Genomic DNA, 57213 nt, shown 5'->3' on the forward strand with positions numbered 1-57213 from the left:
ACTGTCGAGGACGATCACGATTCGTTCGTTTTTCCCGGTCAGCGATGGGATCTCCGGCCTCGCGATGGACAGAGCAATCAGCAGCGCAATGGTCACCGTCACCGCAATCGAGATGATCCTGCGCAGCTTTTCCCACAATGAATGCGACTGCCGCTCGTCCAGGACGCGCCGCCAGAGAATCGATGAAGAAATGAAAACCCGCCGGTGCCTGAGCTTCAGAAAGTACAGCGCGATGATGGTTCCCGCGGTCAATAAGGCAAGCACTGCCGTCTGGAGCGGGGTCAGCGTAAGGAAGTTCATTTCAGGAACCTGCCCTGCCGGAAGACCTTCAAAACCAGTTCTTCAAACGGATAGTCCGTGACGGTGCGAACGTAGCCCAGTTGATATTTTCCGCAATACGACTCGATGGCCTCGCAATGTTTCGCGTACTCCGTCTTATAGGCTGCCAGGAGCGAGGGAGTGACCGTGATTTCGCGGGTCTGATTGCTCTCCGCATCGACCAGCAGCAGCTCGCCCCGCAGCCTGGGATCGATCTCTTCATGACTGGCGATGTGGAGAACAAAGATGTCGTGACGGAAATGCCGCAGGATATCCAGGGCTCCTTCGAAGCCGTGGCCGTCGAAAAAGTCGGAAATCACGACAGCGAGGCCACGCCTCCGGGTTTCCGTGCAGTACGTCTTGAACGACGCGCGCGCGTCCGTCTGGCCGCCCGCATTGATATCGGTCAGGAAGCGGAAAATTTTGAAAATCCGTCCCTTGCCGCGCTGCGGCGGCAGTTCGGATTTGACGCCGTCCGCAAATGAGACGACATTGACCCGGTCCAGATTCGCCAGGCCGATGTAACAGAGTGCGGCCGCAATCCGGCGGGCATAATCGATTTTCGCCGGCTCTCCGTAGCTCATCGACTGGCTGCTGTCGACGAAGAAATAGATCGGCAGGTCTTCTTCTTCCTCGAACAGCTTGAGGATAAGGCGGTTCAGCCGGAGATACGCCTTCCAGTCGAGATGACGGAAATCATCGCCCGGCACATACGCCCGATAGTCCGCAAACTCCAGTCCCGTGCCACGCCGCCGGGTGCGCCGCTCCGCGCGGAGCTGGCCGGCGAACAGCCGTTTCGAAATGATATTGAGGTATTCGAGTTTCTTCATGAACTCGTCATCGAACAGCGTGGTTTGTGGGTTTGCGGTGGACATACTTAATACAGCGGACTACTTATTGGAAATTCGAGATTGAAGGTTGGAAATTGGAGATCTGCGGTACCGAAAATTTCCAATTTCAAACTTCCAATTTGAAATTTCCAATGGACTTAACTCGGTTCCGGTGTGTTCTCCAATATTCCTTTGATGACGGTGTCCGGGTCGACGCGTTCCGCTTCGCCCTCGAAATTCAGAAGGACGCGATGCCGGAGAGCGCCGTAGGCCACGGTGCGGATATCGTCGCAGGAAACGTGCAGCCGGTTATTCAGCAGAGCCCGGATCTTGCCGCCGACGACCAGCGCCTGAGCGCCTCGTGGACTGGAGCCGTAGCGCACGTATTTCATGGTCAGAGGATGCGCATATGGCGGCTGCGGGTGCGTGGCCATGGTAATGCGGATCGCATAGTCCTGCACGGGCCGCGCGATCGGAACGGCGCGCACGGTTTTCCGCATTTCCAGGACTTCACCCTGGCCGAGCACGCGGTCGACCTTAGGTTCCTGAACCTTTGTCGTGCGATTCAAAATGGTGTGAAGGCTGTCGATGGTGGGATAGTCCACCTTGAGCTTCAAAAAGAAGCGGTCAAGCTGCGCTTCAGGCAGCGGGTACGTGCCTTCCATTTCCAGAGGATTCTGGGTGGCGAGTACGAAGAACGGAGAATCGAGTTTGTGCGTCGTCTTGCCGACGGTGACACTGCGCTCTTCCATCGCTTCAAGCAGCGCCGACTGCGTTTTGGGCGTCGCGCGATTGACTTCATCCGCCAGCACGATGTTGGAAAAAATCGGCCCGGGCTGGAACTCCAGAAACTTTTCGCCCATGGCGTTTTCCTGGACGACGTTGGTGCCGGTGATGTCGGCCGGCATGAGGTCCGGCGTGAACTGAATGCGGGAAAACTTGAGATGCATGACGTCGCTCAAAGTCGATACGAGCTTCGTCTTGCCGAGTCCCGGAACGCCTTCGAGAAGGACGTGGCCGCCTGCAAGCAGACTCATGATGACGCCATCGATGATGTCCCCGGCCCCAACGATGACCTTGGAGACTTCTGTTTTGACGCGATTGAACTGTTCCTGAAACGTGACGACCTGTTGATCGATGGCGGAGCTCATTATTCTTACAACCTACTTCTTCCCGTTTGCTGCGGGCCGGATGGCCTGGAAATAATTTTTGATCAGCGGGCGATACTCCCATGGAATGCGGTCCTGATTCAGCAAATCTTTTTGCGCGGGGGTCAAATCCGATTTGACGTTCCGGTAATCCAGCATGGAGCGCTCCTGTTTGCTGATTTCCTCGAGCTTTTCCGGCTTCTCTCCGCCGTCCGACATGCCGTCCACCTTCTCCTGCTTCAATTTGACGTCGAGTTTCGTCGCTGCGCCTTCGCGCGGCGCATCGGCTCCGCCTTTGCCCGAAGGCATCAATCCGTTGCCATTGCCTCCGCCGGGAACCGGAGCGGCGTTTTGCGAGCCGTCGTTTTGCGCCGTCTGATCGGTGGGTTCGCCTTCGCCGCCATCCTGAGCCTGTCCCTGAGCATTCGGGTCGGTCTGGCCAGGCTGCGCCTTCTGGTTCTGCCCGCCCTGAGCTTTGCCGGCCTGCTGCTGTTGGCCTTTGCCGCCTTTCTGCCCGGCGCTTTGCTGACCGCGTTGTTGGAGCGAATCCTTCAGGTTTTGGAGATCCTGGCTTGCGAGGTTCTTCAGATCCTGGCTTTCGATGCGTTGTTGCAGTGCTTCCAGTTGCTGCGCGGCCCCGTCCAGACCCTGCTGCGCCGCATCCTGCTGCCCGTTCTTGAGGTTTTCTGCAGCCTGTTTGAGCATTTCTGCCAGGTCTTCGAGTCCGGGCCGCGTGTTCTCCGCGGCTTGTTCCAGGCTCTTCTGGATGTCCTTGGTCTGGCCGGCGGTATTCAAGCCAAGCTTGTCCGCAAGTTTGCGTAATTCGTCGGCGGCAAGGTTCAACTGCTTGTTCTGCATGGCCTGCGCCGCGGGATCGAGCTGCTCCGACTGCGCCAGGTCCTTCGCCATCTCTTCCAGACCTTCGTTGATGCTGGCCGCGTCGAGGTTGCCTTCCTCCAGCTGATTCTGGATGTTATCGAGCATCTGCGCCGCCTGCTGCGGGTCGATCTTTCCGTCCTGGAGCTGCTGCACCACGTCCTCGAGCCTCTGTGCGAGATCGCTCTGTTTCAGCTTTTCAGCTTTGTGGATCAATTCTTTCGTCTGTTTGACGATCGCCGCTTCCTTTTCACTCAACGCGAACGCCGGCGCCGCCTGCAGCGCGAGCCAGTTATGATTGAACGACATCGGAACGAAATTGAGCCCCACGAACAGAAGAATCATGGAGGCGGCGATAAAAGAGGTCTTGGGGATATGGCGCGGATACAGAGCGTCGAGCTTGAGGGCCTGCGCATTCCTGGCGGCGCGATGAACCTGGGCGTCGACCCAATCGGAGGGCCGCGGATTGTTCACAAACCAGAAGGCGGTTTTCAACTCGTCGTGCATGCCCGCCCGGCTATCGGCCGAAGACGCGGCATCGTTCAATGTGCCTTTCTGGAAAACCCGATAGCCGGCGTAGGCGGCAAAAAGTAGCACGCAGATGCCAACGATGGTGCTGACGGTTACCCCCGGAAGGGGGTCGAACAGGTCCCAGATTTTCACCAGCAGGAGGATGGCTCCACAGACAAGGGCCCCGAAAGTAAGCTCATTCAAGAGCCGGTTCGCCCGAATTCGCCTTTCCACCCGCTGAAGCGAGGCGACGATGATTTCCTTATCCGACATTGAATGGATAGGCTCTTTCTCTTTCCTAAACACTAAGATCCGGTACGCCTACCATACCCCAGGTAGGGCAGTAAGAAAAGACGGAATTGCCGCAGAAAGAAATGGGCGCCGGTGGCAAATCGGCGCCCCTCCTAACGGAGAATCTACAAGGAGAATCAATGTCGGTATTTGTTGAGCAATCCGGATGCCGGAGAACACTTCTGTCGAATTTCCAGACGGGTGCTTTGTTGCTTGTGGTTCCTCCATCTTTGGTTTCTAATTAACCCAAATGAAAAAGGCGGCGCTCCTCGGGTTCGTTGGAATATTTTTCGGACTCTGTGTGTTTCATTCGCGCCTGTCATCCGATGCGCAAGTCCGCGATCCCGAATTCGTCTACGCGCGCGTTCGATATCACATGACTCCCGACGCGATTTTCGTACGCGAGGTGCCCTGGCATCACGACTATCCATACAGCGATCAGCAGTTCCCCTCCGTTGTTGCCGAGGTTTCGAGTATCCGAACGTCTTCGATGGCGTACCAGATCGTCGATATCGACAGTCCCGATCTTTTCAAGTATCCGTTTGCATACCTGTGCGAGCCTGGATATCTGGAGTTGAACGCGAAGGATGTCGTCAACCTGAGAGAGTATCTCGACCGCGGAGGGTTTCTTCTCATTGATGATATGCGCACCGCGGCGTATTCCCAGCAGACCGGATTCGGACCCGAAGATGATATTCGCCATTTCCAGGCCGAAATGAAGAAGGTCTATCCGGATCGCACATTTGTCCGGCTTGACCTGTCCGACCCGGTTTTCAATACGTTCTACAAAATCAACTCGCTCGACATGATCGCGCCGTACATTTTCCCCGGCCAGAGACCGGTCGAGTTTCTGGGGCTGCGGGATCCCCACGGTAATTTGCAGATGGTCATCAACGACAACAATGACATCAGCGAATTCTGGGAATGGCTGAATGAAGGCCGCCGCTCCCTCCACGACGCTTCCAATTCGCTCGAATTCGGCATCAATTATTTGATGTATTCGTTCACGCACTGAGCCGCCCCGAACAAATGAAAGTCGTGAAGAGACTCTTCGTGGTGCTGGCCTCGTTGGCGCTGGCGACAGTGGCATCCGCGCAGAGCGCGGACGATTATCGCGGCGGTTGGCGGACGGAGGCCGGCGATCCCCACGTCTATCAGTTCTCGATCCGCGGCGATCAGGTCCGCGGCGTGTATTGCACGCGCTGCAGCGATGCGACGACGCTTGCGTTCGTTGACGGAAAGCTGGGAGCAGACGGCATCACCTTCGTGGTGACGCATGTGAAAGCGGACGGCAGTACGGCATATCAGGATCATGCGTCGGCCAGGTTCGACAAAGGGAACCTCATCATCAGCGGAACCGCCGGCGGTCCGAATGGCGGCAAGTTTCAACGAACCGTAATCAAAGATCCGCGCGGCCCCGATGGACTTCCGATAGCGGTATCGAGGCTTCCGGCAGGCAACGGCCCCGTGCCCGCGATTGCGCGGGGGGGCGGTGGTGGTGGTGGTGCAGGCGGTGGCGGCGCCGGCCGCGGAGGCTATGTTCCACCTGCGCCGTGGAAGCAACTCACCCAGACAGATGTCATTGGTGTATGGCTCGGCTTTGGCGTCGGCGTCAACAAGCAGTACTTCATCATCCGGAAGGTCGGCGGCAACCTGCGCGGCATGGTGTGCGGCCGCTGCGACAATCCGTACACCATGGCGGCGCTGGACGATTTCGTCATTAAAAGCGACACCATGACCTTTAATATCCTGCACGAGGACTGGGGGCCCGGCTCGCTGCCCTTTCACAATCAGGCTACCGTTCACGTCACGATGAACGAAATGCGCATGACCACTCAGCAGGACAACATGTCCGCGCCTGCCCAACCGCCCGGCCCGAACGCCGGGACTTCACTCCTCGGTCCCATATCTATCGAGGCGACCAGAGGTAACGATTCGCGGTGAGGCCCTGTAAGCGCGGATTTTCTGGAACGGAGCCAGATCCTGTGTCCGCGCCTCGATCTCCTTCATCGCCAGATCGTGCCGGTTCTCGATCGGTTGAGGCGCCACTGTCGGTCTCCTGAAGGGGCAGCCGCTCACTCTTGGCAGAATATTCGATATCAGATTCCGGTGCGTCAGCATTGCACCCTTCGGAACACCGGTGGGACCCGAAGTGTGAATAATGGTGGCAAGTTGGTCCGGATCGACACTCATGGCCGCCCCCTGAAAACGCCTGGACGCGCTGCCTGCCGTCCCATTTCGAGGACCGCGTTTACACGCGCCAGAACATCCTTGGCTGAGTTTTTCTTGAAAACCCAGCGTGGCTTTGATCGGTGTCGTCTGTGTCCTAGCTTTCTCCTTTCTGCGGGCCGCAGCCCGCGATTGAATTCCAGCGAACGGCATCAAGCGCAACATACCGGTTGCGGCCGCTCTGCTGAAGGCGCGATTCGCTGCTGTTCAGGAAATGCCGGAGCAACACTGCTGAATCATTAGCAGTGCTGCTCCGACCGGAATAGCACTGCTAAATCGTTTCCAACGCTGTTCCCGCGGGAGCAGTGCTGCTCCATCGTTTGCAAGACTGCTCCCACCGGAGCAACACTGCTCAATCGTTTCCAACCCTGGAAACACCACAGCAGGACTGCTGAATCTACTCCAAGACTGGAGTTCAGGCAGCAGCGCTGCTGATTCAACTCCAACGCTGGAACCGAAACAACAGCACTGTTAATCGAATTCCAGCCTTGGAAGCGCCGCAGCAGCTCTGCTGAATCGATTCCAGCGCTGGAGTCGCCAGAGCAGCACTGCCGCCTGATCCCGCTCAAACGCGACTACGTCGTCGCACCGAATTTGTTATACGATCAGCCCGGACAAGGAGTAATGGTAGGAATTTTAATGGGGGCCGCGGACGATGATGGGGGTGCGTTTTATGAGCTTCCTCCGCCGTTCATGCAGGGAACTGCTCGCGGCGATCTCACGGAATCGGGAGGCCGCAGACCAGTTCGCCGGGTTGGATTCGGGCACGGTTCGTTGCGAGGACTTCTTCCGTCCGACAATATCGCGCGGATTATGCAGGCAGGCGCGGCGGCCGGCGGTCTCTGATAAAGCAGTATGTTTTCTGTGACGTATCGTGAGGCTGACGCCAGGGACGTTGCTGCCATTGTCCGGTTTCAAATGGAAATGGCCCGGGAAACGGAGGATCTGGAGTTAGATCGCGCAACTGTTACTGGGGGAGTTTGCCGCGTATTTGAGAGCGGCACGCATGGCCGCTATTTCGTGGCAGAACGTGGGGGCACCGTGATCGCTTGCACTCTGATCACCTACGAATGGAGCGATTGGCGATGCGGAACGGTATGGTGGATCCAAAGCGTTTATGTCGTTCCGGAAGAACGCCGGCAAGGTGTTTATGCCGGCCTCTATAGCCACATCAAAGCGATCGCCGAAGCCACTCCGCGTGTGAAAGGCATCCGGCTGTATGTCGACCGGCGAAACACCCGCGCGCAGACGGTCTACACGCGGTTAGGCATGAACGGCGATCATTACCAGGTGTTCGAGTGGATGAAGACATCGGAGCAAAAAGACTGAAGGATCTCTATTTCATCAACGAGTGAATGCGTTGCCGTGTGTTACGTGCCCAAGCCGGCCTTTGTAATGTCAGGCTCGATTCCATCAGTTCGGTGATGAGCCTATCGCCGAGGATTGGAATTGCTTTGCTGGTGTTCTGCCGGACATAACGATTCTGTTGGAGGACCCAGACTTCGACTGCGCCGGCATAGCGCCACACTTCATTGACCTGGAGCGCAGCGTAAAGGGGAAACTTGTCCATGGAATCGCCTGTCACATCGATCTCGATAATCAGTTCCGGAGGAGGATCGATTTCCATGTTCAGGCGTTTCTTTCCGCGAACCCGAGCGGCATTCCGGATATAAAATGATGCGTCAGGTTCGAAGCCTCTTTTTAAGACTCCGCGCTTGAATGTCGTGGAACCTGCGGCGACGAAATCGATGTCCTGCTCCTCCAGAGCGATGATTGCAATGTACGCCAGTACTTCCTTGGCCGCATCGTGTTCAAAATGTGGACTCATGATTTCCAGAACTCCCTGGTCGTAAGCGAGCCGAGGCGAGCTCTGGTTTTCCAGGTCCTTCAGGAGACTTTCGTACGTCTCCCAACTGACGTTGGAAATGATAATGCGGTCCGTCGGGGGCGCCTTGAGCAGCACAGACATACGACTACTCTAGCGCCGGGCCAATTGGTTCGCAACGGGTCAGGAAAAAGAGGAGAAAGAGGGATAGGGAAAGAGGGATAGTGAGCAATTTCGAAATGGAAATCGCTCACTATCCCCCTTTTCCGTCCCCTGTTTTCCGCGAACACTGATCGCGCGCTGACTTACCGGAAGATCCGCTGGCTGCGGACGAAATCCGTCATTGATGACAGGGATGTAAATCCTGCTGTGGTCCAGCGTATCAGGACGCTGGATGGGTCCATGGGCAGCGACGAGATATTCGCCACGTACTGGCCCCAGGCCCGGATGTAATCCTCGACATTCGAAATGTAGAACGCATGGACGACCGCGCCATGCTCTTTCAGATATTGGGCTACGGCGCGAATCGCTTTCGGGCCGGCGAAGTCGCCGACGATCGGCACAATCAGATTCGCCTGGTGCATGGCGCGAATGCGGTCATAGTTTTCGCGCGCCGCCAGGTAACTCCAGTTTTTGCCGGCACCGTCGGTCAGCGTCATCAACGCGGCATAGCCGGGACTTCTGAAACTCGAATCGAAACTCAGCACGCCTTCGCGGGCGAAGTTCCGGTAGATCGTGCGAATTCCGCGTTCATCCCCGGCGGTGAGCGGAAAGTGGTGCCGGGTTTTCAGCCGGTCCAGGATCCCTTTCGTGTGTTGTTCGACCAGCGCCGGGTCTACCGGAGCTCCCGTGAACGTGCGGAAGATCGTTTCGATCGGACTGCCGGCGGTCAGCTGGGCCGGAGCCTTTCTCGAGAACAGGTTCGATACGAACTCCACGCGATCGGCCGACATTTCGAAGATGCTCTTGTACATCAGATGCTCGAGCATCATGTCGCGCCGGATGTCGAAAATGAAGGCGATTTTCGGTTTTAGCGCCGCGATGTACGTGAAATTCTGTTCAGGCCCCACACCAAGGTATGCCCCGCCCGTTCGCGGTGTTCTCATCAAGCCCGGCAGGACCTGCTGATACGAGACCTCGTTGGACGTGATGATTTCATACTGGAAATAGCCGCTCGGCTCGGAAAATCCGAAAATCATCTGCCAGTAGTCGGAATCGCTGAGCTGTGCCGGCAGCGTTTCTGCGGAACGCGAAACGGCCGCGGGCAGAAGAATGAGGAATGCGAGAAGCGCTGTTGCGATGACGGGCGTCCAATTGCCTCTGATCTGCATCTTGTCGCTGAGATTACCTGAAGTTGCGTCAAACGAAAAGATCCTGGAAGTGATGTGTTGCCGGCCCGAAAGCGCGGTATGCTGAGACCGCCCTGAAGCAGATGAAAAGCGAGGAACTGAACCAAACTTTCGAAAAGTTCTGGTCCGACATCCGCGGTTTCAACCTGTACGCGGGACAACCCAGCAACCGCCAGTCCGAATTGGCGGTAGCGATGGCGCGCGAGGCGGTACGGCTGGCAACAGAGGCCGCCAACGCCGATCTGCTCCTGCAAGCCCACGACATGCTGCGCTACGGCCTGACGGCAAACGAGCAGGCGGACGAAGCCCTTCCTTACTACAACCTGGTGATCGCGGGTTATGAGGCTCGTGGAAACCAGGCGAGGGTTTCCCGCGTTCGCGTTGGTTTTGTTGAGGCGCTTCTGCGCTCAGGCCGTTATGCCGATGCATTCAGCGTCGCGCATGTTGCCGAGCGATGGCTGAAGGACCATGGTGATAACGACGGATACGCGCGCCTCTGCACCGGCGTCGCGAACGCGTATTCCCGGCTGGGTCAGCACCAACGTTCCAGCGAGTACTATGCCGTCGCCGCGCGGGTGTTCGAAGAAATCGGTGATCGTGCCGCATTGGCCAAGGTATATCTGAGCCTCGCCTACGCGCTTTACCGGCTCGATCAGTACGAGCAGTCCGACGCCATGTACGAAAAGGCCGAGCAGACCGCCCGCGAAATGCGGCTGGATGCGCTCGAGGAACAGGCGAAATACAATCGCGCCTATCTTCACTATCTGCGAGGCCTCTACAGCCAGGCGCTGCAAGGCTTCTCCCGTATCCGACGGCAGCTCACGAGCAGCCCGCGTCATATCGCCTTGTGCGACCTCGACGAAGCGGAAATCTATCTTCAGCTCAACCTGCCCAAAGAGGCTGCAACGCTTGCGAGGCGGGCGATCGAAGAATGCAACCGGATCGGAATGCGCTGTGAGGAGGCGAAAGCCCGGACCTTCTTTGGCGTCGCGCTTATGCGCCTGCGGCGCTTCGATGAAGCGCTGGACATCTTTCGCGCCGCCCGGAAAGGCTTCGAAGACGAAGGCAACGACTATTGGATCGCCCTGCTCGACATTCACGCGGCGGATGTCCACCTGGCCCTCCAACATTACAACGACGCGCGATTGCTGGCGGCCGAGGCGAAGCGGCTTTTTGAAACTCTCGGAATTCCTTCCTGCCGCATGCTCAGTTTTGCCCTACTGGTCCGAATAGCGATCGCTTTGAACGACGTGACCACTGCCGAAGAACATCTCGCGCAAATGTCTGCCATCATCGATGAGACTCGCATGCCGCTCCTGGTTTTTCCCTACTACATGCTTTGCGGCCAGGTCGCCGAGATCAAGAAGGTCTGGAAAGAGGCCGAACGGGCATATCGTCTTGCGGCAGAGGATCTGGAAGAACATCATACCCGGCTGCAGCACGATGACCTCAAGGTCACGTTTCTGGAAGGCCGCAATCAGGTCTACGAAGCCCTCACCCGTTTGAATCTCGACGCAGAAGAGGAATCGGTAAGCGCCGCCTTCTCCTGGTGCGAGCGCGCGAAATCCCGGAGTCTGGTCGAACTTCTCGCGCAGAGCCTGCCATCTGTTCCTGCCCGTACCGATAACGCTCTGCTCCGGCGGATCGAGCACCTGCGTGAAGAGTTGAATGTTCACTACATGCGGTGCAAGCCGGAGAGCCGATCCCGCAAGGCTGTGAAGAATTTCGACGTGATTGTGGCGAAGGAGCGGGAAATCGCCCATGCTCTGCGTGAAACCGCCACCGAAGACTCCGAGTACGCATCGCTGCAGCAGGTCCATGCTGCAGGGCTCGAAGAGGTCCAGGAATTCCTTCCCGATCGCACAACGTTGATCGAGTACTTCATCACGCAGCAGGAACTGATTGCTTTCGTCATCTCCCCGCGTACTGCCAGGGCGGTCCGGCGGCTCGCGCTCACCGGATATGTGCGGGCGCTTTATGAGAAGCTGTCGTTCCAACTCGACAATTTTCTGCTTGGCCGGGGTTTTATAACATCGCACTCCGCACAAATTCTTGAAGTGACGACGCACTATCTGCAGGCATTACACAAGGCGCTGGTCGAACCGCTGCTGGGGGAGGTTACGACGCCACACATCGTTATCGTGCCCCACGGATTTCTTCATCACCTTCCCTTTCATGCCTTTTATGACGGGTCACGCTACCTCTGTGACCGCTTCGAGATCACATATGCGCCAAGCGCTTCTGTTCTGCGTTACTGCATAAAAAAAACCGATGTCGCGGATGCCCGGCCCCTGATCGTCGGTGTGGCCGACACCAATGCCCCGCGGGTGGACTTTGAGGTCTCGGCCCTGCAAAACATTTTTCCCGAATCCACTGTTCTTTCCGGAGAACGCGCCAACCGCGAGGGCTTCTCTCAAGCGGCCCAGCGTGCCTCATTTGTTCATGTGGCGACCCACGCGGCCTACCGCCGGGACAATCCAATGTTCTCGAGCTTCAAACTGGCAGACGGCTATGTCACGGCGCTGGATCTGTTCTCTATGAATTGCCAGGCAAACCTGGTCACACTCAGCGGGTGCCAGTCCGGTCTGGGTCAGATCGCTGATAGTGACGATCTGCTCGGACTCACCCGCGGTTTTCTTTACGCGGGCGCCCGCTCACTTCTGATGAGCCTTTGGACCGTCAGCGACGAGTCAACCGTGACTCTCATGAGCGCGTTCTACAAAGAGTGGCGGGCAGGGGCCACCAGAGCGAAAGCGCTTCAGAACGCAATGCAAACTGTTCGCGTTGCTTATCCGAATCCATTCTACTGGGCGCCCTTCGTACTGATTGGAAAGACGTGATTCCAGCGTCTTGGCGCGCTCAAAACATCTCAATATGGTTTTTACTCTGTCTCCGGATACGTATAATGCCGGTAAGGAGATGGCTGATGCAGTCGGGCGAAAAACTTGCTGAGCCGAATTTCGATGCGCGGCGGGAGCTTGCCGCGGCAATCGTGTTTGATAGTCTGACGCAACCATTTGCCGATGCCCGCGGCGCCACAGACGCCCGCCAGGTTGTCATGGGCGCCGAGGAATTCGATATCCATCTGAAGATTTCCACGAATCCTTCCCAGCATCAGATCGTCGGCCAGGTTTTTGCTCGAAACGAAAAGCAGTTTCTGAACAGCATCCGCCTGCACTTGCTGCTGGACGGAGAGCCCTTCCAGACGGCCTGGAGCGATAACTTCGGCCAGTTTCATTTCGACGACGTTCCAGCGGGTGTGTTCCGCCTTCAGATTTGTTTGCCGCAGCTGACGATCGTTGGTGGAATAACGATCGATGAACAGACCTGAACGACGTTCGGGATGCGTTGACCTCTGATATAGAACAGGAAGATACATGCAACTCTTTTTGATTTTCTTGTCTGTTCTGTTGATGTTCGTGTCCGTGATCACATATCGGCAAAGCAGGAAGGCGAGAGAGAGTGAGGAGCGCTTTCGATCGCTGCTGGACGTCGCCCCGGCCATGTTGTGGAACTCAGATACGGATGGGCGCTGCACGTTCTTCAATAAATCGTGGCTGGATTTTACCGGGCTGTCTCTCAAAGAACAAGCGCAGCTGGATTGGGTTGGACGCATTCACCCCGAAGATCGCGAACGCTGCGTCACCAACTATCTCTCCGCGTTCAATTCGCGGCAGAAATTTACCGCGGAGTACCGGCTGTTGAGTAACGAAGGCGTTTACCGCTGGGTGCTTCAGAGCGGCGTACCGCGATACTCGGACGATGGTGCTTTTCACGGTTACGTCGGCAGCCGTGCCGACATAACCGATCGAAAAGAGGCGGAAGAACATTCGCGGAGACTGAGCACCCTGCTGGTTAACGCACAGGAAACCGAATGCAGCCGCATTGGAAATGAGCTTCACGAGGATCTCGCACCGAAGCTTTGCGCCTTTTCGATCGGTCTGAGCCGTTTTTCCCGCGACTGCGGCGAAAACCTCAATCTGGCCGCCGGCCTGAACGACCTGCAGCAACGGTTAAGGGAGCTTTGCGGGGACGTCGTGCACCTTTCGCGTCAACTGCGCCCGGTAACTGTGGAAGGGCTGGGGTTACCGGCCGCTTTGCGCAATCTGTGCCGGCAGGCCACAGATAGCGAGTGCGCTGTTCTCTTTGTGCAGGACGAAGACATGCCTCCGCTTCCCCAGAACGTATCCCTGTCTCTGTATCGGGTCGCTCAAGAATCGTTACGAAACGCTCTGACTCACAGCCGGGCCACCGACATCAAGGTCGAGCTCAGCGCATCGGCAGCAACCGCTCGACTTTCGGTGAGAGACAATGGATGTGGCTTCGTCGTGGGACTCCATGCGAATCCGGGACTGGGGCTCGCTGACATGTCCGAGCGCATGAGACGCTCGGGCGGCGTTTTCACCATCATCTCCAACCCGGGCGAGGGAACTACGGTAATAGTGACAATGCCCCTGGCCCAGGCGATGATGGCTACTTCGGCTTAACGGGTTTGGTACCGAACACAAGTGGTACGGGAAGGTTCAACAGGGGCACCGAAAATGGCGGCCGGCGCCCCTTGAGGATCAATCCAGGAAGCCCGCAGTGCTTTCGGGCATGATCCTCGGTTCCAGCTGTTCGACGCCAACCTCGACATCCTCGCCCTCAAACCCCCTGATAATAACCAGTCCAGCCGTTGACTGACCAATATACGGTGTGTTCATGGTGCTGATCCTTTCTCGTGATGGGCAGCACGCCAGCACCATGCGCGCCACCTTGTTCACCCCAGCACATTTTCAGGGCACTCCCCGTTTTTCTACGGAGTATGATGTTCAGCTTAAATCCCATGCAAACTACAACCGGAACCTCCAGAACCGCCGCCGAGGAATTCATCGAATCGTCGCGGGTGTTTTTAAAGCAGGATTTCCTGCCGAAGCTTCTTCATTGCCTTGAAGACATGACGGAGGCGGACATCTGGTGGCGTCCCAATGAGCAGTCGAACAGCGCGGGCAACCTGATTCTCCATCTCTGCGGGAATCTGCGGCAGTGGATTCTGAGTTCCTTAGGCGGTGCGCACTTCGAGCGTAATCGTGACGCCGAGTTCGATGAGAGACGGCCATGCCCGAAGCAGGAATTGATCGCCGCCATCAGCGAAACCATTGACGCCGTCGATCGTGTTCTGGGGAGTCTGCCGCAGGAAACGCTGCGCGAACGGTTTTCCGTGCAGTCTTATGAGTCCTCCCGCCTACAGGCGATCTATCACGTGGTGGAACATTTCAGTTACCATCTGGGACAAATTCTCTACATTTATAAGATGCGGACGGGGCGGGATCCGGGCTTCTACCGGCATCTGTCACGTGGGCTCTCACACCGTGACAAACCAGGCGGCGAACATCCAGCCTTGGACGAGCGCGGCAAAAAGAGCGGCGGCGACGGGATTTCGGACGTGCCGGCCGACGAGGCCGGTAGCAATCCATAGTGTCAGCCAGAATACGAGAAACAATCCGAGAAGAAGGACGATGAAGGCGGACTGCCGATTCAGCAACAGGACCCCGGTCGCGATCGAAGCGGCGATCAAGGTCCGGGTCACAACTGCGATACCGGCATTCCGCCATCGGGCACCAATCTCTCGCGTTATCGTTTCGTCGAACAGATAGAGCGGGAATGACGCTGCGGAAATCACGAGAAAACGCCACCAACGCCCATCCGAAAGCGACATGTGAATGAAATGGGAACCCGCGATCAAACCCAATAACACGATAACGAATGCCGACGCCATGATGGCCTTGACGATTGCCTTCGGATCGCCGGAGGGCAGCTGTTTCTTCGCCGTAAGAATCGCAACCAGCACGACTCCGGCAACGAAGAAGAAACTCACTAGGTAATCCATCGCGAACAGCCGGACAAAGCGGAGGACCACGACATATTTCTGCACGACCACCGCCGCTCCCCCCGCGACGACGTAGCACAGAACCACATCGGCTTTCGAAAAGGGAAGCGTTTGCGCGATCGCCGGACGTTTCGGAAGCAGCACGATCCCCAGAGTGCTTGCGGCCGCGAACATCAAGCCCAGCCATGCGAGCCGCCGGCCGGTGCGCAGCTTGTCAGGATCGCCGCCCAGCCACTTCACGATCTCGCGGATCTGGTCCGGCTTCATAAGCGCTGATGAGTGCATGCCCCAGGTGAATTTCCGCCATTCCGCACCATCCAGATGGGGTGCGAAGGCATTGACTGCGGGGATGTCCCAGGTTTCGCTCGTGACGAGTGTGTTTTCGAACTTCAGATCATTTACTGCCGTAGTGCCGGGCGATATCAGAACGAGTTTCCGGAATTTCGCGTGGTGCGCCAGATCGATCAGGAGCGACGCGCCCATCGAGTGGCCGATCGCAATGTCCGGATTAAGAAGGGACACGGCCTGGTCGAGAACTCTGTCGGCCAGCACGGCATTGAAACCGACGTTCGAATCTCCATGGCCGGGCAAGTCGATGGCATAAGCCTCAAATCCCGCATCGGCAAGGGCAGCGCAGAAAATCTGCATGAAAGCCTTGTTCGAATTCAGACCATGCACGACCAGAACGCGCGGCGCCGCTTGCGCACCTGAAAAATAGCGGAAGTAGGGAGTCGGCGGCTGAGTTGGCAGTGTTCCTGTCTCCCGGCGCGGTTCCAGGGCGTCAGTTCGCATGATGCTCAAGGAAAAGAGGACCACTGCCAGTCCGCCTATCCAGAGCCGTAAATGAAGCCGGGGTGCGTTTCTCAAGCCTTCATTCTAGCCTGCGCCTTGTACCGTCCGCGCCGGATCTGCCATACTTCGCAAAATTGGACATTCAACCTGACGAAGCACGAATCCAAAACAGAAACCCAGATAGGAGAATTTCATGAGCCTGCGAACCACGCGTTTTATTTTTCTCATAACATCGATTCTCATCGCTTCCATGCTTCGCGCCCAAACGGCGCCGGCTCCCGCGCCCGCCTACGGCATGCCCATCGCTGTCGACGCCGCCAGGAAAGTCGCTGCTGCCGCCGTTGCCGAAGCTCGAAAACACAGCTTCATGATGGCGGTGGCTGTCGTGGATACTGCGGGCAATCTCGTCTACTTTGAAAAAATGGACGGCACGCAGACAGGCAGCGTCAACGTCGCGATCGAGAAGGCACGCTCCGCGGCGCTGTTCAGACGGCCAACCAAGGTGTTTCAGGACGCTGTGGCCCAGGGCGGTATCGGGCTGCGCATGCTTGGCCTTCCTGGAGCGGTGCCGGTTGAAGGCGGTATTCCGTTAATGGAAGGCGGGAAGGTTGTCGGCGCGATCGGAGCATCGGGTGGCACCAGTGTCGAAGACGGGCAGACCGCGCAGGCCGGAGCCAACCTCATGAAGTAGGGAAGAGAACAGCCACAAGAGGAACATGGCTTGTGAGCGACCCCCTGCCGCCGCGCTTGCGGCGGCTGTCACCCTGTATCAGGGGGACAGTAACTCCCCCCTGATACAGGGTGATACAGGGGCAGCCTTCTGAACAAGCTGATTTGCGTAAAGGTGCGTATTGGACAGTAACTCTCCCCCTGATACAGGGGGAGAGCCGCGAAGCGGCAGGGGGTCGCTCACAAGCCCTGTTCCTTTTTTCTCTAATTCTTTGTCGAAATTTTCTCGCCAAGCGGAACCTGGGCGACAATCTTCAGTCCGTAGGCCTCAAGCGCCACCAGCTTTCGCGGATGATTCGTCAGGATCCGCATGGTGCGGACATTCAGCGCTGCCAGAATCTGCGCTCCGATACCGTACTCACGCTGTTCGCCGCGCAATCCGATGGTCTCGTTCGAATCGCTGCCGTGCTTGCCATGGAACTCCAGCAATGCGCTGCTGTCGCGGGTGCGGCCCATCTCATTCAAATAGAGCAGGATTCCGCGCCCGGCATCCGCGATCGTCTGCATCGCCCGATCCATCTGTTCATGGCAGCGGCAGGCCGGCGATCCGAAAACATGCCCCGTCAGGCAGTGCGTCTGCACACGAACCAGGACATCCTCGCCGTTCTCGATGTTGCCGCGAACGAGGGCAATATGCGTCTGCTGATCGAGCATGCTGTCGAAAACGAACATGCGGAAGTTGCCGTGGGGAGTCGGTAAAGTCGTCTCGCCATACTTGCGGACGAAACGCTCGGTACGAAGCCGGTAACGGATCAGGTCGGCGACGGTGATGACCTTCAACTGGTGGCGTTCGGCGAACTCCGCAAGGTCCGGAATTCGCGCCATGGTTCCGTCTTCTTTCATCACTTCGCAAATCACGCCTGCAGGATTCAGTCCCGCTGCGCCAGCAAGATCGACGGCCGCTTCCGTTTGGCCTGCGCGAATCAGCACTCCACCGTCGCGCGCTCGAAGCGGGAAAATGTGGCCCGGCCGCGCCAGATCGTTGGGTTTGGTCTTCGGGTCGATGGCGGTAAGGATGGTTTGAGCGCGATCGAACGCTGAAATCCCGGTAGATACGTTGCGGCGGCCTTCGATCGTGACGCAAAATGCCGTTCCGTAAGGCGATGTATTGCTGTGATCCGAGACCATGAGCGGAATATGCAAATCGTCCAGCCGCTGCCCCGTCATCGAAAGACAGATCAAGCCGCGGCCGTGAGTCGCCATGAAATTGATGGCGTCCGGCGTGACCTTTTCCGCAGCGATCATCAGGTCGCCTTCGTTTTCGCGGTCTTCATCGTCGACGATGACGACCATACGCCCTTCCTGAATCTCGTTGATCGCTTCTTCAATCGTTGCGAATTGCATTCGTTCTGCTCAAAAGGTTCTCGACGTACTTGGCCACGATGTCGAATTCCAGGTTCACCGGATCGCCCGGCCGGGCCGCTCTCAAATTCGTATTTTCGAATGTGTGCGGAATTATTGCGACCGAAAACGTGTGTGGAGCCCGTAACGAAGCCACCGTCAGGCTGATCCCGTCGACTGCAATCGATCCCTTTTCGACAATATAACGTCCGGCTGAAGCGGAATATTCGACGGCTAAATCCCAGGCATCACCCTCCCGGTTGAACTGCGCGAGGCGGCCCAGGCCATCCACGTGTCCCTGGACGATATGTCCGCCGAAACGCGCGTCGGCCCGCATGGGACGCTCCAGATTCACGATGGAGTGCGAAGCGAGTTGGGCGAGGCTCGTACGATCCAGGGTTTCACGCGACATTTCGGCCGAGAAGACATCCCCGGAAATAGTGCGCACCGTCAGACAGACGCCGTTGACGGCGATGCTCGAACCAAGCTTCAAATCGTCGAAAACGCGGCCGCCTCGAACGTAAATGGCGCGGAAGCCGCCGGTGTCCCGGGTTTCGACAACCTCGCCGATTTCCTCAATGATGCCTGTGAACATATGCAGTCAATACCAGATCGGGACCCGCATGCGCGACGGACCAGTCCTGCAGCGGAACAGCGTCCGAGAGACGCTGCACGCCTTCCCCGCCAATCCCGGGAATTTCCCGGCCGCCCAATATCCTGGGCGCTACAAAGACCACCAGTTTATCAATGATCCCGCCCGTTATGGCGTTGAAAGCCAGATCCGGCCCGCATTCCAGGAGAAAGCTCTGGATCTCTCTCGCATACAGTTCGGCGGAAAGCTGTTCCAGCGAGCCGCGGAAGAGCAGGGCATCCGGAAACCCGGAGATGCGTCCGCGCCGGTCGAGGATCACTCGCAACAGCGGTCTGCGGCGCGGCAGCGCGCTGCGATCCGTCAGTTGAGGCTTGTCGGTGAGGACGGTTCCGCTGCCGGTGATCAGGGCGTCGCAGCGATGCCGCAGCCGGTGAACGAGCGCGCGGGATGCTTCGGAGGTAATCCAGCGGGACTCGCCGTGGCGCGTGGCAATCTTGCCGTCGAGAGTCATCGCGATCTTTAGAATGCCGAATGGGCGCCGCTCCGTCTTGCAGGTGATGAATGCCTCATTAAGTTGCTGGGCTTCGCGCTCGAGCAGTCCGCATTCTACGGCGATGCCGGCCGCGCGAAGCATAGCCAGACCTTGGCCGTTGACGTCAGGATTGGGATCCGGCATGGATGTAACGACGCGCGCCACGCCGGCGTCGATCAGCGCTTGCGCGCAAGGCGGGGTTCGTCCGTGATGCGAACAGGGTTCGAGATTCGTATAAACGGTCGAGCCGCGAGCGGCGGCGCCTGCCTGCTCGAGAGCGATGACTTCGGCGTGCCGGACGCCGTCGTAGGTATAGAACCCTTCGCCAGCGACGCGTCCTTCTTTCACGATAACCGCGCCAACCATGACTCCGGGGCTCGTCAGTCCTGCGCCTTTTTCGGCCAGCTCGAGCGCACGGCGGATGTAGGCTTCATCATTCATTCTTCACTGTATATTCTATGGATTCCGCCCGGGTTCCGCAGGGTTCAGGCTTCGGCTCCGGCTGCGATCAGGTCTGCAGGCATCTCGCGCTGTTTCATCTCAGGCCATTCGCGGCTGCTGTCATACCAGGCAGAAATTATATTTTCGACCGCCTGTGTGCTTTTTGCGTCGATGAATGCCTGGCGGACTTCATTGCTCATGGGATGGAGGGCGGCGTACGAGATCCCGAATTTCCGGAAGACGCCGCCGGCATATGCGGCGCCGTGAAGCTTCAGCGTTTCGGCAAATTGAAACTCGATGGCGTCGCGCTGTTCGGCCACCGATGGCGGCGAAATCGGGTTTCCTTCGAACAGTGCGCGGCATTCACGGAAGATAAATGGATTTCCGATGGCTCCGCGTGCGACGGTCACGCCATCCACCCCGGTCTCATTCATCATTCGGTAAACCGCCGCTGAAGTAAACAGGTCTCCGCTGCCAAGGATCGTGTGCGATCCGGCGTGCCGCTTCACGCGCGCAAGGAAATCCCAGTCGGATGGTCCGACGTAGCGCTGCTTGACCGTGCGGCCGTGGACCGTGACGGCCGCCGCGCCGAGTTCGAAGGCGCCGTCGAGGATCGAGAAAAACTTTCGCTCGCTCTCTGCCGAGTCGTCGAATCCACGCCGCATCTTGAGAGTGACAGGCCGGCGGCGGTCGACACTGTCGACGACTGCCTTGACGATCGCGAGCGCAGTCTCCGGCTCGCTCAGCAGAAATCCGCCGCGGCATCGGCCAAGGACCTTCTTAACGGGACAGCCGAAATTGATATCGATCAGGTCATAACCCGCCTCGACCAGATCATTCGCCGCCTCGGCGAACTGCTCTGCGCGGCTTCCCATGAGTTGTCCGCCGATCGGGTGGTCGTCGTTCCCGATCTCGAACAGCCGCGCCCGGAGCTTCCCCTTAAGGATGACCAGTTCATCGAGGACCACCTCGGCCATGGCAAATTCTGCACCGAAGCGGCGGGCGACAACACGCATCGGCCGGTCTGAAAAGCCGGAAAGCGCGGCTTGGATGGCGGGCAGCGGAATCTTGAGAGAACCAATCGTAAGCACGGCGTATTATAAGCCCTTCGAAGCACAAACTCTCAAGGTTCGACGGCACAAACAACGGGATATGAGGTGGCCGGGATGCGCTTAGTTTGAACCTCTCCCGCCGCCCCGGCCCTGTCCGCCTCGGCCCTGTCCGCCGCGAGCACCGCCACCGCGTCCGCCGCCGCCGCCCCCGAAACCCGGATACGGCTTCGGATTGACGATCAGACGGTCGAGGAACAGATCGATCGAGTGCGCCATGACTTCAACCGCGTCGAGCGCGGCGTTATCGAACGCGTGAGCTGCGCCCTGGATCGTCGTGATCGACGTGGGAACGCCGGCGGCGGTGAGCTTCGTGAAGAAATCGAGGCTCGAAGTCAGTGGCACCGTCGTGTCGGCCGTACCGTGAATGAAGATCGTCGGCGCGAAGGTCTTGCCGATGTATTTGGCGGGAGACGCAGCGTCCATCATTTTCGTGCGCTCTTCCGCGCTCAGGTTGGTGGGGAACAGGCTTCCTGCGGTCTGCGTGCTCGCGAGCGGATAGACGCCGATGGCCGCCTGCACGTTCGAACTGACGCCCGCGTTGCCGCCGTTGCCCTCGAACTCGGCCATGCCGTTGGTTCCGGCCGCCAGCAGTGAGAGCAGGCCGCCGGCGGAGTAGCCGGCAATAGCGATCTTGTCGGCGTCGATGCCGATCTTTGCTGCGTTCGCGCGCACCCAGCGGATCGCGGCCTTCGTGTCATAAATTTGCGCCGGCCACAAGCCCTGACCTGTCAGGCGATAGTTCGCGGAAATGCCGGTGTAGCCGAGACGCCCCAGCGCCCGCACATCGTTGACGATGTAACCCGCATTCTTGTTGCCGGTGAAAAAGCCTCCACCGAACAGATGAATGATGCCCATCCGTTTCGGTGTTACGCCCTGGGGCGGATGGTAGACGTCGAGCAAGAGATCGATGTCGCCGCCTTTGCCAAAGACAATGTCTTTATCCACGCGCAAGTCGCCGGTGTTCTGAGCCTGTGCCGCGAAGGCCGGAAGACCCCCCAGCGCAGGAGCCGCCATGAGCGCGCCCGTCGCTTTTACAAAACTGCGTCTGTTGATTTGCTTCATCTTTATCATCTCCTCCCTGTACAGCTTTCGACCGGCAACGATCATACTGATATTCTTACGCTCGACAAAGGAGACTCTATGAAACCGATGAAGAGCAGGACGATCCTTGGATTGCTGATGGCGGTTTGGATACGCGGCGCCACTGCAATTTCCAAATTGAACGCCAATTCGAAAATTTAGCGATGAATTTTGAATTTTAAACGAAATCAAAAAACGCTCAAACCTGAATTGTTTCGCTACATTTCCGAATTTTGGCGTGCAAGAGCACTGCCGCAAAACCTAACAGTTTTCATCATTTTTTTTAAACCGATCGGTTGGCGTGAGATCCGATCGGTTTGTGGACGGGCCGATCGGTTCGAGAGTTTGTCCGCGCACCGTCACGCTTCTCCGCTCCGGCCAAGATCCCGCGCAATAAGACGGTCGATCAGGATGGCCTGATTGGCTTGTTTTCGCCGATTTCTTCAACCAGGGCGGCGATGCGATCCAGCCGCTTATCGGTATTTGCCTGCGCAGCCTCCACTTCCATATGGGCCTCGCGGATCGCGGCCATCTGCTCGGCATGAGCGCGTCCGCTCGCTTCCAGTATCCGCTCGATGCGTTCGAACCGTTCTTGTACGTCTTTGTCCATTGATCCCACGTTTGTGCGGCTGAAGATCGCCGACAGAAAAATTTCAGAGATCGAAACGATGGTCACACGCAACCGGGCCGAGGGAGCGCTGTTCTCGAAAGTAGAGAAGCCGAAGTAGAGGCACAATGCCTGGATCGGCTTAATACTTGACCCGCGAGAATCAAAAGGACTGATTCCATGGCGTTTATCAGTGCTAAGCCAGAGCCCGCTTGAACAGAACAAGCAACCGGGCATGAGCGCGCTCTGCTTCATCCTTATTATATTGGTCGGAGTCGAGTGCACACCAACCATGGTCCGCTTTGTAGACTTCGATTTCTGCGGACAATCTGGCGTCATCGTACGCTTTCTTCAGCAGCGCTTTGTTATTCGGATCGCGCATATCGTCGTTCTGTGCCACACAGTGAAGGAACTGCGCCTTCATCCGGGGAACAAGCAGATGCGGACTGTCTTGGGCCGCACTCGCGAGTGTGCCGCCATGGAACGTGGCACCGGCGCCGATACGATCGGGAACCGCCGCTACAGCGCGCATCACCATCGGGCCGCCCATGCAGTAGCCCATGGTTCCAATCTTTCTTGTCTTCGAAACAGACGACTGAGAATCGAGCCAGCCGGCGAATGCTTTTGCATCGGTAGCATGCGTTGCCGGATTCAACAGTTGGGCCATGGGTCGTGCGATCGGCATGCCATCGGTGATCTTCGTCCCATCGGGAACGATCGGCGCCTTTCTGGATCTGTAAAACGGATTCACGACCAATACCGAATAGCCTTCTTGCGCCAGCCGCTTGCCCATCGTGCGATATGCCGGGCGCAGGCCGAGAATGTCCGGCCAGACAATGACGCCCGCGCCGGTGCCGGTAGTGGGGTGGACGAAATAGGCGTCCGCCGTGCCGTCCGGAGTCTTAATGTTGGCTTCTTCCTCCCTCACTTCGACGGCGGCTTCTGCTGCGTGAGGCAACAGAATCGATAAGCCGGCTGCTGCGGTCAGCGCAGCGAATTCCCGCCGGCTCAGGCCTGAACGGAGGCGGTGTTGTTCCACGTCGTTTTCATAATGTTCGTCGCACATAGGGTTGGGTTCTCCTTTTTTGTGGCACCTTACTATAGCGCAAGAGGTTCCCCGTTTTTGACAGCACCGGCTGAGTTAGCTAGACTAGCTAATATGATCACGGTGAACATGCATGATGCAAAAACACGCTTGTCTGAACTGGTTAAGGCCGTTGAAGAAAAGGGCGAGGTGGTGATTTTATGCCGGGATGGAAAGGAAGTCGCCGAAATTCGGCGCCGGTCCAAGCGTGCGCAGAGCCGGAATATCGATCCGGATCCCAAGTTTCGAGTAGAGTTCGCGCGGGGCTACAGACCCGATGAACCGCTTAGCGAAGACGAATGGCCGGACGATCTGCGGTAAATGTTCTGCTCGATACGTGCGCGGTGCTTGCGCTTACGCGTGGCGAACTGCCTCACGCCGCCGCATTTGCGCTTCGGTCGGCTCCGGAAGCATATGTTTCAATCGTTACACCCTGGGAAATGGCAATCAAGGCCGCTGCGGGAAAACTCGAGTTGCAGGATCCTCCCTTGTTGTGGTTTTTGGGTATTGCGGACCGTTATAGATTGCGTGAGCTTCAAATCGATGTCCGGACCGTTTGCGCCGCCGCCGCGCTCTCTCCCATTCATCGCGATCCGTTCGACCGCATTTTGGTGGCGCTCGCGCAGGAAACCGCGCTCACAATCCTGACTTCCGACCACAATATCGCGAAATACAACGGCATCAAAACGCTCTGGTGATCCACAGCGTGCGGCCTTACGCCGCGAAAAGCGACTCGACAAAGTCGTCGGCGGAGAACTCGATCAAGTCGTCCATCTTCTCGCCGACACCGACAAACCGGATCGGAATCTTCAGTTCCTTCGCGATTGCCGTCACGACGCCCCCCTTTGCGGTTCCGTCGAGCTTCGTCAAGACCAGTCCCGTCACTCCGGCGCTCTTCGTGAATTCTTTAGCCTGCGTGAGGCCGTTCTGTCCCGTGGTCGCATCGAGTACCAGAAGAACTTCGTGCGGAGCTCCCGGAACTTCGCGTTTCGCGATACGGGTCATCTTTTCGAGTTCAGCCATGAGGTTGTGCTTCGTGTGCAATCGTCCTGCGGTATCGACGATGACATAGTCGATTTTCTTGGCTTTCGCGGACTGCAGGGCATCAAACAGAACCGCCGAAGGGTCTGCTCCGGACTTTTGTTTGACGATCGGAACGTCGGCACGGTCCGCCCAGATCTCCAGTTGCTCTGTCGCCGCGGCGCGGAAGGTGTCGGATGCGCACAGCATGACCTTCTTGCTGTCATTGCGGAACCGGTTTGCCAGTTTTCCGATAGTCGTGGTTTTGCCGACGCCATTCACGCCGACCATCACGATGACGAAGGGATCGCCTTCGGCAACCTGTTTGGGCGGCGTGTAATTCACATTCAGGATCTTTCGCAGTTCTTCTTTGATCGCACTGCGCAGTTCTTTGGGGTCCTGCAGCATTTTGCGCGACATGCGGTCTTTGATGGCTTTCAGGATGTCGTTCGTGGTCGTCACGCCGATGTCGGCGCCGATCATGATTGCTTCGAGCTGATCCAGCATGGCGGCGTCGATTTCCTTCTGGCCTTCGACAAGATCCTGGATCTGCCCGGTGAAATTTTCTTTCGTCTGCTTGACGGCTTCCTTGATTTTTTCAAAGACCGTCGGTTCTTTCTTTTTCGGCGGCCCAAATAGGGTGATGAATTCCATCGGCTATTCTTCCTTCAGTTTCCTGTCCATCAAGTCGTTGATTGCATCTTGCGGGGCCCGTCCTTCATGCAATACCGAATACATTTTTTCGACGATGGGCATTTCAACATTGTGCCTGCGGGCGAGCGCAACTGTCGATTTTGCGGTTTTTACGCCTTCGGCAACCATTCGCATGTTTGAGAGCACCTCGTCGATCGGCTTTCCCTGTCCGAGCGCCACACCGACGCGACGGTTCCGGCTCAGACTGCCGTATGACGTCAAAACGAGGTCGCCGAGCCCGGCCAGTCCGGAGAGGGTTTCACGCTTTCCTCCACAGGCTCCCGCGAGACGCGTGATTTCGACGAGTCCCCGCGTGATCAGGGCCGCTGTTGCGTTGGATCCCAATCCCAGTCCTTCAACAACGCCTGCGGCGATCGCAATGATGTTTTTTACGGCCGCGGCAATTTCGACGCCAATCGGATCTGCGTTGGTATAAAGCCGGAACCGGGGCGCCGACAGTTCTGCCTGAAGATAAAGCCGCAGTTTCTCTTCCCGCGATGCGACGACGAGCGCCGTCGGTTCTCCCCGGGCGACTTCGGGAGCAAATGTCGGGCCCGATATCACGCCAACCTGAGGGACAAATTGACTCCCGGCGACGTCGACCACGATCTCCGACATCCGCATCAGCGTGTCGTTTTCAATGCCCTTCGTTGCACTGACGAATACTGTTTCTCCGCTCAATAGCGGTACGGCCTGCAACAGCACCTGGCGATACACATGCGACGGGACGGCAACGATGACAATGGGAGCGTCACTCAGCGTGTCGTTCATCGAATTGCTGACGCGAACGGACTCCGGAACACGCGCGCCGGGCAGATAGATGGGATTTTCGCGCGTGGCGAGCAGAGTTTCAACGAGATACGGCTCGTACGCCCATAGCCGGACCTCGCGCTCATCGCGAGCCATGGTGATGGCGAGGGCCGTTCCCCAGCCTCCGGCTCCGATGATGGCGATGGGTGACTTCATGGAAGGTTAAAGCAGATACTCTTTCAACTTCTCGTAAACCGATCCGGTGGATTTCAGCGTGCTTTTGATGACGAACAAGCGATCGGCCGTGAAGGATCCGAAATCATGCTCTTCATATTGCGCGGCGCCGGTAACCAGTGAGGAATCGATCCTGGTGTCCCGGGCGCGCGCGAGTGTGATATGAGGCCGGAAGGCGCGCTTTTCCCTTTCGAATCCCAGCCGTTCCATTCGGGAATCCAGTTCCTCCGCGAGGCCTTGCATCGTCGGGGCTTCCATTCCCGCCCAGAAAACACGTGGCGACCGATTGCCTGGAAAGAAGCCGACACCGCGGACGGAGATTGTAAACGGTTTCCATGACAGCCCGTTCATCGCTGTGTTGATGTCGTCCAGCTGTTTTTCCGGAACTTCCCCGAGAAATTTCAGCGTGATGTGAATGGACTCCGGAGCAACCCATTTGGCGCTCTCCGCCAGTGGACGCAGCGCCCGCTGAACGTCGGCGACGTTACTGCGGACTTCGGCTGGCAGATCGATGGCGATGAAGAGTCTCATTTATAGATCGCTGCGCGCTGCCGCGCTTGCATTCGCTCCGCTCATTACATTTTCATCAGTTCGCGCCGGGCCATGTCCAGCGCAGCTTGAGAGGCTTGCCAGCGGACTCTTCCACGGTCGCCTGGGAACTGAAAGTGGCGATGCACGGTTCCGGCTGGTGTGGCGACTCCGATATGAACGGTTCCTACAGGTTTCTCAGTGGAGCCGCCGTCCGGACCAGCGATTCCTGTTATGCCGATACCAAGCGTTGTTTTTGCGCGCGCCCGGATTCCTTCGGCAAGACCGACGGCCACTTCGGCGCTGACTGCCCCCTGCATTTCGAGAAGAAGGGGTGGAATTCCCGCCAGTTCCATTTTGGATTCATTACTGTAAGAAACAACACCCGACATGAAATATCGCGAACTGCCGGGAACATCCGTCAGTCTTTCAGCAATAAGGCCGCCGGTGCACGATTCGGCCGTGGCAATTGTCGCGTTTTTTAAAACCAGGAACATGCCGACGACTTCTTCGAGAGACTGTTCATTGCGCGCAAAGATAAATTCATCGAGTTCTTCGTCAATCTGGTCGCCGAGTTCCTTCAGGAGCCGTTCGGCTTCCTCCTTGTTTTTGCCCCGCGCGGTCAGCCGAACTTCGACCTGACCGGGTTTGGCCAGCACCGTGGTTTCCGGGTTTTTGTATTTTGTATAAATCGGAGCGATCCGGGCGTCAAGCGTGGATTCCGGCAGCCCCGCCGTCCGGAACACGGATCGAGCCATCGCCACACCGCCGGCCATCTCGTGCAGCCGCGGCATGCAGGCTTGTTCGAACATCGGTTTCAGTTCGGACGGAGGGCCCGGCAACAGAATGACATGATTTTTTTCAGCGTTTACCCAGAGACCGGGAGCTGTTCCGTGATGGTTCTCCAGGATATCGGAGCCCGTCAGCACGAGTGCCTGGCGCGCGTTGTTGGCGGGCATTTCGACCCCGCGCGCCTTGAAGCGGCGCTGCAGTCTCGCCAGGATGTCGTCGTTGAGTACGAGTTGCCGCTGCAGAACGCGGGCGATGACTTTTCTGGTGACGTCATCTTCGGTCGGGCCCAGCCCGCCGATCGTAATAAGAACAGGCGTGCGCGCCAGAGAATTCCGCACGGCGGACTCGATATAAGTCTCGTCGTCGCCGACAATCGTCTTCATCACCACGGGGATTCCCACCGCGTTGAGCTGTTCGGTTAAAAACAGGGAATTAGTGTCCTTGAAACGCGGCGTCAAAAGCTCGGAACCGATCGCGATGATTTCAGCAGAGACCATGATTAAGGTAATGGCTTTCCGGTGACGCCGAGGCGTACCCGGTATAGCGAACCCGAGTCGACCACCATCAACCCGTCCTGCAGATCGAAAGCCAGGCCCACGAGGCTGAGGCCCGCCACTACGAGTTCCGGTTTCTTCGGATCGCGGAAACGGAAGATACCACGGCGCCCCCGGTATGAGGCCACCCCGTAGAGATGGCCCTCGATATCGAAGGCGAGGCCCTGTGGCCTGCCGAGGCCGGTGAAAAAGCGTTCCACCGCGCCGCTCGGGGAAATCCGGTAAATGGAATCGAAGCTCGATGTCGTGGGACCCGTGACGTAAAGATAATCATCGAAACCGAACGCCAGATGATAGGCCGCGATGCTCGGCTCGAGCGTCGCAAAAACGAAGACTTCCTTCGAGGCATTGATCTTGAAGATGCTGCCGCTTCGATCCCCTACATAAAGGTTGGCGTCATGATCGAAGGCAATGCCGGTGGCGATTCCCATCCCTTCGATGAACATCTCCGTACGGCCCGAACGGTCGACATGATAGACATTGCCTTCAAACCGGCTGGAGACGTAGAGCTCACCGTTCAGGTTGAACGCCAGGCCGGTCGCATTCATGATGTCCGTGACAAACGAAGTTACGGCGCCTTTCGGCGTCACCTTGTAGATCGATACCGGAGTTTTCTGGCCTCGCCTGCCGCTGTAGGTCGCGTAGATATTGCCGTCGCCATCGATGGCCGGATTGGCCACCGGGTGAAGGTTTGAGGCGATCTTTTTTCCGATCTCGTAAGGAAAGGGCCTGCTCGTGTCGCCGTTGGTGGCGACTACCAGTTCCGAGGTTCCGAGTTCGGCCGAGTGTTCGGGGACCTTCGCAATGATCTGCGCGCTCGACGCCATGGTGATCTGAGCGGAAAAATCGCCGAACCGGACTTGAGGCTGAGATGTTCCTGCCAGTTCCCGGCCGGAATACTCGATCACGACCTCGCCTCCGGGCAGCGCGGCCCTGGGCATGACGTTCTTGATGGTGATGTCCGCCATTTTATCGATTATCCAACGAATATGCGACGAATCAGTGTCAGTAGTGCAAGCGCATACAACCCTGCACCCACATCGTCAGCGACCACGCCCAGCCCGCCTTTCAATCGTTCGAGGCGCCGGATTGGAAAGGGTTTCACGATATCGAATAACCGAAAGAGCCCGAATCCCAGCAAAACATAAAATGCCGAAAGTTGATATCTGCCGGCGGCGATTGCGAACGTGATCATCTGCCCAACAACTTCATCAATGACAATCCGCTGAGCATCATGTCCCCACAGATGTTCAACGCGTGACGAAGCCCAGATGCCGACGATGAAGAGAAAAATTATAGCATGCGGATAATAAGCGCCGGCATGCATCGCTTCGATCAGAAGATATACCGCGACGCCGACAATGGACCCGGCGGTGCCGGGAGCTTTAGGCGCAAAGCCTGCGCCGCCGGCGGTTGCAATGCAGATTGCAGCCCAATCAGTCCTCGTCTTCGCGATTTCCATTGGAAAAGTGGGTCTCTTCAGGCGGCCTTTCTTTCGTAGGAAGCCGAAATTCTCCGCCGGCCCACTTACCCAGATCGATGAGCTTGCAGCGTTCACTGCAGAACGGACGGTAAGGATTGGCCGTGTATTCGGTTTCTTTGTTGCAGGTCGGACACTTCATTCGCCGTCTCGATCAAATGATCTTTCCGATCAGATCGTACTCGAGGCTGTCAGTGATTTCGACATCATAGAACCCGCCGGGTGTTACCTGTTTATCGCCGGTATCGTTGATCAAAACGTGTCCATCGATTTCCGGGGCCTGCGTTTGCATTCGGCCCTGCAGCAGCAGATCGGATTCATCGGATGCGCCGTCCAATAAAACTTCAACCGTTCTTCCGACCATCCCGGTCAGTTTCTTCCTGGAAATCTTCGATTGTTCCTTCATTAAAGTGTTGCGCCGGCGTGCCGCAACCGCGCGCGTTACTTTCGAATCGAGATCGAATGCGCCGGTTCCTTCTTCGTCGGAATAGAGGAATACGCCGACGTTATCGAAGCCGACATTCCGGGTGAACGTCCGCACTTCCTGGAAATCCTGTTCGCTTTCGCCGGGGAAGCCGACGATAAAAGACGTGCGAAGGCCGGCATCCGGCATGATCCTTCGGATGCTCCCGATTTGCCGTTCGTAAGCTTCCCGGTGCCCGCCACGCTTCATCCGTTCGAGAACCGGGCGGCTTGCGTGCTGATAGGGAATGTCGAAGTACTTGCAGAGGCGTTTCTCCTCTGCGACAAGCTGCACGAGTTCGTCCGAAACCATGTTTGGGTAGCAGTACAGAAACCGGACCCACTTCAGCCCGTCGATTTTGACGAGTTGCCGGAGCAGTTCGGTGATTCCGTTCGGCATCCCGAGATCCTTCCCGTAAGCCATGGTGTCCTGAGACACGATGACCAGTTCACGTACGCCCTGCTCCGCAAGCCTGCGGGCTTCGGCGATCAGGTCGGAGGTTGTCCGGCTCCGGAAGCGGCCGCGGAAGCCCGGGATCGCGCAAAATGTGCAAACGTGATCGCAGCCTTCGGAGATCTTCAAATACGCCATGTGCGCGGGCGTCGTCAGCATGCGCGGAATCGTCGGGATTTCCTTCGATGAATACAGGGCGTCGATCGTGACGGAAGGTGCAGCAGCGGAAGACTCCAGTTGGACCGCTTCAAGAATGCGCCCCAGTTCGTCGGGTCCGAAAATGAAATCGATTTCCGGAATCTCTTTCTGAATCTCGCTTCGATAACGTTCCGCAAGACAACCGGCCACGACCAGTTTTTTGCAGTTACCGCTGTTTTTGAGTTCCGCCATCTCGAGGATGGTGTCGATGGACTCTTTTTTTGCGCTGTCGATGAAGCCGCAGGTGTTCACGACAATGACGTCCGCATCTTCTTTTTGAGGAGTGATGGAGTAGCCTTGCCGGGCAAGCGTCCCGAGCATGACTTCACTATCCACCAGGTTTTTAGGACAGCCGAGGCTGACAAACCCGATCTTCGGCGTTTTTTGATCCGGCATGTTTAGTTACTGACTGTTGGCGCCTTATTGGCGCGGCGGACGCTCATGGACTCGCTTTAAATCCTTGTCCAGGAGGTCGATTCCACGATCGAGCAGCGAGCGTACCGCAAGAAGCCCCTCTTTTTGAGCGTTGACCAGGTGCTCGGCCGTCCTGCGCGGAAAGAGCCCAAGGACTTTGTCCGTGACGGTATTGCGCCAATCCCACACTTGATCGCTCAACCTGGCGTCCTGCTCTTTCGCTTCTTCGGCCATGTTCCCAATTGTACCAGAAAGGGGGAACGCGGGCATAAAGCCCGCGGTTACAGGATTCGTCCCGCTTTACGGGCGCGGCGGACGCGGAAAGGATATCGCTGCGGGTTCGGCAGGAGAAATACCAGTGTGATCAGCCAGAAACTGAAGAGCAGGCCGAGTGCGAGCAGCAGGAGGCTGCCGATTTTCAGATAGAGAATACTTGTCACGACAGCGAGCCCGACCCCGGATATGGTCATCACGACACGGCGGAACAGATGGGATATGAATTTTTCCAGGCCGTCCATATCCGCGGGGTGAATCCGGATGCGCAGCTGTTCGCGTCCGGCGCGGGCGAAGACGTTCTCCATGTCCTTGAGCAGGGTGTAGAGAGCGAGTCCTTCTTTCGTTATCGTGTCCTTGACCGTCGGCCATACCGAGGGGCCAAGCGAGCGCTCGAGAATCTTTTTATAGATCGGAATCGCCGTAGTCAGGCTGTTGAAATGCGGATCATAAGCGATCCCAAGGCCCTCAATAAGGACCGCGGTGCGCAGGATGTAAACCAGGTTGGACGGCAATCGCAAAGGGAAGCGGTAAAACGTATTCACGATGTGGAACGAAAGCTCCTGAATCTGCCGCTGCGTCAGGCGTTTGTCGAGATGAATAGAGATGATGGAGTGCGCCGCTTCACTGAGGGTCGACGGGCTGACGTCGGTTTCGAGCATGTCCAGCTTGTAAGCAGCATCGATGACGCCGTCGACGTCGCTCCGGACCGCCGCAATCACAGCGCGGACAAGTTCCTGCCGGAATTCCGGCGTGATCTCGACGACCATTCCATAGTCCAGCAGAACGATTCGCGCGTCGGGCTGCACCAGAATGTTTCCGGGGTGCGGATCGGCGTGGAAAAGACCGTGAATCAGAAGCTGGCCGCCGTAAAACTCGATAAGGTTCTCGATCATCTTGCGCGTGTCGATCTTGTGACGAACGATTTCCTGTGTTTCGTCGATACGAAAACCCTCACAGAACTCCATGACCAGCACGCGTGTCGTCGTAACCTCTCTGTAGACCTTGGGAATGATGACGAAACTGCTGTCGCGGTAAAGCTCGGCAAAACGCTCCACGTTGTCCGCTTCGTGCAGAAAATCCATTTCCTCGGCAATCACTCTTGAGAATTCGTCGATGATGGTGCGGGTCGACCGGATGATGTGGTGATCGATAAACTGCTCGAGAATGAACACTAGGTTTTGAACAACCCGGATATCCGTCGCCACCAGCTCTTCGACGCCGGGGCGAAGCACTTTGACAATGACCTCCTGTCCGCGATACCGCGCCCGATGGACCTGTCCTAAAGAAGCTGCAGCCAGCGCTTCGCCCTGAAATGATTCGAAAACGTCATCAATCCGCTGTTTCAACTCCGATTCGATTCGTTTCCGGACTTCGGGGGTGGGGAAAGGAGGTACGCGGTCGTGAAGATTGGCGAACTCTTCCACGTAAATGGGCGGGACGATGTCGGCGCGAATGCCGAAAACCTGGGCGAGCTTGATGAAGCTTGGGCCCAGCGATGCGATCGTTCGAGTGAGCCGTCTGGCGCGGGCGCGGTGCGCATCGTCGCTTTGAAAGCGCGGCGGCCCGGCAAGAATCCACCGCCGCCTGTCGCGCAGGAATGCAAGCAGGAATGGCGAGAGCCGGTACCAGACGACGAAGATTCGGAGAATCATTAATAATGGCCTGACCGGCTATCCGCGGGCGCTTCGAAGCTTCCGTACGGATTCCTCCAGGAGCGCAAAATCCGCAGCGGAAACGGACAGCCGCCCGTATTTCGCCTTTTCAAAAATCTCCAGCGATCCAGTCAGAATAGATCTCCCCTGGGAATCGGGCAAATCGAATATCCATTCACGCCAGGTTTCCGTGGCGCGCCGCTGGGGTGACCGGCGGCCGGCAATTTTTGCCGCCCGATAGAACAGTTGCTCCACGACCTCCTCGTTCACCGCGCCGCGCCCCCGCCGGAGCCGCCAGATCTGCAGCTGAGTACGCAGAGCGCGCCGCTGTTTGAAGGCGGCACCGGCGAGAATGCCGAGGACCGCTACCACCCAGAAAGCCGGCATCTGCATAACCCTCGTGATCGACGCGGCCGACCGGTCCGAAAATCTCTGCCCTTGAACCATCCACTGGTCCGATTTGTCGCGGAGTGTCGTTTGCAGGGATTGGATGCGGTCTTGAGCGCTGCGAAAGAGCTGCAGTTGAGTGTTGGAGTCGTAAACAATCACATATGAGTTCCAGAAAAACTCCATCGCATCGAAATATTGGGCCATTTGCCGGGCGAGATTCAGATCGGGATGATTCGGATCCGGCGGCGTCGGATCGAATTCCACCCAGCCATGCCCCGGAACATATACCTCGACCCAGCTGTGTGCATCCGATTCGCGAATGATATAGTCCTGTCCGACCGGGTTGTATTCACCCATCAGGAAGCCATTGACCAGCCGTGTTGGAATGCCGGCGGATCTCAAAAGGATGGCCATCGAGGACGCGAAATATTCGCAATGTCCTGATTTCGCTTCGAACAGGAACGTGCTCACCGGCTGCGGTCCGGGCGTCCAGGTCAGGTCCAGCGTGTACTTGTAATTCTTTTTGAGGTACGTCTCGACGAGAGAGGCTTTGTCCATCGTGGACTTGGCTTTCGCTGTTATGTCATTCGCAAGCTGAGTGATCCTGGGATCAATTCCAAGAGGCAGTTGCAGGTAGCGCCGGCTGAGTTCTGCCGGAATTGCCTCCTCTTTCAAGCTCGCATCGCGCATGCGGCTTCGAACCGGTATCTCCGAAAGTACTTGATACTGGATTCGCCGGGCGGTGGGAAACCGCAGGTATAAAGACTCGTCACTGTCATACTCGATCCCCACTAATTTGCCCGATATCGCGCGCACTTCATGGGGACCGAATAGTGTGCTGGTTGCAAGCGGCTCGAGAAGGATTTCATAGCTCGCCGTGTCGCGCGTGTCGACGACGGGACGCATCGAGTACACACCATCAGGAGATTCTTCCAGCGGCATATGCCTTCGATTCGTTTTGGACCAGTTATGCCCGTCAAAGCGGTCCAGTGCGATTCCCCGCCATTTCAAAACGTCAAACGGTTTGCCGCTGATCTGACGGGCGTGCATCACGACCGCCGTACTGCGTTTCACCTCGCCGATTTCGCCGAGTTGAACACGGTCCGTAAAGCCGGACACCAGCAATGACTGCGTGGCCGCGCGCGTAAAATAGCCTGTTCCGATTCGCGGAATGGTAAGGAAGAGCGCCACTCCCGTGAAAATGATCCAGATCGTCGCCCAGACACTCATGCCGGTCAGAGGCACTCCGGCGTCCTCTGCCCGTGCCGGCGCCGTTCGCTCCGAGCGGTACATATCGAAGCTCATCAAGGTCGAAACCAGAGCAACAAGAAATAAAAAGAGCGTTGCTGCAAACGAGATGTCGATCGTCAGGGAAGCTGCCGCAAGAATCTGCAGGAACGACAGAATGATGAGGTACAGATAGTCCTTATCCGATTTCTCCTGATAAAGCTTGGCAAGCTGGAGGCACAGGACAAGATGGATCGATGCTGAAATGAACGAACGGGAAATGATGATGCTGTCCAGGAGGAAAAAGAAAATGTACGCGCAGGACAGTAAGAACGCGCCGCGCGGCGACAGCGGAGCCGGCAGCCCCTTAACAGTGCGGTAAACGCTGATGCCGAGGCCTGCCGTAAAAACCACGATGGCCGGCGCGTCGAGCCGTCCCGTAAATGCCAGCGCGAGAAATGCGCTGGTCATCAGAGCATGGCACGAAATCTGAAAGTATCGTTTCATCGTATCGACAGCCTGTAAGCGCCTTCGTAGCGTGGCGGATCTGCCGCAGGCGACATCTGGACCAGCGCCAGATACTCCAGAATGGAATCGAGCGTGGTTGCCGTGTTGCCTTGGGCGGTCCGCCAGTCGTCGGAGATCATGGAGACCTCGATCCCGTCATTGATCAGGTGACAGGCGAGCGATGCGGTATAGGAAACCAGTTGCTCAAATTTTTCCGCATCGCCGGGTTGCCCGTAGCGGTCGAAGGCCAGAAGGAGTCGCCTGCTTTCCTCGGCGGCGTACTCGCGGGTTTTGAGCACCGACGTTTTCGCGGATGCCTTCCAGTGAACGTGGCGGGCGCTATCCGAGGGCACGTAGTCGCGGATCATGTAGAGATCGTGACCGAGTCCCCTCTCGAATCTCTGGTTTTCACCTTGCAAATCGAGGGCCGAAATGTCCATCCGATCCGGCGGAATGATTTCGGGATAGCAAATGCATTCGGTGTCAGCGGCGTAAGTCCGATCCTTTAGAAAGAAACCGAACGGATACCGGGATGACGCTTTCAATTCGCGGCTCAGAAAGCGCCCCCGCTTCATCAGCCGCGCCTGGCCCGTCAGAGATGTCTTTCCCGCACCCCTCACGGCGGGCAGATAAAGGGTGGAGAATCGAATGGCGGTGTTTTCCACCGGATCGAGTTGGATGGAAAAGCTCGGGAAGAAACGTTTGTGATTTCTTACCTGGACGGAAATCGGAAATGGTTCGCCGGCGAAGCAGTGCGAGGGCAGCCGGACATCGAGACGCAGAAATCGGAAATTCAATGCCGACATAAAACCGGAGAGCAGCAGGACGGCCAGCAACGCGGACAACACCATATACAGGAGATTATTGGCTGTGTTGATCGCAGCAAATATGACGACTGTTACGGCAGCGAAGTACATCCAGCCTTCCCGCGTAACGTGATAATGCGAAAAGAAAGGCAGCCATTCCCAATCCACACTGGATGCCAGCCGGGGAACGAATTTGATCCCGACCCAGATTGCGATGCCGAGCGCAATGAACGCGGATGTCGCAGCGGCGGCAACCCGGCCATCGCGCCCCGCACTCGACGAGTAAAGGGCCGACATCAACGCGACGGCGAGCATGCCGATCGCCGACAGGAAATTCTTCCACATTGGAGTCATGATCAACTTATGCGGGGACAGGCGTTTGATCGACGATCTCCTGCAGAACCGAGTCTGCGTCCCGATGGCTTCGGGAACCCGAACGGATCATCGCGAGGCGGTGCTCGAAAACCGGGTGCACCAGCTTCTTGATATCGTCAGGGACCACGAAGCTCCGGCCCTCGAGCATAGCCATTGACTGCGCGGCCCGGAAAAGCGCGGCTGTTCCCCGCGGGCTGATGCCGAGTTCGATTTCGGAGTGCGAACGCGTGCGGTTCACGATCTCGATCATGTAATCGACGAGCGATTCTTCGATGTGAATCTTCCGGCTTTCGTCCTGCAAGGAGAGAACCTCAGCCGGGCTCAATACCGCTTCTCCGGGGAGCCGGTTGCCCGAGTTGGAAAATCTCTTCAGGATTTCTTTCTCTGCGGCCGGATCGGGATATCCGATGTTGATGCGCATCAGGAAGCGGTCCAGTTGCGATTCCGGAAGCGGGTACGTTCCGTGATGTTCGATCGGGTTCTGCGTGGCAAGAACCATAAAAGGGCGCGGCAGGGGATACGTCCGGTTCTCGATCGTCACCTGACCTTCGTTCATCGCCTCCAGCAGCGCGCTTTGTGTCTTGGGCGTCGTGCGGTTGATTTCGTCGGCAAGGACGATGTTGGCGAAAATCGGTCCGGGCTTGAACTCGAATTCACTCAACCTGGGATTGTAGACCGAAACGCCGAGTACGTCCGAGGGGAGAAGATCGCTGGTGAATTGAATGCGATGAAATTCGCAATCGAGCGAGCGGGCGAGCGCGTGTCCCAGTGTCGTTTTGCCGACGCCGGGTACATCTTCGATCAGCAGATGGCCTTCGGCCAGCAACGCAACGATTGCCAGGTTAATGGTTTCCTGTTTTCCTTTAACCGTGATTCCGATGGCGTCGCGGAGCGCAAAAATCTTCTCCCTGGCCGTTGTTTCGAGCGTTTCCATTGTGGTCCGAAGCGATTCTAGCACAGGGACATTTTCAGATTTTCAGCCGCACTGACCCTCTCCTGCTTTATCGGCAGAAGCGGATCGGACTTTAACGAAAAACGAATAATGAAACACCTGACATTTGCCGAAATAAGGCACATGGAGACGGGTGTATCTGAACTCGATCAGGCAATCGACGACTTGTGGAAACGAGTGCGCCAGTCCAACTTATATGGCGGGCGTCCCCGTAACTCGGTCTCTGAAGAAAGTGTCGCAGCGGCGCGATCGGCGTTGACCCTCGCGCAGGACTCCGGCGATCGCCGTTTCCTGAGGGAAGCGTGGTGCATGATGGCGTGGGCTCTGAATGCGAACGAGCAGCCTGCCGAGTCTCTCATCTATAGCAGGCAGGCGATACCGGCGCTCGAGCAAGCGGGAGAATTTGAGCGGGCTGCGCGGATGCGATTGGGCTTCATGGTCGCTCTTTCGACGACCGGGCAGTCCAAAGAAGCTCTTGCCGTTGCGCGTGAGGCGCAGGAATTCTTCCGCAAAAGCGGCGACGACACATCACTGGCGAAAGTGGCGACGAACCTGGGGGCGGTATATCAGCGCCTTGACGACCACACGCGCGGGTTTCAGTGCCACCTGGAAGCCGCTGAATTGTTCAGAAAGACCGGTGAAGAGCGCGGGCTGGCTCAAGCCTGTCTAAACCTGGGGAATGCGCTCACGGTTCTGGACCGCTTCTCCGAGGCCGAGAAAATGTATGAGGACTGTGACGAGATCGCCACAAGACTCACACTCGATGATTTGCGGGCACATGCGATATACAACAAAGCATATCTCTATTTCGTTTCGGGCCGTCTCAGCCAGTCGCTTACCGTTTACCGCGACGCCCGGCAAATGTTTTCAGGCAGTGGAAGCCGTTTGCACGCCGCCTTGTGCGACCTGGATGAGGCGGAAATCTACGTCCAGCTGCGCCTTCCGCAGGACGCGCTGATCCTGGCTCAATCTGCCGCACGATCCTTCGCTGAACTCGACATGCCGCACGAGCAGGGAAAGGCGATCGCCTTCGGAGCGGTTGCGCTCACGCAGAAACGGCAGTTCGGCGACGCTCTGGCAGCATTTAAAGAAGCCCAGACCGTCCTCAGAACAGGCGGCAGCATGTTCTGGATGGCGCAGCTTGATCTGTATCGGGCAGAGGTTTTGTTCTCGATCGGCAGGTTATGGGAGGCCTACTCCCTGGCATCTGCGGCGGATGGGAAGTTCGAGGAGTTAGGGTACTCCACAAAGCGCCTGATCACGCTCGTGTTGCTCGGCCGTGTTTCGATGGCCTTGGGAAGGCCCGACGAAGCGGAGTTTCATGCACGCCGGGTGGAGGAACTGGCCGGGCAGACGAAGATTTCAGTCTTTCTCTTCGCCTGTTACGCCTTATCGGCCGAGGTTGCGGAGGGGGAGCGGCAATTCGAGCGGGCACGTGTCCTTTATGAACGGGCGGCGCGGGAAATAGAACTGCGTCACACCCATTTGCACCACGATGAACTGGGCATTACTTTCTATAAGGACAAAGCCGGGGTGTTCGAATCGCTGGTGTACCTGGCGCTGGACTGCGGTGACGGCTCGGAACCGGCAGCCCAAGCCTTTACCTGGTGCGAGAAAGCAAAATCACAGGTGTTCATCGACGCTCTGGCGCCTCATCTTCCTACAGTTCGAAGCAAGGCCGACGAAGCCCTGATTACTCGCGTCGATCGTCTGCGGGCGGAACTGAACGGTTCCTACATGCGTTTTCGTCCGGAGTTTCTGGCCACGCCCGGATTGCCGCAGGACGCACAGGTTGAACTGAGAGAAGACGAGTTAGCGCGGACGTTGAACGAACTTTCGAGGTCCGATTCTGAGTACGTTTCCCTCCAGGTCGCATCCAGCGTGCGGTTGGAGGAGCTTCAACAGGCGCTTCCCGAAGACACGACTGTTCTGGAATATTTCTTTGCGCGCGACGAAGTGATGGCCTTCGTTATTTCCGCCTCAACCTTCCATGTCGTCCGGCACGTGACTCCGACCAAGCGGGTGCAGTTTCTGGCGGGGCGTCTTCAATACCAGTTGGAACGGTTCTCCGCCCTGATTCGAAACAAGAAGTCGGACGTGTCGATCCAGCGTGCAGCGACGGACGACCTGCTGCGGAATTTTTACAGCGAACTGATCCAGCCCGTCATGCCGTTCATCAATACATCGGGGTTGATCATTGTTCCGCACGGAGTCCTGCATCGAGTCCCATTCCATGCCTTCTTTGACGGCGAGCGATATGTCGCCGATTTATTCGATGTGTCTTATGCACCGAGCGCTTCTGTTCTGAAGTATTGTCTGGACCGGCAGGATGTAACGGAAAAGGCTCCGCTGCATGCCGTTACCAGGCCCGCTGCCAGTCTGGTGGCAAGTTTTGTCCATACCGAGGCGCGGGTGGCTTTGAGGCAGGACAACCCAGTGCTTTCGCGTCTCGAGTTTGCCGACGGCGCATCCTGTGTGCCGGATATCTATGCCGCCCAATGGCAAACGAACCTGTTGTCCATCTGTTCAGCGGAGACTTCGATGAATGGCAGTGCCGATGTGGATGGTTTTCTGGGTTTGCTGCGGTCCTGCCTGTACGCCGGTTGCCGTTCTGTTTTGATGGAGTTATGGAAGGTACGTCCGGAACCGTCCGTGCGCTTCTTTGATCTCTTCTACTCGGAATGGCCGGCGGCGGGAAAGAGCAGGCAGGAAGCGCTATCGATAGCTCAGGAGTGCCTCAGGCGCGAGTTTCCCCATCCGCTCGACTGGGCGCAGTTCATTCTGGCGGGCGCGCGTTAAACAAACGCGCGCAGAAAAGCATCCACGACGCGCGGGTCAAACTGAGTGTTCGCACAACGCGCGATTTCATTGACGGCTTTTTCGTGTTCCTGCGAGCGGCGATATGGACGATTCGTTGTAAGGGCGTCATAGGTGTCTGCGACAGCGACGATCCGGGCGCCGAAGGGGATTTGATCTCCCGCGAGTTCACCAGGATAACCTGCGCCATCAAACCGTTCGTGGTGATGAAGGAGGATGAGGCTGGCCTCTTCGAAACCTTCGACGTTTCTGAGGACCATCCAGCCGAACTCGGAATGTTTCTTGATGTACTCGAACTCGTCCTCGGTCAACCGTCCTGGTTTCAACAGGATGTGGTCCGGCACACCGATTTTGCCTACGTCGTGTAATGAGGCGGCCATAAGCACCATTTCCGTTTCCGAATCGGTCATGCCGAGTTCGACGGCGATCCGATGGCTGTATTCCGCGACTCTCGTGCTGTGTCCGCCGGTGTAGCAATCCCGGAGGTCCACAAGCGATACGAGCGTCGAGGCCATCGCCAGCACCTGCTCCCGGAAGGTATCCTCCATCTTGAGCATGTGAAAGCGCGTCTGTGCCGGTGTAAGTTGCGACGTTTCCAAAGCAAACCGCTGCATGTATCCTCCAGGTCAAATTAGTCGTACTCCGTCATATCGGCAGTTGTCAGGCAGGACTTTAGGCTGTAATATCCTGCTCGATAACCTCAAGCAGGTCTGTAAGGAGGAAGAAGTTAATGCAAGCAAAGTTTGTGCGCGCAGCCGCCGTTCTGGCGGTTCTCGCCATGGTTGTACCGGCGTTCGCGCAGTATGGCTATCCCCTCAAGGGCACGTTCAGCGGGGATTGGTGGATTCAAAAAGGCAAAGAAAACCACCTCTTGATTGAGTTTAACTACGAGAACGAAAAAGATCTCGTCACCGGCACTTATACTCCCGGCCCGGACGGAGCGGCTTTACAGAAGTTGACCGTGACGCTGCCAAATCCCAAGGTCGTTACGGAGGGGGCGAAACCCTGGCTCGTCCATTTTGAAGTGGACACGAAAGACGACAGCGGCAAGGCCGTCCACCTTGTTTTCGACGGCAAGCTCGAGAACATCGGCGCCTTTAATAAACACCTCAGCGGCACCGTTGCCTTAGGTGGGCAAAAAGGTGAATTTAAAGCAGTAATGCAGTAAAAATTTGATATTGTAGTGACCTAAATCAACTGGAGGATATAAGTAAAATGGCCAAAGTAAACGCCGTCACTCTTGGCTTCGTATTGCTCGTCCTGGCCGCCGTGCCGGTCCTTGCACATCATTCTTTTTCGGCCGAATTCGACGCGACGAAGCCGGTTAACTTCACGGGCACCGTGACGAAGATCGAGTGGACGAACCCGCATAGCTGGTTCTATATCGATGTGAAAGATACCCAGACCGGAAAGGTCCAGAATTGGGGCTTTGAGACCGGTAATCCCGTCGCGTTGGTCCGTCAGGGTTGGACGCGGGACACCATGAAAGTCGGTATGGTCGTGACCGTCGAAGGCACCCGCGCCAAGGATGGTACGAACCGTGGAAACGCACGCAACATTCTTGTCAACGGCAAGAAACTTAGCGCCGCATCGAGTGAAGGCACCAACCCGTAAGGAGGATTTGAAGTGGTTAAGCGTTTACTTGGTCGGTTGAGTATTTTCGGCATCGCTGTTGCGTGGCTCGTTGCAATGACTTTAATTGCGCTGAGCCAGCAGGCTCCTGCGCCCGCAGCTGGCGGTGCCCCGGCCGGCGCGGCTGGCCGTGGTGGTCGTGGCGGTCGCGGCAACAATCCATTGCTCAGCCAGCCCGCGCCGAAATTGGCAGATGGCACCGTGAACCTCGGCCGTGAAGCCGGCGAGAAAGGCATCTGGAATCTGCCCTATATTACCAACATGGGCGCCAGAAACATCGTCGTCGGCGCGCCTCCTGCTCCAGCGCCTCCAGCGGGCGCCGAGCGTGGCAGAGGCGGTGGTGGTGGTGGAGGTGGCGGCGGGCAACGCGGCGGAGCTCCCTCCGAGCCGTGGGTCCCCTTTAAGCCCTGGGCTGCAGCTCTCTATAATTATCATTCGATGAACGAGACGAAGTACGATCCGGAAAGCATGTGCACTCCTCCGGGTGGACCCCGCATGCAGGCTACGCCGTATCCCATGGAGATCATCCAGATCCCTTCCGAAAAGCGCGTCTTCATCGTTTATGAAGGTGGAACACACGTCTGGCGCGAGATCTATATGGACGGCCGTCCGCACCCCGGACCGAAAAGCTTCGATGGCTCCCATCTCTGGATGGGCCACTCTGTCGGCCATTATGAAGACAACGGCCAGACGCTCGTCGTCGATATCGTGGGCTTCAACGAAGGAACCACAATCGACTACTTCGGCCACCCGCATACGGACCAGCTGCATGTCGTCGAACGATTCAGTCGTCCGAACAAGGGCACGCTCCACTACCAGGCTCTCATTGACGATCCGGGCGCTTATACCAAGCCCTGGAGCGTCGCGTGGGATATTCAGTGGAATCCTACAGGCGAACTTATCGAGTACATCTGCCAGGGGAACAATCAGTATCTGAATCACCTGAAAGATGACTTCGGAGAGCCCGTATTGCTCCGGCAGCAGTAGCCGGTATTTCTACAAAGAGAAAAAAAGGGGCGTCTCCCTATTTCCGCGAACTTCAGCGGAAATAGGGAGACGCCCCCTTTTTTCTCTTGCCCCCTCTTTTTATTAAGGGAAGTTAATTTTGACCTAATGGGTTCTTAATGGTCGCGGCGATACATTGGACTCGCTGTCATGGTTGTTACCCTGGCAGTAATGAAAATCGGGAGAGACCAATGAAGAAGCTTACGACCATGATGTTTGCAGCCGTGATCGCTGTTGCCCTATCTATGCCTGCCTTAGCCCAGACCGCCGGTACCGGATCATCGACGGCGCCTGCCAAGAAGACCACAACCGACAGCAAGGATAAGAAGACCGCGAAAAAAGCTACGCCGAAGAAAAAGACCAGCACGAAGAAGACGAACGACAGCAAGACCACAAGTTCCACGGACAAGAAGTAAGACCGGCAGTAGCCTTAACGAAAAATCTGGGGACAGACACAGATTCGCAAAGCAGAATCCGGTGTCAGCCCCCAGATTTCATTTGGACCCTATTTTACAGGGCGAACAGGTCGATATAGGACCGAATCTGACCGCTCTTCACCGCGGCCAGTGTTTCCTGCATTGACGCCAGTACGTTCGGCGCCCGCATTCCGCCTCCAGCGAATCCCCTGACGCCACCCCCTGCCGATCGGATAAACGTGCTTGATGCATCCAGCGGTAGAGTGGCGGCGTTGTTATAAAAATTCGTCCAGCCGCCGTTCTCATTGCCATTTCCCTGGAACAGATACTGTTCAACGTTGGATAAGTAAAACGCAGTAACCGTCGCGTTGTGATCCTTCAAATACTTTCCAACCGACCGGATAGCCTTGGGTCCGCCGAAGTCTCCAGTCAGGGGGACGATCAGGTTCTTCATTTCCAGATCCCGCAGAAAGCGGTAATGCTCTTCGTTTGCAAGATAGCTTCGCTTTTCGCCCTTCAGATCGGTTGCGACCATCAATTCGGTATAGTTCGGCATTCCACCTCGTCCACGTCCGCGCAAGCTGCCGCCGGAGTTGTAATCCATTTCCGGACCGAAGCTGTGGAACACGGTATAGACATGCGCAATACCGTCTTGATCCTCAGGCGTCAGGCCAAACTTGTGTTTTGTGAGGAGGAGGTCTTTGATGTCCTGAAGATTTTTCTGAAACGCAGCATTGTCCAGCGGCTCTGCCGCCGCGAACGCATTGAAGAGGTCGTCGACTGTGGATTTTTCGGTCAACCCTGCAGGCCGCTTAACTGAAAACAGCCGCGCGAGGAAATCGGCGCGATTGGGCGACAATTCGAATACCGCCCGATAGAGCATGTGTTCGAGCATGTTCTGGTGGCGTATGTCGACAATGAACGCCATCTTCGGCCGGATTCCGGCGATGTACGTAAAGTTTTGTTCGGGCCCGACACCCATGTAAACGCCGCCGGGTTTCGTCGTCTGCTGGAGGGTCGGGATTACAGCCTGGAATCCGGTCTCGTTGGAAAGGAAATTCTCGGACTGGAAAGCGCCGCCATCCTCGGAAGAACTATCGATCAGTTTCCAGAATGCATCGTCCGGAAGCTGGTTGGGCAGCGTGTCGGCAGCGCGCAGTGCCGTTGAAGAGAACACGAGCGCCGCGATAATCGAGAGCAGCGCGAAAGGAAATCGGATCCGCATGCAGGAAGACCTCCACTCTATTCTTGATGTGGCGATACAGTATCACAGAACCTGAACGTCGAAATTATGGCCTTCCCACTCGCCGTTGGCCCAACGGAGGGTGAATTCCAGCTTCGTTCCCGGCGCCAGCCCGGTTGTGGGAATATCGACGAAGCAGACACCTACATTGGTCGGAATGGTCAGATTCTCTTTCTGTGTAGTCCACACACTGGACGTCCACACCACAGTTGCAGGCGTCAAGAGTTCGATGCGGAGCGTAAACCCGGCCGGAACGGAAGTACTCTTCTGGTTGAACCGCCACACGACGTATTTAACCGTTTTCTTATCGATCAGATAACGCTGTGCTGTTTGCGGCGGCATGTCGAACACGCGTCCATCCCGGAGAGAACGGAGCAACTTGATGTATTCCGCATGGGCCCACATGAGGGGCATGGCTGAGCCCGACGGCTTGCCATTGAAGAGTTCGAGTTGCGGCATATCTTCTGCGTCCCAGACCTGTTCAGGAAGGAATCCTCCCGGACTGGTTTGCGCTTCCAGGACGTGAAGCAGCCGCTCTGCCGCGGTCATGTCGCCGCGGGCAATTTCGTAGTGGGCGCGCTCGCCGGCGAGCAGCGGCCAGCCGCGTCCGGTACCGGTGCCGTCAAATGGACTGCCGTCGCTGTGTTCGCCGTAACCGTCCTCGTTGTAGCGATGCCAGACCGGGCCGGTCTTTGTGTCGCTCTTCAATGTGGCATCAATGAGGCGAACCGTGTTCAGGATGCGTGGATCGTCGGCCGCACGCAGTCCGAATCGGACCAATGCCAGCGCATCGGGGCTGACCACGTTTGCCGCCCTTTCGGAACTCTGGTCCGGGGTTCGATTCTTGATTGGAACAAAACCGAGATACGGCGAAGCCGCATCGGCGACATCCGCGGATCCGATACGCACATAATATCCGTCAACTCCGTGCTGCCTGCACAGGCTGGAGTCGTTGACGTAAGTCCATCTTTCGATGTTCCCATTCCAGATGTCTGCCGTTTCGCGCAGATACGCGGCGGTGCCGGACTCCCCGCTTTCATCGGCGAAGTCTGCCGCCGCCAGGAGCGCCGCGATTTCGACGGCAAGTGTGAACGGGGAATATCCGGCGTCTTCCTCCCAACGATCTTCGGGAGTCACCGGCCCATTGCAGACAAGATACGTTGCCGCCCGGCGCACTGCCGGCCAGACATCCAGCTTGTGGAGACCGCCTGCGCGGCGGAGCGCGTCCGCCAGGAGTATTGGAAAGGCCGTTTCATCCATCTGTATCCCGGTCCAATAGGGTGTGCCTTCCAGCCACATATTCTGCGGCCAATGACCGTCGGGTTCCTGCGTTGAGAGAAGGTAAACCAGCACCTGATATGCGCCTTCGAGGTCGCCAGAAGCCAGTAACGCGCCCGCACCTTCGACTTGATCGCGAGTCCAGACCAGATGGTAGCCGCCGAGATCGTTGTCGCCCTTCGCGAAGCCCCAGGGAATCGAAGGGCTTGCGATGATACCGCCGGGAATATCTTTCGATTCGCACGCTTTGAGCAGCGCCGTACTCACCCGATAGTAGTTGATGCCGTTCGACGACTTGTCGAGCGGCTCGAGCTTCATTTGATAATGCTGCCAGTCTTCAACGTACATCTCAACGGCGTCCTCAAACGGCTGGATGAGTGAACTCAAGGCCTGTTGGCCGGCCTCCGAACCGTCGCGTCCAAAGCCGAGAGCCAGCGTGAATTCGCCATTCGAGGGAAGCGAGATTTCTCCGGTGAGCGCAATATTTCCATCGAGGGCTTCGTCGAAGAACCACGTCATGCGGTTATGCGTGCTGATGTCCTGCCAGCCGTCGCTGAAGCCCACATAGCCGCAACTCATTGCGGAAAAAGATGTCGAACAGGCGAGCGCGAGGGCGGTTGAGTTTCGTTGCGCGAAAAGCATCGGCATGCCCTTGTGCCGGCCGGTCCAGCCGCGGTTTCCGAATCCCTGGTTCTGGAGATGCGGCGCCAGCAGCGCATACACGTGATAGTCCTGCATTGCGCCCTGCAACGCTTCAAAGCGGATATGCTGCAGCACGACATCGCGGCGGGGATCCGCGATCACGGTTTTATGTAACCGGTAGCGGCCCTCTTTGCAGGTATTCGTCAATAAATAGCCGGGCACACCCGGCGCGATCGGAGTAGTGGTGCTCTCGGTGTCCCGTTTCTCCTCGGAGAAGAAGCGGGAACCGTCCGTGATGAGCAGTCCAAGGTCGCGTGTGTTCGGCTGGTCGATAAAAGGAAAATAAACTTCATCGAGGATGCCGTGCGAAATCGTGAACCACACGCGGCTGTTCGTCCCTGCCGAAGTTCCTGCACCTGTTTTGGCGCTGGATGTCCATGTCGGAGAGATGCCGGGGCGGCCGGGAGGAACAGAATTAGTCATTTCCATCCACGATCCCACATCGCGCATGGAAGCTCAAATGCTTCTTGCTCCGGGGACGCGCGATGGTCGAAAAACGCAGACAATTCCGCGGACGGTTCGTCAAAACCCTTGGGTTCAGCACGGGATTGGCGATTATCGCCATATCGATTTTACTGGGTTGGTACGCCGTAGCGGCCGCAGCGCCGGTAAATGCTGTCACTCGAAAGGTAGTCAAGTTCCAGTTTGCGCGAATGCGTTATCCCGGCGGCGTTCCGGATTTCATAAAGAATTGGTATACCGACTATCCCAACATGGATGATCACCTCACAACCTTGCTCCGCCGCCTGACAGGCATCGATGTTGGGCCACCCCTTCTGGTCGATCCCGCCAGTCCGGCCTTGTTCGATTACCCCATCGTCTATTCGGTTGAACCCGAGCAAATGGTGCTGGGATCGAGGGAAATCGATAATTTGAGGAGATTTCTGGTGCGCGGGGGCCTGTGGTTTGCCGACGATTTTCACGGGGACGAGGAATTCGAGCAGTTCATGAAACAGCTCCGGCGCGTCATTCCGGACGCGAAGCCGGTCGAACTGACCACGGCGCATCCTTTGTTTCACTGCTTTTACGACATCCCGAAAATCATCCAGGTAACCAACGATTCGATCGCAGAGTGCAGCGAATGCGATCAATGGGAGAATGGCCCTTCCGGCAAAATCCCCAAAGTTTTCGCGGTTTTTGATGGCCGCGGCCGCATCATCGTCTTGCTGGCCTGGAACACGGATCTCGGCGACGGTCTGGAATGGGCCGATGACCCCCAATACCCAGCCGAATATTCGGCCTATGCCTTCCGGTTTGTTTCGAACGTTGTCGTATATGCAATGTCGCACTAAAATAGCGAAGTCATGAAATCCCTGGGGATAACGCTGGCGTTTTCGGCAATTGCTGTTCTGTTGCCGGTGGCCGTTGCCCACGCGCAGCACGAGCGGCAGCTCCCACCTCCAGAGGAGCTCTCGCATGACCCTTCCACTGAGCCATCGCGGGGCGATTACAGCGCGAAATTCTTCGACGACTTACAGAAAATCTTCGGGCGTTTTCGCGATTCAGACCTGAAACGGGTGTTCGATGCCGCGCAGCCGGTTCAATGCTCCGATCTGATCACTGATAAAGGCGAATGGCGGGAAGTCGCCTTCTTCAATGAAAACCGCAAATTAGGCGACTGGTACCACAAAACACTGGACGAAGTGAAAGCCGATCTCTCCGTCTACATCTTCAAGGGCGCGTGCGGCGGGCAGCGCGCGGCGCTCAGGGTCACCACTGAATTTCCAGTCGGGGAAAGCATTGAACGTGCCGAGGCCGGGAAAATACGGTTCGACCAGATCGACGTAAACCTGAATGCGCCTGCGAGCGTGATATTCGATCCGCAGAGCAGGGCATACACCTTCGACCTCCCCTACCTGTTTCACGTCCGGAGTGAAACAGGCGATATGGTCTATACGCTGCAGGCGCGGACCTATGATGACCGGTATGATCCGACGGTGACGAATCATTGGGATTGCAAGGCCGTCAAAGCGGACGACGTCACATACCAATTTTTGATCTGTCACAATACTCTGGTTCCTCGTGATGCGAGAGAAAGGTACGAAGACAAGGGCTCGTTCGGCTCGTCGGCATATTCGATCCTCTCCGACGGCAAAGAGGCCTCGTCCAGCGTCCACCTTTCATTCGGAGACACGGAGCCCGAAAAGGAAACTACGGTACCTCGTCCTGATGATGGAGTCCGAAATGACCGAAGAAATGACCGTCAACCCGAATTCCCTCCGCTTGCTCCCGCGTCACCGTCCTGGCGCCCGGCGCCGGCGCAGGCGAATTTGAGTGAAACCGGCGATAGTGAATTCAGGTTGCGGTTCAAGCCTGAAGCCTGGAAGGGAAGGATCGACAAAGCTCAATTGATCGAGGATGGAACTCTGCCGGGTTCCAGTCTGCCTCCTCGAAATAAGGATTATTGTATGTGGCGGCCCAGTGCCGCCACACTAGCCAACAAGTTGCTCGAACCGGCGCCTGCGCCCACGGTTCAAACGATGCAGTTCAGGAAGGATCCTCAGGGGGTGGTAGCCGTGATCGAGATGGATAACGATTCCGGTTCGGCCGTCGGCTCATTGCAGTGCTTCTTCGCCCAGGCTCGAACTCCCGCCGATATTACGGTCGCGCGCTGGCTCTCCATCGTTGGTTCGAGCGTTGTGCTCGAGTCTCCCGCTCAATAAATGGAAGCCGTCATTCGGATCCAGAATCTCAATCATTACTATGGCAGCGGTAGTCTGCGAAAACAGGTTTTGTACGATATCTCGCTGGACATCTACCCGGGCGAGATCGTCATTCTGACCGGCCCGTCGGGCTCGGGAAAGACGACGTTGCTGACGCTTTGCGGCGCTCTCCGCTCGATCGAAGAAGGCAGCGTCAAGGTTCTGGGCCACGAGTTAAACGGCGCAACACCGGGAGAGCTTGTGGCGATACGGCAGAATATCGGATTCATATTCCAGGCTCACAATCTGATTGATGCCCTCACGGCCGTGCAGAACGTCCAGATGTCCCTCGGACTGGATAAACTCAGCCAGTCGGAAGCAAGAAAGCGCTCCCTCTCAATGCTGGGCGCTGTCGGTCTGGAAAACCGGGTGGACTATTTGCCCGATCGTCTGTCGGGCGGCCAGAAGCAGCGCGTTGCGATCGCTCGGGCGCTGGTGCGCAAGCCGAAGATCGTCCTCGCGGACGAACCCACTGCCGCGCTCGACAAAAAATCCGGTCGCGAAGTTGTCGAGCTGCTTCAGAACCTTGCGCGAGCGCAGAGTTGCACGATCCTGCTGGTGACTCACGACAACCGTATTCTCGATATTGCCGACCGCATCGTGACGCTCGAAGACGGCCGCCTCACGTCGTTTGCCGCGGGAATGGTCGCGAACACCGGCCATATGCTGGCGGCGTTCGCTCAGCTTTCGCGTAAAGGCGAATTGATCCGGCATGTCACACGTCTCTCCTCACATCAGTTTGTCGAAATGCTGGACCAGATCACGTCGGAATTCGAGCAGTTCCTGAAGGTGGTGGACATCACGCACCAGGAAGCTGCGGGAGCCGAGGCAGTCGGTGCGCTTTTCGACCAGATGTTGGAGGCGGTCACTCTGAAGATTCGGGACCTGCTTCAAGCGGAGCGGGCGACGATCTTGCTGGTCGATAAAGGCGCAGGCAAACTCCGTTCAAAGATTGCCCACAGCGGCGGCAGTGAACCGCTGGTCATCGAAATCCCGATCGGCACGGGCATTGCGGGCCGCGTCGCCGCTACCGGAGAGACGCGGAACATACCGGATCCATACCGCGACCCGGACTTTAACCCGGATGTCGACCGCCAGACGGGCTATACGACGCGCAGCATCCTCTGCATGCCGATTTTTGACCGGCAGAAGCATGTTTTTGCGGTGACCCAGCTGTTGAATAAAAACGGCGGCCACGCGTTTACGGCGGAAGACGAATCGGCCTTTCGGGACTTTGCGGCGCCGCTGGGACTGATCCTGGAGAGCTGCCTGCAGATGACCCGCGCACCGGAAGGGGTTATTTAGATTGGCATTGGCTGCGAAATCTCAGGTTCCTGAGGCACCTCATTCCCATCAATCGGACTGATCCGCGCTGAGACAACCGCCAGACGGATCAATTTGGTCTCGATGGCTCTCCTTGAATCCGGGCTCAAACCGGAGAATTTAAAGCCGATCTGCATTCCATCTGTCCGGATGGCCGTGGCTGTCAGCTGAAGGGATTGGCCACCATTGTCGAAGAACAGCTTGAAGGTATCGCCGGCCAAAAGGCGAGTATCGCAATGCGGAAGCCTCAACAACGCTCCTGCTGCACTGAGGTTTACGATAGTGGCGCAGACCCACTCCGTTCCAATCTCGATCATCACTTGTTCTTCTCCATGGAGTAGAGCACTGACACGGATATATCGCCGGCGTTCCATTTAAGATCTTATCGGCACGTGAGCATATTTCATTAGCGGCCGGTTAAATCCCGGATCGATTTGACAGCTTGCTTATTAAACGTCACCTTCTTATGATCCCGATCGTCCCGTACGTAAATTGTTTGCCAACTCAATTCCAGAGGAGATATATGGCTGAAATCACACAAGCTCAATTCCTGCAACGTTACGGCAACCTCATGGTGCAAATCTGGGGAATGCCTTCTCTGTTGGACCGTTTCAAAAAAGAACCCACTGCGGTCTTGAAGGAGCATGGGTTGGACACTGGAAAAGCCTCGGTAACCCTTCTGCAACCAGGCACACCGAACGCCCTCGGTATTAATGATTCGACAGCGGAAAGCGCCTACCAGCTGTGGGTTGAAGGTCAGAAGAAAGGGAACATCCCGTTTTATTTTGTCTCACAACCACCCGAAGGTACCGGCAGCGAGTCGCTCTCGGACAGCGAGTTGATGGCGGTTGCGGGCGGCGCGTTGAGCATCAGCTCCTGCTGCTGCACACCCTGCTGCTGCTAAGAGCCCCGGCCGCAGATTACCCGAATTCCGCAAACGAATCGGCGTAATCTGCGGCGTTTCACGCAAGAACCGGAGCAGCCGGCGGCGGCAGAGGAAGCGTGACGGCATCTACTTTACTTTTCTGAATTTCCAACCGTACATCAATCCGCCATAAAAATTAAACCATCTTGCCGCCTCGCGGTCCTTGAACGGATAGTCGGCGCCCAGCCGCCGCGCTGTGGCCAGTCCGGACACAAAGCACGTTTCCTGGCTGTTGAGCAAGGTGTGGGCGCCGCAGTGCCAGCTTCGCCTCTTCCCCTGAATGAACTTGAACAGATTGATCACGACAGCAACATGAAACACATCGTGCACGATGTGTTGAAACCACCATCTCTTGATGATCTTTTGCGGATCGATTTCGCTGACTGGGTTGTAGGTTACCAGGCATGGCTTGTCCGACTTCTTCGCCCAGGGCTGCTGGTTATGCATGATGTATGTGATTTCGTAATTGTCCGGTCTCGCCCCGTATTGTTCGATGTAGTTACTTCTCGTATCGAGCGGCTCCGTCTCGTTTACCGGCAGCACGGAGGCGTCGTGGTGAACCACGGTGTGATTGTGCAGTTCACTTTCATAACGTATGGAGGACAGCAGGAAGGTTTCGAGGAAGCCCGGCTTATCGAGCATCATGAGGGTCTGGTTGGCGTTGCAGGCGAAGATGACCTGATCGAATTCCTCCGTTTGTCCGTTCATGTCTTCGACGGTTACTTTCGATCGCTGCCGGTGAACTTTCCTTACCGCGCGCCCGAGATAGATCTTGTCGCGAAACGGCTCCGACATTGCCTGATAGATCCGCCTCGTGCCCTGGTCCCAGGTCTGCATCGGCGTGGCCGTTTCAATATCGAAAAAATCCAGGTAGCGTGCAAACATAGAGGCCGGCATGTCGAAGACATTCGTGGCCATCAGAAAATTCACGAACAGCGGTTTGAGGATCTTGTAGCGAAAGCCGCCGGAGAATCGGCCGAGGTTCAGCAGCGTTCCCATGCTGACATAGTTGAACGGATTCAGCATGCCAAGTAGTTTTGATCTCGTTTTACTGAGAACATTGATTGCTTTCAGAAACCGGAGCAGTTTCTGAAACTTTTCGATCTCCGGCAGAAGCTCCTTGCGAATCCTGGAGTTGAAGTCGTGCGCGTAAAGATCGCCGCGATACCTCACGGCGTAGCTGAACCGTGTAGGGACGAGCGGAATCCCATGTTCCTGCATGAATTGGACGTAGTTGTGGTACACAGTCGGAATGCAGGCTGTGACAGAGATGTCAAAACACACGGAACGGCCATCATCCTGCGGCATGTCCACAGTAATCGCGTTGCCGCCCAGCCTGTCATTGGCTTCAAAAAGCCGGATATCGAATCGATCCGGATGCCTGCTCAACGCCCATGCGGCCCCGAGTCCGGCGACACCGCCGCCGACGATTGCGATTTTCTGGGGCACCTGCTCCTCCTCGAGATACTGAGCTGATGGGCTACATTTTTGAACCCGGCATTTTACAGCAAATCGCGAGAGACGCTCTTTCGAAAAACCCGGCGATGGAAGACCTCGTTCCTTCAATTGTCGCGGAACTCTACAAACGCTATCCGGGCCACATCAATACGACTCCCGAGTGGGTTTTCAACAATGCCGGCGGCGCGATGGGCGCCATGTACATCCTGCACGCGTCGATATCGGAATACGTCATGATTTTCGGCACTCCTCTGGGTACCGAAGGGCATACAGGACGGTTCGCGGCGGATGATTACTTCATTATCCTGAACGGCGAGCAGTGGGCGTTTGAGCCGGGCCAGTTCGCGCCTGAAATCTACCGGCCTGGCGACATGCACCATTTGCGCAGACGCCAGGCGAAACAATACAGGATGGCGGGAGGGTGTTGGGCGTTAGAATATGCCCGCGGTGTTATACCGGCGATGCTGCCGTTCGGAGTCGCGGATACATTTACCAGCACGTTAGACTTCAGAACCCTCATTCGTACCTTGTGGTTATATGCGACGAGCGCAGTTCGCGAATTGCTGCACGGAAAGATCTGAAATCACGCAACGGCGATGACGACGTTAATTACAGGAGCAAGCGGTCATCTCGGCGCCAATCTCGTCCGCAGGCTGCTCAATGACGGGCAAACGGTCCGCGCGCTCGTCCGCCGGGGCAGCAACAACGCGGCCTTGGACGGTTTGAATGTCGAACGGATCTATGGCGATCTTCGCGAGCCCGTGCCTGTCGCCGCGGCGGTCCGCGGATGCCGTCAGATTCACCATTGCGCGGCCTTGCTCTCGACGACCACAGGCCGCGAGCGGGAAATCTTCGACTGCAATGTGATCGGCACGCGCAACCTGTTGCGGGCCGCGCTCGATGCCGGAGTATCCCGTGTCGTTGTTTCAGGCTCGTTAAGTGCCGTTGGTCATGTGGATGGCCGGCCGAGCGACGAGACTGTGCCTTTCTATCCGTTCGAGAAACTGCCGCCGTATTCGCACACGAAAGCGGGCGTGGAACACGAATGCCTCAAAGCCGCAGCCGATGGCCTGGACGTGGTCATCGCGACGTCCTGTGCGATCATCGGTCCCAATGATTTCAAGCCCTCGCGCATGGGAAAGACCCTGGTGGATTTTTCCCTCGGCAAGTTGCGCGCATACATTCCGGGCGGTTTTACCTTTGTTTCCGCAGCCGACATGGTCGAAGGGCATATGCTCTGCATGGAAAAAGGCCGCAGGGGTCAGAAGTATATTTTCAGCACAGAGTTTCTGACTGTCGACGAACTGATGGCGATTTTCGAACAGGTCACCGGCCACAGGCGCCCGCGGTTCCGGCTGCCCGCGCCGCTCATGGCCGGCATCGCAGAGGTTTCGAGCTTCGTGCTGACGAATTTCTTTCCCGGCAGGGCGCAGCGCTTTACACCGGCGGCCGTGCGATTCCTGCGAATGCAGCGGAAGGCCGACTCGAGCAAGGCGATGCAGGAACTCGGCTACCGTCCGACCTCCATCGCCCAGGCGGTCCGTGAAGCCCACGAATGCTTCGTCCGGCGCGGTGTCATACCGGCTCCGGCGCGCGTGCTGGTTTCACGGCCCCGGGAGTTGTAGCTGTGACGACTGCAACGGAAGCCAGGAAGCTTCCGCCTGAACTCCGTGGCGGACTGCCGTTTTTCGGTCACGCCATGGAGTTTCATCGCGATCCCGCCGGCCTCCTGCGGCGCGGCCGCGACCGGTTTGGTGAAATTTTCTCCTTTCTGCTGGCAGGCAAGCTTGTCACCGTACTCACAGGGCCCGAGGCGAACGAGGCTTTCTTTCATGCGCCGGATGATCAGTTGAGCGCGAAAGAAGCCTACCAGTTCACGGTGCCGATCTTCGGTAAAGGCATCGCCTACGACGTCAGTCCCGATGTGATGAGCGAGCAGTTGGGCCTGCTCTTTCCCGCCTTGCGCGATCAGCGGTTGCAGACCTACGCCCGGTTCATGGCGGAAGAAGCGGATGCGTACTTTGACAACTGGGGCGAGCAGGGAGAAGCCGATCTCCTCGTAGCCATGAATGAGTTGACAACGTTCATTGCGAGCCGCTGTCTGATCGGTCATGAATTCCGTCAGAATCTTTCGACGGAATTTGCTCATCTGTATCACGATCTGGAGGGCGGCCTGAACCTCGTTGCATTCTTCAAACCGGACATGCCGCTGCCTTCATTCAAGCGCCGCGATCAAGCTCGCGTCCGCATGGCCGAGCTGATTTCGCAGATCATCGCCACCCGCCGCAGCACCGGTGTGGAAGGCGAGGATTTTCTGCAGACCTTGATGACGGCGCGTTATTCCGACGGCAGGGCGCTGACCGACGACGAAATTACCGGACTCCTGCTGACCGTGATTTTTGCCGGGCAGCATACCAGCGCCGTCCTGGCGACCTGGACTGGAGTTCTGCTTCTTCAGCACCGCCAGTATCTGCCGGGCATTCTTAAGGAACAACAGGAAGTCCTGAACGGCAGCCGGAATATGACGCTCGACGCGTTGAGGCGGCTCAGCGCTCTGGAACGCGCCATCAAGGAAGCGGAACGGCTGCGGCCGCCCTTGATTATGCTGATGCGGAAAATCGTGCGTGACTTCACGTACCGCGGCTGCCGTGTCCCCGCAGGCGGGTTGCTGATGGTTTCACCCGCGGTTTCGCACCGCCTCCCGGAAGTGTTCCAGAATCCGGACGCATATGACCCCGGCCGCTTCGCGCCTGGCCGCGAGGAAGACCGGAAAAGTTCTTATACACTGATCGGATTCGGTGGAGGCAGGCATCGTTGTATCGGTCTGACGTTTGCCCAGCAGCAGGTCAAAGTGATCTGGAGCGTGATCCTGCAGCATTTCGATGTGGAATTGGTGAAACTTCAACATGAGCCGGACTACTCGACCTTCGTCATCGGTCCGCGTCCTCCATGTTTGATTCGCTATCGGAGAAAGGCATGAGCACTCAACCTCATCTTCCGGCATTCCATGAAGCTCGAAACCCGCGCCAGAAAGCGCGTTCGGCCGGGCTCCATCCGGATTACTGGTACGCCGTCGAGTATGACGCCGCCGTGAAGCCCGGCCGCGTTGTCGAGGTTATATTCTGGAACCGGTCGATAGCCCTGTTCCGCGGAATGGACGGCAAGTTGCGCGCGTTGGAAAATCGCTGCGCTCACCGGCAGTTGAAGCTTTCGGCCGGCGAGGTCGAGGGCTGCAATCTGGTCTGCGCGTATCACGGATGGGGATACAACGAAGAAGGGCGCGTGGTTCAAATACCCCACGATCTCTTCGGAAGGGACATGCCGTCGTTCAGGGTGCCGTCGTACCCGGTGAAAGTCCGCTATGGCCTGATCTGGATTTTTCCGGGTAATCCGGCGCTCGCCGATCAACGGCAGATTCCAGAGATACCGGAATTAAAAGGCGACCGGCAGTGGGCGTGCGTTCCGATCGATTTCAAGTGGCGGGCGCACCATTCGATGATCATTGATAACGTGAGCGACTTCACGCATGCTCACCTGCACCGCAAATACCGCCCCTTCATCGACGCAAAACTCATAAAGTGCGAGATGGTGGGCGAGAAGGTTTTCGTGAGCTATAACACGAGGATCGGGACCGGACGTTTCTCCGGTCTTTTTGTCGATCGTGATCGGGTCGATACGGATTTCATCGAGCTCTGCCACGACTACCCATACCAATGGTCGAATACAGGCGGAAAGATAAAGCACTGGTGCTTCGTATTGCCTATTGACGAGCGAACGAGCCGCGTGTTCTTTCTGTTTTATTTTGACGCGCTGAAAATTCCTTTCACCTCGTTACGCATTCCTCAATGGCTGATGAAGCCGTTGCTGAAAATTGCGAACGAGATATCCATCAAGCCTCTCCTGCGCCAGGACGGATTTGCCGTCGAAGCGGAACAGCAGGGCTACGATACTCATTTCGATGCGCCGCTTGCCGAACTCAATCCCGCCGTCAATTTGTTTCAACAACTCACTATCCGCAAGTGGGAAGAGCACGTCGCCAGTGACCGGCGCTCTTGATCGCGGCGTCAATCATCTGAATTCGCAACAGCGTGAAAACGGCTGCTGGGAAGGGGAGATGGTCTGGTGCACGATGATTCTCTCCCAGTACGTCATCGTTCAACATGTTGCCGGGAGGACCTTCGATGAACAAACCCGGGAGCAGATGGTTCGATATTTCCGCGTCAGCCGCACGCCCGAAGGTGTCTGGGGTCTGCATCCCGAATCGGGCGGCTATGTCTTCTTCACGACGTTGGCTTATATTGCGCTTCGGTTGCTTGGCATAACCGCGGACGACCCGCTTGCCGCAACGGCCCGGCAATGGCTGCGCGGACAAAAGGGCGGAGTGCTCGCAATT

58 protein-coding genes (1 of these 58 only partly in view) are annotated in these 57213 nt (G+C 57.1%); 25 read left to right on the forward strand and 33 right to left on the reverse strand.

What is annotated here, in order from left to right; all coding sequences use genetic code 11:
* The 4 genes from VGK48_05290 to VGK48_05305 all read right to left on the reverse strand — a co-directional run.
* The coding region (locus tag VGK48_05290; protein ID HEY2380578.1) for a BatA domain-containing protein at nt 1-300 on the reverse strand (300 nt) is incomplete at its 3' end.
* Nucleotides 297-1193, reverse strand: a complete 897-nt coding sequence (locus VGK48_05295) for a DUF58 domain-containing protein (protein ID HEY2380579.1) — start codon at nt 1191-1193, stop codon at nt 297-299. The genes VGK48_05295 and VGK48_05290, both read right to left, overlap by 4 nt.
* 113 nt (nt 1194-1306) lie before the next feature.
* On the reverse strand, nt 1307-2299 hold the full coding sequence (locus tag VGK48_05300; GenBank protein ID HEY2380580.1) for a MoxR family ATPase: 993 nt from the start codon (nt 2297-2299) through the stop codon (nt 1307-1309).
* Between the two features lie 12 nt (nt 2300-2311).
* Nucleotides 2312-3955 (reverse strand): hypothetical protein, encoded by a 1644-nt coding sequence (locus tag VGK48_05305; protein HEY2380581.1) that lies wholly within the window; start codon nt 3953-3955, stop codon nt 2312-2314.
* 268 nt (nt 3956-4223) lie between these two features.
* On the opposite strand from VGK48_05305, the gene VGK48_05310 reads away from it, so the two are divergent.
* Both VGK48_05310 and VGK48_05315 read left to right on the forward strand, forming a co-directional pair.
* Nucleotides 4224-4988 (forward strand): DUF4159 domain-containing protein, encoded by a 765-nt coding sequence (locus VGK48_05310; GenBank protein HEY2380582.1) that lies wholly within the window; start codon nt 4224-4226, stop codon nt 4986-4988.
* 23 nt (nt 4989-5011) lie between these two features.
* Nucleotides 5012-5917, forward strand: coding sequence for a hypothetical protein (locus VGK48_05315; GenBank protein ID HEY2380583.1), 906 nt, complete (start codon nt 5012-5014; stop codon nt 5915-5917).
* Here the strand turns inward: VGK48_05315 and VGK48_05320 are convergent.
* Nucleotides 5864-6367 carry an AMP-binding protein gene (locus tag VGK48_05320; protein HEY2380584.1) on the reverse strand — a complete coding sequence of 168 codons (504 nt, stop codon included), beginning with the start codon at nt 6365-6367 and terminating at the stop codon, nt 5864-5866. The two genes, VGK48_05315 and VGK48_05320, sit on opposite strands and share 54 nt — an antisense overlap.
* 459 nt (nt 6368-6826) lie before the next feature.
* On the opposite strand from VGK48_05320, the gene VGK48_05325 reads away from it, so the two are divergent.
* Entirely contained in the window at nt 6827-7048 is a 222-nt protein-coding gene (locus VGK48_05325) for a hypothetical protein (protein ID HEY2380585.1), read from the forward strand.
* A 9-nt stretch (nt 7049-7057) separates the two neighbouring features.
* On the forward strand, nt 7058-7531 hold the full coding sequence (locus tag VGK48_05330) for a GNAT family N-acetyltransferase (GenBank protein ID HEY2380586.1): 474 nt from the start codon (nt 7058-7060) through the stop codon (nt 7529-7531).
* 7 nt (nt 7532-7538) lie between these two features.
* On the opposite strand, the gene VGK48_05335 is transcribed toward VGK48_05330, so the two are convergent.
* A complete protein-coding gene (locus VGK48_05335; protein ID HEY2380587.1) occupies nt 7539-8171 on the reverse strand; it encodes a Uma2 family endonuclease in 633 nt (210 codons plus the stop codon).
* 161 nt (nt 8172-8332) lie between these two features.
* The gene (locus VGK48_05340) at nt 8333-9358 is read right to left on the reverse strand and encodes a hypothetical protein (protein ID HEY2380588.1); all 1026 of its coding nucleotides are present in this window, start codon (nt 9356-9358) and stop codon (nt 8333-8335) included.
* A 101-nt stretch (nt 9359-9459) separates the two neighbouring features.
* Between VGK48_05340 and VGK48_05345 the strand changes: the two genes are divergently transcribed.
* The 4 genes from VGK48_05345 to VGK48_05360 all read left to right on the forward strand — a co-directional run bounded on the left by VGK48_05345 (nt 9460) and on the right by VGK48_05360 (nt 14834).
* Nucleotides 9460-12216 (forward strand): CHAT domain-containing tetratricopeptide repeat protein, encoded by a 2757-nt coding sequence (locus tag VGK48_05345; protein HEY2380589.1) that lies wholly within the window; start codon nt 9460-9462, stop codon nt 12214-12216.
* An 86-nt stretch (nt 12217-12302) separates the two neighbouring features.
* Nucleotides 12303-12707: a hypothetical protein gene (locus tag VGK48_05350; protein ID HEY2380590.1), complete on the forward strand. Its 405-nt coding sequence runs from the start codon at nt 12303-12305 to the stop codon at nt 12705-12707.
* A gap of 46 nt (nt 12708-12753) precedes the next feature.
* Entirely contained in the window at nt 12754-13863 is a 1110-nt protein-coding gene (locus VGK48_05355; GenBank protein HEY2380591.1) for a PAS domain S-box protein, read from the forward strand.
* A 338-nt stretch (nt 13864-14201) separates the two neighbouring features.
* Nucleotides 14202-14834: a DinB family protein gene (locus tag VGK48_05360; GenBank protein ID HEY2380592.1), complete on the forward strand. Its 633-nt coding sequence runs from the start codon at nt 14202-14204 to the stop codon at nt 14832-14834.
* Here the strand turns inward: VGK48_05360 and VGK48_05365 are convergent.
* On the reverse strand, nt 14721-16037 hold the full coding sequence (locus VGK48_05365; protein ID HEY2380593.1) for an alpha/beta fold hydrolase: 1317 nt from the start codon (nt 16035-16037) through the stop codon (nt 14721-14723). The two genes, VGK48_05360 and VGK48_05365, sit on opposite strands and share 114 nt — an antisense overlap.
* Before the next feature lie 193 nt (nt 16038-16230).
* On the opposite strand from VGK48_05365, the gene VGK48_05370 reads away from it, so the two are divergent.
* The gene (locus VGK48_05370; GenBank protein ID HEY2380594.1) at nt 16231-16728 is read left to right on the forward strand and encodes a heme-binding protein; all 498 of its coding nucleotides are present in this window, start codon (nt 16231-16233) and stop codon (nt 16726-16728) included.
* A gap of 242 nt (nt 16729-16970) precedes the next feature.
* On the opposite strand, the gene ribB is transcribed toward VGK48_05370, so the two are convergent.
* From ribB to VGK48_05405, 7 genes are all read right to left on the reverse strand, one after another.
* A complete protein-coding gene (gene ribB / locus VGK48_05375) occupies nt 16971-18110 on the reverse strand; it encodes a 3,4-dihydroxy-2-butanone-4-phosphate synthase (protein ID HEY2380595.1) in 1140 nt (379 codons plus the stop codon).
* Complete coding sequence (locus tag VGK48_05380; protein ID HEY2380596.1) at nt 18091-18702, reverse strand: riboflavin synthase; 612 nt, start codon at nt 18700-18702, stop codon at nt 18091-18093. Before VGK48_05380 ends, ribB begins: the two co-directional genes overlap by 20 nt.
* The gene (gene ribD, locus VGK48_05385; GenBank protein ID HEY2380597.1) at nt 18683-19672 is read right to left on the reverse strand and encodes a bifunctional diaminohydroxyphosphoribosylaminopyrimidine deaminase/5-amino-6-(5-phosphoribosylamino)uracil reductase RibD; all 990 of its coding nucleotides are present in this window, start codon (nt 19670-19672) and stop codon (nt 18683-18685) included. Before ribD ends, VGK48_05380 begins: the two co-directional genes overlap by 20 nt.
* A gap of 44 nt (nt 19673-19716) precedes the next feature.
* A complete protein-coding gene (locus VGK48_05390) occupies nt 19717-20763 on the reverse strand; it encodes a tRNA-dihydrouridine synthase (protein HEY2380598.1) in 1047 nt (348 codons plus the stop codon).
* Between the two features lie 81 nt (nt 20764-20844).
* Nucleotides 20845-21846, reverse strand: a complete 1002-nt coding sequence (locus tag VGK48_05395; protein ID HEY2380599.1) for an alpha/beta hydrolase — start codon at nt 21844-21846, stop codon at nt 20845-20847.
* Nucleotides 21847-22270: 424 nt separating this feature from the next.
* On the reverse strand, nt 22271-22726 hold the full coding sequence (locus tag VGK48_05400; protein HEY2380600.1) for a hypothetical protein: 456 nt from the start codon (nt 22724-22726) through the stop codon (nt 22271-22273).
* Entirely contained in the window at nt 22668-23537 is an 870-nt protein-coding gene (locus VGK48_05405) for a dienelactone hydrolase family protein (GenBank protein ID HEY2380601.1), read from the reverse strand. The genes VGK48_05400 and VGK48_05405 overlap by 59 nt, the downstream gene beginning before the upstream one ends.
* Nucleotides 23538-23630: 93 nt before the next feature.
* Here VGK48_05405 and VGK48_05410 point away from each other — a divergent pair, with 93 nt between their 5' ends.
* Together VGK48_05410 and VGK48_05415 are read left to right on the forward strand one after the other, a co-directional pair.
* On the forward strand, nt 23631-23876 hold the full coding sequence (locus VGK48_05410; GenBank protein ID HEY2380602.1) for a type II toxin-antitoxin system prevent-host-death family antitoxin: 246 nt from the start codon (nt 23631-23633) through the stop codon (nt 23874-23876).
* On the forward strand, nt 23855-24253 hold the full coding sequence (locus tag VGK48_05415) for a type II toxin-antitoxin system VapC family toxin (GenBank protein ID HEY2380603.1): 399 nt from the start codon (nt 23855-23857) through the stop codon (nt 24251-24253). Before VGK48_05410 ends, VGK48_05415 begins: the two co-directional genes overlap by 22 nt.
* Nucleotides 24254-24269: 16 nt before the next feature.
* On the opposite strand, the gene ftsY is transcribed toward VGK48_05415, so the two are convergent.
* Genes ftsY through VGK48_05480 form a run of 13 tightly spaced genes read right to left on the reverse strand, consistent with a single transcriptional unit; the run spans nt 24270 to nt 37301 of the window.
* Entirely contained in the window at nt 24270-25229 is a 960-nt protein-coding gene (ftsY, locus tag VGK48_05420) for a signal recognition particle-docking protein FtsY (GenBank protein ID HEY2380604.1), read from the reverse strand.
* A gap of 3 nt (nt 25230-25232) precedes the next feature.
* Nucleotides 25233-26234: an NAD(P)H-dependent glycerol-3-phosphate dehydrogenase gene (locus VGK48_05425; GenBank protein HEY2380605.1), complete on the reverse strand. Its 1002-nt coding sequence runs from the start codon at nt 26232-26234 to the stop codon at nt 25233-25235.
* A gap of 6 nt (nt 26235-26240) precedes the next feature.
* Complete coding sequence (thpR, locus tag VGK48_05430) at nt 26241-26783, reverse strand: RNA 2',3'-cyclic phosphodiesterase (GenBank protein HEY2380606.1); 543 nt, start codon at nt 26781-26783, stop codon at nt 26241-26243.
* A 44-nt stretch (nt 26784-26827) separates the two neighbouring features.
* Nucleotides 26828-28069: a competence/damage-inducible protein A gene (locus tag VGK48_05435; GenBank protein HEY2380607.1), complete on the reverse strand. Its 1242-nt coding sequence runs from the start codon at nt 28067-28069 to the stop codon at nt 26828-26830.
* Between the two features lie 2 nt (nt 28070-28071).
* The gene (locus tag VGK48_05440) at nt 28072-29094 is read right to left on the reverse strand and encodes an IPT/TIG domain-containing protein (protein HEY2380608.1); all 1023 of its coding nucleotides are present in this window, start codon (nt 29092-29094) and stop codon (nt 28072-28074) included.
* 8 nt (nt 29095-29102) lie between these two features.
* The gene (locus VGK48_05445; GenBank protein ID HEY2380609.1) at nt 29103-29588 is read right to left on the reverse strand and encodes a phosphatidylglycerophosphatase A; all 486 of its coding nucleotides are present in this window, start codon (nt 29586-29588) and stop codon (nt 29103-29105) included.
* A complete protein-coding gene (locus tag VGK48_05450; GenBank protein ID HEY2380610.1) occupies nt 29563-29748 on the reverse strand; it encodes a DNA gyrase inhibitor YacG in 186 nt (61 codons plus the stop codon). The genes VGK48_05445 and VGK48_05450 overlap by 26 nt, the downstream gene beginning before the upstream one ends.
* Nucleotides 29749-29760: 12 nt before the next feature.
* Nucleotides 29761-31116 (reverse strand): 30S ribosomal protein S12 methylthiotransferase RimO, encoded by a 1356-nt coding sequence (gene rimO / locus VGK48_05455; GenBank protein HEY2380611.1) that lies wholly within the window; start codon nt 31114-31116, stop codon nt 29761-29763.
* Between the two features lie 24 nt (nt 31117-31140).
* A complete protein-coding gene (locus tag VGK48_05460; protein HEY2380612.1) occupies nt 31141-31368 on the reverse strand; it encodes a hypothetical protein in 228 nt (75 codons plus the stop codon).
* A gap of 47 nt (nt 31369-31415) precedes the next feature.
* On the reverse strand, nt 31416-33062 hold the full coding sequence (locus VGK48_05465) for an AarF/UbiB family protein (GenBank protein ID HEY2380613.1): 1647 nt from the start codon (nt 33060-33062) through the stop codon (nt 31416-31418).
* An 18-nt stretch (nt 33063-33080) separates the two neighbouring features.
* Nucleotides 33081-35186 carry a DUF3488 and transglutaminase-like domain-containing protein gene (locus VGK48_05470; protein HEY2380614.1) on the reverse strand — a complete coding sequence of 702 codons (2106 nt, stop codon included), beginning with the start codon at nt 35184-35186 and terminating at the stop codon, nt 33081-33083.
* Complete coding sequence (locus tag VGK48_05475) at nt 35183-36346, reverse strand: DUF58 domain-containing protein (protein HEY2380615.1); 1164 nt, start codon at nt 36344-36346, stop codon at nt 35183-35185. Before VGK48_05475 ends, VGK48_05470 begins: the two co-directional genes overlap by 4 nt.
* A gap of 7 nt (nt 36347-36353) precedes the next feature.
* On the reverse strand, nt 36354-37301 hold the full coding sequence (locus VGK48_05480; GenBank protein HEY2380616.1) for a MoxR family ATPase: 948 nt from the start codon (nt 37299-37301) through the stop codon (nt 36354-36356).
* Between the two features lie 108 nt (nt 37302-37409).
* Between VGK48_05480 and VGK48_05485 the strand changes: the two genes are divergently transcribed.
* The gene (locus VGK48_05485; protein ID HEY2380617.1) at nt 37410-40118 is read left to right on the forward strand and encodes a CHAT domain-containing protein; all 2709 of its coding nucleotides are present in this window, start codon (nt 37410-37412) and stop codon (nt 40116-40118) included.
* Here VGK48_05485 and VGK48_05490 read toward each other — a convergent pair.
* Nucleotides 40115-40750, reverse strand: coding sequence for an HD-GYP domain-containing protein (locus VGK48_05490; protein ID HEY2380618.1), 636 nt, complete (start codon nt 40748-40750; stop codon nt 40115-40117). The two genes, VGK48_05485 and VGK48_05490, sit on opposite strands and share 4 nt — an antisense overlap.
* 116 nt (nt 40751-40866) lie before the next feature.
* On the opposite strand from VGK48_05490, the gene VGK48_05495 reads away from it, so the two are divergent.
* The 4 genes from VGK48_05495 to VGK48_05510 all read left to right on the forward strand — a co-directional run bounded on the left by VGK48_05495 (nt 40867) and on the right by VGK48_05510 (nt 43189).
* Complete coding sequence (locus tag VGK48_05495) at nt 40867-41304, forward strand: hypothetical protein (protein ID HEY2380619.1); 438 nt, start codon at nt 40867-40869, stop codon at nt 41302-41304.
* Nucleotides 41305-41351: 47 nt separating this feature from the next.
* The gene (locus VGK48_05500) at nt 41352-41750 is read left to right on the forward strand and encodes a DUF6152 family protein (protein HEY2380620.1); all 399 of its coding nucleotides are present in this window, start codon (nt 41352-41354) and stop codon (nt 41748-41750) included.
* A 12-nt stretch (nt 41751-41762) separates the two neighbouring features.
* Complete coding sequence (locus VGK48_05505; GenBank protein ID HEY2380621.1) at nt 41763-42755, forward strand: hypothetical protein; 993 nt, start codon at nt 41763-41765, stop codon at nt 42753-42755.
* A 209-nt stretch (nt 42756-42964) separates the two neighbouring features.
* Nucleotides 42965-43189, forward strand: coding sequence for a hypothetical protein (locus VGK48_05510; GenBank protein ID HEY2380622.1), 225 nt, complete (start codon nt 42965-42967; stop codon nt 43187-43189).
* Between the two features lie 94 nt (nt 43190-43283).
* On the opposite strand, the gene VGK48_05515 is transcribed toward VGK48_05510, so the two are convergent.
* Both VGK48_05515 and VGK48_05520 read right to left on the reverse strand, forming a co-directional pair.
* Nucleotides 43284-44414 (reverse strand): hypothetical protein, encoded by a 1131-nt coding sequence (locus VGK48_05515; protein ID HEY2380623.1) that lies wholly within the window; start codon nt 44412-44414, stop codon nt 43284-43286.
* Nucleotides 44415-44456: 42 nt separating this feature from the next.
* Nucleotides 44457-46835 (reverse strand): glucan 1,4-alpha-glucosidase, encoded by a 2379-nt coding sequence (locus VGK48_05520; protein ID HEY2380624.1) that lies wholly within the window; start codon nt 46833-46835, stop codon nt 44457-44459.
* 62 nt (nt 46836-46897) lie between these two features.
* On the opposite strand from VGK48_05520, the gene VGK48_05525 reads away from it, so the two are divergent.
* The 3 genes from VGK48_05525 to VGK48_05535 are packed head-to-tail and all read left to right on the forward strand — an operon-like array spanning nt 46898 to nt 50419.
* Complete coding sequence (locus VGK48_05525) at nt 46898-47704, forward strand: DUF4159 domain-containing protein (protein HEY2380625.1); 807 nt, start codon at nt 46898-46900, stop codon at nt 47702-47704.
* Between the two features lie 12 nt (nt 47705-47716).
* Complete coding sequence (locus VGK48_05530; protein HEY2380626.1) at nt 47717-49075, forward strand: hypothetical protein; 1359 nt, start codon at nt 47717-47719, stop codon at nt 49073-49075.
* Nucleotides 49076-50419: an ATP-binding cassette domain-containing protein gene (locus VGK48_05535; GenBank protein ID HEY2380627.1), complete on the forward strand. Its 1344-nt coding sequence runs from the start codon at nt 49076-49078 to the stop codon at nt 50417-50419.
* On the opposite strand, the gene VGK48_05540 is transcribed toward VGK48_05535, so the two are convergent.
* Complete coding sequence (locus VGK48_05540; GenBank protein ID HEY2380628.1) at nt 50416-50811, reverse strand: PilZ domain-containing protein; 396 nt, start codon at nt 50809-50811, stop codon at nt 50416-50418. The genes VGK48_05535 and VGK48_05540 overlap by 4 nt on opposite strands.
* A 149-nt stretch (nt 50812-50960) precedes the next feature.
* Between VGK48_05540 and VGK48_05545 the strand changes: the two genes are divergently transcribed.
* A complete protein-coding gene (locus tag VGK48_05545) occupies nt 50961-51341 on the forward strand; it encodes a hypothetical protein (protein ID HEY2380629.1) in 381 nt (126 codons plus the stop codon).
* A 108-nt stretch (nt 51342-51449) separates the two neighbouring features.
* On the opposite strand, the gene VGK48_05550 is transcribed toward VGK48_05545, so the two are convergent.
* The gene (locus tag VGK48_05550) at nt 51450-52811 is read right to left on the reverse strand and encodes an FAD-dependent oxidoreductase (protein HEY2380630.1); all 1362 of its coding nucleotides are present in this window, start codon (nt 52809-52811) and stop codon (nt 51450-51452) included.
* A 26-nt stretch (nt 52812-52837) separates the two neighbouring features.
* Between VGK48_05550 and VGK48_05555 the strand changes: the two genes are divergently transcribed.
* The 5 genes from VGK48_05555 to VGK48_05575 form a co-directional block, all read left to right on the forward strand.
* Entirely contained in the window at nt 52838-53401 is a 564-nt protein-coding gene (locus VGK48_05555) for an ERG2 family protein (GenBank protein ID HEY2380631.1), read from the forward strand.
* Between the two features lie 15 nt (nt 53402-53416).
* Complete coding sequence (locus tag VGK48_05560; protein HEY2380632.1) at nt 53417-54445, forward strand: NAD-dependent epimerase/dehydratase family protein; 1029 nt, start codon at nt 53417-53419, stop codon at nt 54443-54445.
* Nucleotides 54446-54447: 2 nt separating this feature from the next.
* Nucleotides 54448-55800: a cytochrome P450 gene (locus VGK48_05565; GenBank protein HEY2380633.1), complete on the forward strand. Its 1353-nt coding sequence runs from the start codon at nt 54448-54450 to the stop codon at nt 55798-55800.
* A complete protein-coding gene (locus VGK48_05570; GenBank protein HEY2380634.1) occupies nt 55797-56876 on the forward strand; it encodes an aromatic ring-hydroxylating dioxygenase subunit alpha in 1080 nt (359 codons plus the stop codon). The genes VGK48_05565 and VGK48_05570 overlap by 4 nt, the downstream gene beginning before the upstream one ends.
* The coding region annotated (locus VGK48_05575) for a 2,3-oxidosqualene cyclase (protein ID HEY2380635.1) crosses the window boundary (this coding region is incomplete at its 3' end): on the forward strand, nt 56860-57213 show 354 of its 705 nt. Its footprint extends 351 nt past the window's final position. The genes VGK48_05570 and VGK48_05575, both read left to right, overlap by 17 nt.

It is taken from the genome of Terriglobia bacterium (assembly GCA_036496425.1).
Taxonomy (GTDB): Bacteria; Acidobacteriota; Terriglobia; order 20CM-2-55-15; family 20CM-2-55-15; genus 20CM-2-55-15.

Coding starts and splice junctions, on each gene's coding strand:
- VGK48_05555 (HEY2380631.1), top strand. CDS start 52,838: ATGGGCTACATTTTTGAACCCGGCATTTTACAGCAAATCGCGAGAGAC.
- VGK48_05410 (HEY2380602.1), top strand. CDS start 23,631: ATGATCACGGTGAACATGCATGATGCAAAAACACGCTTGTCTGAACTG.
- rimO (HEY2380611.1), bottom strand. CDS start 31,116: ATGCCGGATCAAAAAACGCCGAAGATCGGGTTTGTCAGCCTCGGCTGT.
- VGK48_05435 (HEY2380607.1), bottom strand. CDS start 28,069: ATGGTCTCTGCTGAAATCATCGCGATCGGTTCCGAGCTTTTGACGCCG.
- ftsY (HEY2380604.1), bottom strand. CDS start 25,229: ATGGAATTCATCACCCTATTTGGGCCGCCGAAAAAGAAAGAACCGACG.
- VGK48_05405 (HEY2380601.1), bottom strand. CDS start 23,537: ATGTGCGACGAACATTATGAAAACGACGTGGAACAACACCGCCTCCGT.
- VGK48_05300 (HEY2380580.1), bottom strand. CDS start 2,299: ATGAGCTCCGCCATCGATCAACAGGTCGTCACGTTTCAGGAACAGTTC.
- VGK48_05465 (HEY2380613.1), bottom strand. CDS start 33,062: ATGATTCTCCGAATCTTCGTCGTCTGGTACCGGCTCTCGCCATTCCTG.
- VGK48_05440 (HEY2380608.1), bottom strand. CDS start 29,094: ATGGCGGACATCACCATCAAGAACGTCATGCCCAGGGCCGCGCTGCCC.
- VGK48_05380 (HEY2380596.1), bottom strand. CDS start 18,702: ATGTTCACAGGCATCATTGAGGAAATCGGCGAGGTTGTCGAAACCCGG.
- VGK48_05560 (HEY2380632.1), top strand. CDS start 53,417: ATGACGACGTTAATTACAGGAGCAAGCGGTCATCTCGGCGCCAATCTC.
- VGK48_05360 (HEY2380592.1), top strand. CDS start 14,202: ATGCAAACTACAACCGGAACCTCCAGAACCGCCGCCGAGGAATTCATC.
- VGK48_05460 (HEY2380612.1), bottom strand. CDS start 31,368: ATGGCCGAAGAAGCGAAAGAGCAGGACGCCAGGTTGAGCGATCAAGTG.
- VGK48_05400 (HEY2380600.1), bottom strand. CDS start 22,726: ATGAAGCAGAGCGCGCTCATGCCCGGTTGCTTGTTCTGTTCAAGCGGG.
- VGK48_05475 (HEY2380615.1), bottom strand. CDS start 36,346: ATGACTCCAATGTGGAAGAATTTCCTGTCGGCGATCGGCATGCTCGCC.
- VGK48_05310 (HEY2380582.1), top strand. CDS start 4,224: ATGAAAAAGGCGGCGCTCCTCGGGTTCGTTGGAATATTTTTCGGACTC.
- VGK48_05485 (HEY2380617.1), top strand. CDS start 37,410: ATGAAACACCTGACATTTGCCGAAATAAGGCACATGGAGACGGGTGTA.
- VGK48_05520 (HEY2380624.1), bottom strand. CDS start 46,835: ATGACTAATTCTGTTCCTCCCGGCCGCCCCGGCATCTCTCCGACATGG.
- VGK48_05570 (HEY2380634.1), top strand. CDS start 55,797: ATGAGCACTCAACCTCATCTTCCGGCATTCCATGAAGCTCGAAACCCG.
- VGK48_05450 (HEY2380610.1), bottom strand. CDS start 29,748: ATGAAGTGTCCGACCTGCAACAAAGAAACCGAATACACGGCCAATCCT.
- VGK48_05445 (HEY2380609.1), bottom strand. CDS start 29,588: ATGGAAATCGCGAAGACGAGGACTGATTGGGCTGCAATCTGCATTGCA.
- VGK48_05355 (HEY2380591.1), top strand. CDS start 12,754: ATGCAACTCTTTTTGATTTTCTTGTCTGTTCTGTTGATGTTCGTGTCC.
- VGK48_05540 (HEY2380628.1), bottom strand. CDS start 50,811: ATGGAACGCCGGCGATATATCCGTGTCAGTGCTCTACTCCATGGAGAA.
- VGK48_05330 (HEY2380586.1), top strand. CDS start 7,058: ATGTTTTCTGTGACGTATCGTGAGGCTGACGCCAGGGACGTTGCTGCC.
- VGK48_05480 (HEY2380616.1), bottom strand. CDS start 37,301: ATGGAAACGCTCGAAACAACGGCCAGGGAGAAGATTTTTGCGCTCCGC.
- VGK48_05510 (HEY2380622.1), top strand. CDS start 42,965: ATGAAGAAGCTTACGACCATGATGTTTGCAGCCGTGATCGCTGTTGCC.
- VGK48_05370 (HEY2380594.1), top strand. CDS start 16,231: ATGAGCCTGCGAACCACGCGTTTTATTTTTCTCATAACATCGATTCTC.
- VGK48_05335 (HEY2380587.1), bottom strand. CDS start 8,171: ATGTCTGTGCTGCTCAAGGCGCCCCCGACGGACCGCATTATCATTTCC.
- VGK48_05530 (HEY2380626.1), top strand. CDS start 47,717: ATGAAATCCCTGGGGATAACGCTGGCGTTTTCGGCAATTGCTGTTCTG.
- VGK48_05515 (HEY2380623.1), bottom strand. CDS start 44,414: ATGCGGATCCGATTTCCTTTCGCGCTGCTCTCGATTATCGCGGCGCTC.
- VGK48_05345 (HEY2380589.1), top strand. CDS start 9,460: ATGAAAAGCGAGGAACTGAACCAAACTTTCGAAAAGTTCTGGTCCGAC.
- VGK48_05500 (HEY2380620.1), top strand. CDS start 41,352: ATGGCCAAAGTAAACGCCGTCACTCTTGGCTTCGTATTGCTCGTCCTG.
- VGK48_05545 (HEY2380629.1), top strand. CDS start 50,961: ATGGCTGAAATCACACAAGCTCAATTCCTGCAACGTTACGGCAACCTC.
- VGK48_05295 (HEY2380579.1), bottom strand. CDS start 1,193: ATGTCCACCGCAAACCCACAAACCACGCTGTTCGATGACGAGTTCATG.
- VGK48_05415 (HEY2380603.1), top strand. CDS start 23,855: ATGGCCGGACGATCTGCGGTAAATGTTCTGCTCGATACGTGCGCGGTG.
- ribD (HEY2380597.1), bottom strand. CDS start 19,672: ATGAATGATGAAGCCTACATCCGCCGTGCGCTCGAGCTGGCCGAAAAA.
- VGK48_05425 (HEY2380605.1), bottom strand. CDS start 26,234: ATGAAGTCACCCATCGCCATCATCGGAGCCGGAGGCTGGGGAACGGCC.
- VGK48_05490 (HEY2380618.1), bottom strand. CDS start 40,750: ATGCAGCGGTTTGCTTTGGAAACGTCGCAACTTACACCGGCACAGACG.
- ribB (HEY2380595.1), bottom strand. CDS start 18,110: ATGCAATTCGCAACGATTGAAGAAGCGATCAACGAGATTCAGGAAGGG.
- VGK48_05340 (HEY2380588.1), bottom strand. CDS start 9,358: ATGCAGATCAGAGGCAATTGGACGCCCGTCATCGCAACAGCGCTTCTC.
- VGK48_05350 (HEY2380590.1), top strand. CDS start 12,303: ATGCAGTCGGGCGAAAAACTTGCTGAGCCGAATTTCGATGCGCGGCGG.
- VGK48_05525 (HEY2380625.1), top strand. CDS start 46,898: ATGGTCGAAAAACGCAGACAATTCCGCGGACGGTTCGTCAAAACCCTT.
- VGK48_05365 (HEY2380593.1), bottom strand. CDS start 16,037: ATGCGAACTGACGCCCTGGAACCGCGCCGGGAGACAGGAACACTGCCA.
- VGK48_05320 (HEY2380584.1), bottom strand. CDS start 6,367: ATGTTGCGCTTGATGCCGTTCGCTGGAATTCAATCGCGGGCTGCGGCC.
- VGK48_05495 (HEY2380619.1), top strand. CDS start 40,867: ATGCAAGCAAAGTTTGTGCGCGCAGCCGCCGTTCTGGCGGTTCTCGCC.
- thpR (HEY2380606.1), bottom strand. CDS start 26,783: ATGAGACTCTTCATCGCCATCGATCTGCCAGCCGAAGTCCGCAGTAAC.
- VGK48_05470 (HEY2380614.1), bottom strand. CDS start 35,186: ATGAAACGATACTTTCAGATTTCGTGCCATGCTCTGATGACCAGCGCA.
- VGK48_05325 (HEY2380585.1), top strand. CDS start 6,827: ATGGTAGGAATTTTAATGGGGGCCGCGGACGATGATGGGGGTGCGTTT.
- VGK48_05395 (HEY2380599.1), bottom strand. CDS start 21,846: ATGAAGCAAATCAACAGACGCAGTTTTGTAAAAGCGACGGGCGCGCTC.
- VGK48_05305 (HEY2380581.1), bottom strand. CDS start 3,955: ATGTCGGATAAGGAAATCATCGTCGCCTCGCTTCAGCGGGTGGAAAGG.
- VGK48_05535 (HEY2380627.1), top strand. CDS start 49,076: ATGGAAGCCGTCATTCGGATCCAGAATCTCAATCATTACTATGGCAGC.